Source organism: Paenibacillus silvae, from assembly GCF_014639235.1.
GTDB lineage: Bacteria > Bacillota > Bacilli > Paenibacillales > Paenibacillaceae > Paenibacillus > Paenibacillus silvae.
The window spans coordinates 922744-976542 of record NZ_BMFU01000001.1; the positions used below are offsets into that span (position 1 = coordinate 922744).

Annotated in this window: 82 protein-coding genes and 1 pseudogene (1 of these 83 only partly in view); 8 read left to right on the forward strand and 75 right to left on the reverse strand. The window is 40.7% G+C overall.

What is annotated here, in order from left to right:
• The 51 genes from IEW26_RS04070 to IEW26_RS04310 all read right to left on the reverse strand — a co-directional run.
• Positions 1–256: the 5' portion of a stalk domain-containing protein gene (locus IEW26_RS04070; RefSeq protein ID WP_188591321.1), read on the reverse strand. Its footprint begins 245 nt before the window's first position; 256 of the gene's 501 nt are visible here — the first part of the coding sequence; its start codon is at positions 254–256; the stop codon falls past the left edge of the window.
• Positions 257–338: 82 nt separating this feature from the next.
• Entirely contained in the window at positions 339–959 is a 621-nt protein-coding gene (locus tag IEW26_RS04075; protein WP_188591322.1) for a hypothetical protein, read from the reverse strand.
• Positions 959–2350, reverse strand: coding sequence for a hypothetical protein (locus tag IEW26_RS04080; RefSeq protein WP_188591323.1), 1392 nt, complete (start codon positions 2348–2350; stop codon positions 959–961). Before IEW26_RS04080 ends, IEW26_RS04075 begins: the two co-directional genes overlap by 1 nt.
• Positions 2351–2358: 8 nt before the next feature.
• Entirely contained in the window at positions 2359–4032 is a 1674-nt protein-coding gene (locus IEW26_RS04085; protein WP_188591324.1) for a right-handed parallel beta-helix repeat-containing protein, read from the reverse strand.
• Entirely contained in the window at positions 4029–4613 is a 585-nt protein-coding gene (locus tag IEW26_RS04090; RefSeq protein WP_188591325.1) for a phage adaptor protein, read from the reverse strand. Before IEW26_RS04090 ends, IEW26_RS04085 begins: the two co-directional genes overlap by 4 nt.
• Positions 4614–4657: 44 nt before the next feature.
• A complete protein-coding gene (locus tag IEW26_RS04095) occupies positions 4658–4987 on the reverse strand; it encodes a hypothetical protein (protein WP_188591326.1) in 330 nt (109 codons plus the stop codon).
• 45 nt (positions 4988–5032) lie between these two features.
• Positions 5033–6007 carry a N4-gp56 family major capsid protein gene (locus tag IEW26_RS04100; protein WP_188591327.1) on the reverse strand — a complete coding sequence of 325 codons (975 nt, stop codon included), beginning with the start codon at positions 6005–6007 and terminating at the stop codon, positions 5033–5035.
• A gap of 14 nt (positions 6008–6021) precedes the next feature.
• Positions 6022–6819 carry a hypothetical protein gene (locus IEW26_RS04105; RefSeq protein WP_188591328.1) on the reverse strand — a complete coding sequence of 266 codons (798 nt, stop codon included), beginning with the start codon at positions 6817–6819 and terminating at the stop codon, positions 6022–6024.
• A gap of 80 nt (positions 6820–6899) precedes the next feature.
• Positions 6900–7070 carry a hypothetical protein gene (locus IEW26_RS04110; RefSeq protein WP_188591329.1) on the reverse strand — a complete coding sequence of 57 codons (171 nt, stop codon included), beginning with the start codon at positions 7068–7070 and terminating at the stop codon, positions 6900–6902.
• A gap of 18 nt (positions 7071–7088) precedes the next feature.
• Positions 7089–7514 (reverse strand): hypothetical protein, encoded by a 426-nt coding sequence (locus IEW26_RS04115; RefSeq protein ID WP_188591330.1) that lies wholly within the window; start codon positions 7512–7514, stop codon positions 7089–7091.
• Between the two features lie 68 nt (positions 7515–7582).
• Positions 7583–9355 (reverse strand): hypothetical protein, encoded by a 1773-nt coding sequence (locus IEW26_RS04120; protein ID WP_188591331.1) that lies wholly within the window; start codon positions 9353–9355, stop codon positions 7583–7585.
• Positions 9330–9533 (reverse strand): hypothetical protein, encoded by a 204-nt coding sequence (locus tag IEW26_RS04125; RefSeq protein ID WP_188591332.1) that lies wholly within the window; start codon positions 9531–9533, stop codon positions 9330–9332. The genes IEW26_RS04120 and IEW26_RS04125 overlap by 26 nt, the downstream gene beginning before the upstream one ends.
• Entirely contained in the window at positions 9527–11014 is a 1488-nt protein-coding gene (terL, locus tag IEW26_RS04130; protein WP_229729638.1) for a phage terminase large subunit, read from the reverse strand. Before terL ends, IEW26_RS04125 begins: the two co-directional genes overlap by 7 nt.
• Entirely contained in the window at positions 10968–11408 is a 441-nt protein-coding gene (locus tag IEW26_RS04135; protein ID WP_188591333.1) for a terminase small subunit, read from the reverse strand. The genes terL and IEW26_RS04135 overlap by 47 nt, the downstream gene beginning before the upstream one ends.
• Positions 11409–11425: 17 nt before the next feature.
• Positions 11426–11674 carry a hypothetical protein gene (locus IEW26_RS04140; RefSeq protein ID WP_188591334.1) on the reverse strand — a complete coding sequence of 83 codons (249 nt, stop codon included), beginning with the start codon at positions 11672–11674 and terminating at the stop codon, positions 11426–11428.
• A gap of 445 nt (positions 11675–12119) precedes the next feature.
• Positions 12120–12533, reverse strand: coding sequence for a sigma-70 RNA polymerase sigma factor region 4 domain-containing protein (locus IEW26_RS04145; RefSeq protein WP_188591335.1), 414 nt, complete (start codon positions 12531–12533; stop codon positions 12120–12122).
• Positions 12493–12807 (reverse strand): hypothetical protein, encoded by a 315-nt coding sequence (locus IEW26_RS04150; protein ID WP_229729639.1) that lies wholly within the window; start codon positions 12805–12807, stop codon positions 12493–12495. Before IEW26_RS04150 ends, IEW26_RS04145 begins: the two co-directional genes overlap by 41 nt.
• On the reverse strand, positions 12804–13091 hold the full coding sequence (locus IEW26_RS04155) for a hypothetical protein (RefSeq protein WP_188591337.1): 288 nt from the start codon (positions 13089–13091) through the stop codon (positions 12804–12806). The genes IEW26_RS04150 and IEW26_RS04155 overlap by 4 nt, the downstream gene beginning before the upstream one ends.
• Positions 13091–14035: a hypothetical protein gene (locus IEW26_RS04160; RefSeq protein ID WP_229729640.1), complete on the reverse strand. Its 945-nt coding sequence runs from the start codon at positions 14033–14035 to the stop codon at positions 13091–13093. Before IEW26_RS04160 ends, IEW26_RS04155 begins: the two co-directional genes overlap by 1 nt.
• 400 nt (positions 14036–14435) lie before the next feature.
• Positions 14436–14603, reverse strand: coding sequence for a RusA family crossover junction endodeoxyribonuclease (locus IEW26_RS30895; protein ID WP_229729641.1), 168 nt, complete (start codon positions 14601–14603; stop codon positions 14436–14438).
• A gap of 53 nt (positions 14604–14656) precedes the next feature.
• Complete coding sequence (locus IEW26_RS30240) at positions 14657–14833, reverse strand: hypothetical protein (protein ID WP_229729642.1); 177 nt, start codon at positions 14831–14833, stop codon at positions 14657–14659.
• A complete protein-coding gene (locus IEW26_RS04170) occupies positions 14830–15291 on the reverse strand; it encodes a hypothetical protein (protein ID WP_188591340.1) in 462 nt (153 codons plus the stop codon). Before IEW26_RS04170 ends, IEW26_RS30240 begins: the two co-directional genes overlap by 4 nt.
• 7 nt (positions 15292–15298) lie before the next feature.
• On the reverse strand, positions 15299–15559 hold the full coding sequence (locus tag IEW26_RS04175; RefSeq protein WP_188591341.1) for a hypothetical protein: 261 nt from the start codon (positions 15557–15559) through the stop codon (positions 15299–15301).
• A gap of 113 nt (positions 15560–15672) precedes the next feature.
• Positions 15673–16563: a DnaA ATPase domain-containing protein gene (locus IEW26_RS04180; protein WP_229729690.1), complete on the reverse strand. Its 891-nt coding sequence runs from the start codon at positions 16561–16563 to the stop codon at positions 15673–15675.
• Positions 16451–17317, reverse strand: a complete 867-nt coding sequence (locus IEW26_RS04185) for a hypothetical protein (RefSeq protein ID WP_188591343.1) — start codon at positions 17315–17317, stop codon at positions 16451–16453. Before IEW26_RS04185 ends, IEW26_RS04180 begins: the two co-directional genes overlap by 113 nt.
• An 11-nt stretch (positions 17318–17328) precedes the next feature.
• Positions 17329–17526, reverse strand: coding sequence for a hypothetical protein (locus IEW26_RS04190; protein WP_188591344.1), 198 nt, complete (start codon positions 17524–17526; stop codon positions 17329–17331).
• The gene (locus tag IEW26_RS04195) at positions 17516–17836 is read right to left on the reverse strand and encodes a hypothetical protein (protein WP_188591345.1); all 321 of its coding nucleotides are present in this window, start codon (positions 17834–17836) and stop codon (positions 17516–17518) included. The genes IEW26_RS04190 and IEW26_RS04195 overlap by 11 nt, the downstream gene beginning before the upstream one ends.
• A 37-nt stretch (positions 17837–17873) precedes the next feature.
• Positions 17874–18101: a DUF7446 family protein gene (locus IEW26_RS04200; RefSeq protein ID WP_188591346.1), complete on the reverse strand. Its 228-nt coding sequence runs from the start codon at positions 18099–18101 to the stop codon at positions 17874–17876.
• Positions 18098–18676, reverse strand: coding sequence for a hypothetical protein (locus IEW26_RS04205; protein ID WP_188591347.1), 579 nt, complete (start codon positions 18674–18676; stop codon positions 18098–18100). The genes IEW26_RS04200 and IEW26_RS04205 overlap by 4 nt, the downstream gene beginning before the upstream one ends.
• Before the next feature lie 97 nt (positions 18677–18773).
• Positions 18774–19061, reverse strand: coding sequence for a hypothetical protein (locus tag IEW26_RS04210; protein WP_229729643.1), 288 nt, complete (start codon positions 19059–19061; stop codon positions 18774–18776).
• A gap of 28 nt (positions 19062–19089) precedes the next feature.
• Positions 19090–19359, reverse strand: coding sequence for a YosH family protein (locus IEW26_RS04215; RefSeq protein ID WP_188591348.1), 270 nt, complete (start codon positions 19357–19359; stop codon positions 19090–19092).
• Positions 19360–19386: 27 nt separating this feature from the next.
• Positions 19387–19731, reverse strand: a complete 345-nt coding sequence (locus IEW26_RS04220) for a BC1872 family protein (protein ID WP_188591349.1) — start codon at positions 19729–19731, stop codon at positions 19387–19389.
• A 13-nt stretch (positions 19732–19744) separates the two neighbouring features.
• Positions 19745–20029, reverse strand: coding sequence for a DUF7352 domain-containing protein (locus tag IEW26_RS04225; protein WP_188591350.1), 285 nt, complete (start codon positions 20027–20029; stop codon positions 19745–19747).
• Positions 20030–20052: 23 nt separating this feature from the next.
• The gene (locus tag IEW26_RS04230) at positions 20053–20382 is read right to left on the reverse strand and encodes a hypothetical protein (protein ID WP_188591351.1); all 330 of its coding nucleotides are present in this window, start codon (positions 20380–20382) and stop codon (positions 20053–20055) included.
• A 167-nt stretch (positions 20383–20549) separates the two neighbouring features.
• A complete protein-coding gene (locus tag IEW26_RS04235; protein ID WP_188591352.1) occupies positions 20550–21023 on the reverse strand; it encodes an ASCH domain-containing protein in 474 nt (157 codons plus the stop codon).
• On the reverse strand, positions 21020–21286 hold the full coding sequence (locus IEW26_RS04240) for a hypothetical protein (protein ID WP_188591353.1): 267 nt from the start codon (positions 21284–21286) through the stop codon (positions 21020–21022). Before IEW26_RS04240 ends, IEW26_RS04235 begins: the two co-directional genes overlap by 4 nt.
• Before the next feature lie 2 nt (positions 21287–21288).
• On the reverse strand, positions 21289–21504 hold the full coding sequence (locus IEW26_RS04245) for a DUF7167 family protein (RefSeq protein WP_188591354.1): 216 nt from the start codon (positions 21502–21504) through the stop codon (positions 21289–21291).
• A 16-nt stretch (positions 21505–21520) separates the two neighbouring features.
• Entirely contained in the window at positions 21521–21706 is a 186-nt protein-coding gene (locus tag IEW26_RS04250; RefSeq protein ID WP_188591355.1) for a hypothetical protein, read from the reverse strand.
• Positions 21707–21757: 51 nt separating this feature from the next.
• Complete coding sequence (locus tag IEW26_RS04255; protein ID WP_188591356.1) at positions 21758–21973, reverse strand: hypothetical protein; 216 nt, start codon at positions 21971–21973, stop codon at positions 21758–21760.
• Between the two features lie 306 nt (positions 21974–22279).
• Complete coding sequence (locus IEW26_RS04260) at positions 22280–22486, reverse strand: hypothetical protein (RefSeq protein WP_188591357.1); 207 nt, start codon at positions 22484–22486, stop codon at positions 22280–22282.
• 49 nt (positions 22487–22535) lie between these two features.
• The gene (locus IEW26_RS04265) at positions 22536–22703 is read right to left on the reverse strand and encodes a hypothetical protein (RefSeq protein WP_188591358.1); all 168 of its coding nucleotides are present in this window, start codon (positions 22701–22703) and stop codon (positions 22536–22538) included.
• A 104-nt stretch (positions 22704–22807) separates the two neighbouring features.
• Positions 22808–23212, reverse strand: coding sequence for a hypothetical protein (locus IEW26_RS04270; RefSeq protein ID WP_229729644.1), 405 nt, complete (start codon positions 23210–23212; stop codon positions 22808–22810).
• A 2-nt stretch (positions 23213–23214) separates the two neighbouring features.
• Positions 23215–23628 (reverse strand): HNH endonuclease family protein, encoded by a 414-nt coding sequence (locus IEW26_RS04275; RefSeq protein ID WP_188591709.1) that lies wholly within the window; start codon positions 23626–23628, stop codon positions 23215–23217.
• A gap of 84 nt (positions 23629–23712) precedes the next feature.
• Entirely contained in the window at positions 23713–24093 is a 381-nt protein-coding gene (gene ssb / locus IEW26_RS04280; protein ID WP_188591359.1) for a single-stranded DNA-binding protein, read from the reverse strand.
• A 1-nt stretch (position 24094) separates the two neighbouring features.
• Entirely contained in the window at positions 24095–24736 is a 642-nt protein-coding gene (locus IEW26_RS04285) for an ERF family protein (protein WP_229729645.1), read from the reverse strand.
• Between the two features lie 176 nt (positions 24737–24912).
• Positions 24913–25161: a hypothetical protein gene (locus IEW26_RS04290; RefSeq protein WP_188591361.1), complete on the reverse strand. Its 249-nt coding sequence runs from the start codon at positions 25159–25161 to the stop codon at positions 24913–24915.
• Between the two features lie 84 nt (positions 25162–25245).
• A complete protein-coding gene (locus tag IEW26_RS04295) occupies positions 25246–25476 on the reverse strand; it encodes a hypothetical protein (protein ID WP_188591362.1) in 231 nt (76 codons plus the stop codon).
• Positions 25460–25678 (reverse strand): hypothetical protein, encoded by a 219-nt coding sequence (locus tag IEW26_RS04300; protein WP_188591363.1) that lies wholly within the window; start codon positions 25676–25678, stop codon positions 25460–25462. The genes IEW26_RS04295 and IEW26_RS04300 overlap by 17 nt, the downstream gene beginning before the upstream one ends.
• On the reverse strand, positions 25671–25796 hold the full coding sequence (locus IEW26_RS30560) for a hypothetical protein (RefSeq protein WP_260511008.1): 126 nt from the start codon (positions 25794–25796) through the stop codon (positions 25671–25673). Before IEW26_RS30560 ends, IEW26_RS04300 begins: the two co-directional genes overlap by 8 nt.
• 72 nt (positions 25797–25868) lie before the next feature.
• Positions 25869–26630, reverse strand: coding sequence for a phage antirepressor KilAC domain-containing protein (locus IEW26_RS04305; RefSeq protein ID WP_188591364.1), 762 nt, complete (start codon positions 26628–26630; stop codon positions 25869–25871).
• 32 nt (positions 26631–26662) lie between these two features.
• Positions 26663–26866 carry a helix-turn-helix transcriptional regulator gene (locus IEW26_RS04310; protein ID WP_188591365.1) on the reverse strand — a complete coding sequence of 68 codons (204 nt, stop codon included), beginning with the start codon at positions 26864–26866 and terminating at the stop codon, positions 26663–26665.
• 153 nt (positions 26867–27019) lie between these two features.
• Between IEW26_RS04310 and IEW26_RS04315 the strand changes: the two genes are divergently transcribed.
• Both IEW26_RS04315 and IEW26_RS30710 read left to right on the forward strand, forming a co-directional pair.
• Positions 27020–27394, forward strand: coding sequence for a helix-turn-helix domain-containing protein (locus tag IEW26_RS04315; protein ID WP_188591366.1), 375 nt, complete (start codon positions 27020–27022; stop codon positions 27392–27394).
• A gap of 205 nt (positions 27395–27599) precedes the next feature.
• Positions 27600–27815, forward strand: coding sequence for a helix-turn-helix domain-containing protein (locus tag IEW26_RS30710; protein WP_188591367.1), 216 nt, complete (start codon positions 27600–27602; stop codon positions 27813–27815).
• A 185-nt stretch (positions 27816–28000) separates the two neighbouring features.
• On the opposite strand, the gene IEW26_RS04325 is transcribed toward IEW26_RS30710, so the two are convergent.
• Positions 28001–28339, reverse strand: coding sequence for a LytTR family transcriptional regulator DNA-binding domain-containing protein (locus IEW26_RS04325; protein WP_188591368.1), 339 nt, complete (start codon positions 28337–28339; stop codon positions 28001–28003).
• 159 nt (positions 28340–28498) lie between these two features.
• Between IEW26_RS04325 and IEW26_RS04330 the strand changes: the two genes are divergently transcribed.
• Complete coding sequence (locus IEW26_RS04330; protein WP_188591369.1) at positions 28499–29149, forward strand: stalk domain-containing protein; 651 nt, start codon at positions 28499–28501, stop codon at positions 29147–29149.
• Positions 29150–29168: 19 nt separating this feature from the next.
• Here the strand turns inward: IEW26_RS04330 and IEW26_RS04335 are convergent.
• The 4 genes and pseudogenes from IEW26_RS04335 to IEW26_RS04350 all read right to left on the reverse strand — a co-directional run.
• Positions 29169–29405: pseudogene (locus IEW26_RS04335) on the reverse strand (sigma factor); the annotation flags it as partial.
• Positions 29338–30969: a recombinase family protein gene (locus IEW26_RS04340; protein ID WP_229729646.1), complete on the reverse strand. Its 1632-nt coding sequence runs from the start codon at positions 30967–30969 to the stop codon at positions 29338–29340. The gene IEW26_RS04340 and the pseudogene IEW26_RS04335, both read right to left, overlap by 68 nt.
• A 46-nt stretch (positions 30970–31015) precedes the next feature.
• Positions 31016–31204, reverse strand: a complete 189-nt coding sequence (locus tag IEW26_RS04345) for a hypothetical protein (protein WP_188591371.1) — start codon at positions 31202–31204, stop codon at positions 31016–31018.
• 118 nt (positions 31205–31322) lie between these two features.
• Complete coding sequence (locus IEW26_RS04350; RefSeq protein ID WP_188591372.1) at positions 31323–32114, reverse strand: hypothetical protein; 792 nt, start codon at positions 32112–32114, stop codon at positions 31323–31325.
• 83 nt (positions 32115–32197) lie between these two features.
• Here IEW26_RS04350 and IEW26_RS04355 point away from each other — a divergent pair, with 83 nt between their 5' ends.
• Together IEW26_RS04355 and IEW26_RS04360 are read left to right on the forward strand one after the other, a co-directional pair.
• Positions 32198–32533, forward strand: a complete 336-nt coding sequence (locus IEW26_RS04355) for a hypothetical protein (RefSeq protein ID WP_188591373.1) — start codon at positions 32198–32200, stop codon at positions 32531–32533.
• 288 nt (positions 32534–32821) lie between these two features.
• Positions 32822–33613: a hypothetical protein gene (locus IEW26_RS04360; RefSeq protein WP_188591374.1), complete on the forward strand. Its 792-nt coding sequence runs from the start codon at positions 32822–32824 to the stop codon at positions 33611–33613.
• Between the two features lie 85 nt (positions 33614–33698).
• Here IEW26_RS04360 and IEW26_RS04365 read toward each other — a convergent pair whose 3' ends face one another.
• Complete coding sequence (locus IEW26_RS04365) at positions 33699–35267, reverse strand: Ntn hydrolase family protein (protein ID WP_188591375.1); 1569 nt, start codon at positions 35265–35267, stop codon at positions 33699–33701.
• Between the two features lie 22 nt (positions 35268–35289).
• Complete coding sequence (locus IEW26_RS04370) at positions 35290–35493, reverse strand: hypothetical protein (RefSeq protein WP_188591376.1); 204 nt, start codon at positions 35491–35493, stop codon at positions 35290–35292.
• An 854-nt stretch (positions 35494–36347) separates the two neighbouring features.
• Between IEW26_RS04370 and IEW26_RS04380 the strand changes: the two genes are divergently transcribed.
• Entirely contained in the window at positions 36348–38345 is a 1998-nt protein-coding gene (locus IEW26_RS04380) for a hypothetical protein (protein ID WP_188591378.1), read from the forward strand.
• Positions 38346–38416: 71 nt separating this feature from the next.
• Here the strand turns inward: IEW26_RS04380 and IEW26_RS04385 are convergent, their stop codons facing one another.
• The gene (locus tag IEW26_RS04385) at positions 38417–39562 is read right to left on the reverse strand and encodes a hypothetical protein (RefSeq protein ID WP_188591379.1); all 1146 of its coding nucleotides are present in this window, start codon (positions 39560–39562) and stop codon (positions 38417–38419) included.
• Between the two features lie 21 nt (positions 39563–39583).
• The gene (locus tag IEW26_RS04390) at positions 39584–40636 is read right to left on the reverse strand and encodes a helix-turn-helix domain-containing protein (protein WP_188591380.1); all 1053 of its coding nucleotides are present in this window, start codon (positions 40634–40636) and stop codon (positions 39584–39586) included.
• Positions 40637–41106: 470 nt separating this feature from the next.
• Between IEW26_RS04390 and IEW26_RS04395 the strand changes: the two genes are divergently transcribed.
• Positions 41107–43095, forward strand: coding sequence for a recombinase family protein (locus tag IEW26_RS04395; protein WP_188591381.1), 1989 nt, complete (start codon positions 41107–41109; stop codon positions 43093–43095).
• Between the two features lie 417 nt (positions 43096–43512).
• Here IEW26_RS04395 and IEW26_RS04400 read toward each other — a convergent pair whose 3' ends face one another.
• Positions 43513–44367, reverse strand: coding sequence for a tyrosine-type recombinase/integrase (locus tag IEW26_RS04400; RefSeq protein ID WP_188591382.1), 855 nt, complete (start codon positions 44365–44367; stop codon positions 43513–43515).
• Positions 44368–45179: 812 nt separating this feature from the next.
• Between IEW26_RS04400 and IEW26_RS04405 the strand changes: the two genes are divergently transcribed.
• The gene (locus IEW26_RS04405; protein ID WP_188591383.1) at positions 45180–45401 is read left to right on the forward strand and encodes a hypothetical protein; all 222 of its coding nucleotides are present in this window, start codon (positions 45180–45182) and stop codon (positions 45399–45401) included.
• A gap of 98 nt (positions 45402–45499) precedes the next feature.
• Here the strand turns inward: IEW26_RS04405 and IEW26_RS04410 are convergent, their stop codons facing one another.
• From IEW26_RS04410 to IEW26_RS04475, 14 genes are all read right to left on the reverse strand, one after another.
• Complete coding sequence (locus IEW26_RS04410) at positions 45500–45853, reverse strand: hypothetical protein (protein ID WP_188591384.1); 354 nt, start codon at positions 45851–45853, stop codon at positions 45500–45502.
• Between the two features lie 197 nt (positions 45854–46050).
• Positions 46051–46701, reverse strand: a complete 651-nt coding sequence (locus tag IEW26_RS04415; RefSeq protein ID WP_188591385.1) for a hypothetical protein — start codon at positions 46699–46701, stop codon at positions 46051–46053.
• A gap of 438 nt (positions 46702–47139) precedes the next feature.
• Positions 47140–48228, reverse strand: a complete 1089-nt coding sequence (locus tag IEW26_RS04420) for a hypothetical protein (RefSeq protein ID WP_188591386.1) — start codon at positions 48226–48228, stop codon at positions 47140–47142.
• A 64-nt stretch (positions 48229–48292) separates the two neighbouring features.
• Positions 48293–48511, reverse strand: a complete 219-nt coding sequence (locus IEW26_RS04425) for a hypothetical protein (protein ID WP_188591387.1) — start codon at positions 48509–48511, stop codon at positions 48293–48295.
• A 42-nt stretch (positions 48512–48553) separates the two neighbouring features.
• Positions 48554–49012 carry a hypothetical protein gene (locus tag IEW26_RS04430; RefSeq protein ID WP_188591388.1) on the reverse strand — a complete coding sequence of 153 codons (459 nt, stop codon included), beginning with the start codon at positions 49010–49012 and terminating at the stop codon, positions 48554–48556.
• Between the two features lie 389 nt (positions 49013–49401).
• Positions 49402–49689, reverse strand: coding sequence for a hypothetical protein (locus tag IEW26_RS04435; protein WP_188591389.1), 288 nt, complete (start codon positions 49687–49689; stop codon positions 49402–49404).
• 141 nt (positions 49690–49830) lie between these two features.
• Positions 49831–50094: a hypothetical protein gene (locus IEW26_RS04440; RefSeq protein WP_188591390.1), complete on the reverse strand. Its 264-nt coding sequence runs from the start codon at positions 50092–50094 to the stop codon at positions 49831–49833.
• Positions 50095–50158: 64 nt separating this feature from the next.
• Positions 50159–50467: a nucleotidyltransferase domain-containing protein gene (locus IEW26_RS04445; protein ID WP_188591391.1), complete on the reverse strand. Its 309-nt coding sequence runs from the start codon at positions 50465–50467 to the stop codon at positions 50159–50161.
• Between the two features lie 32 nt (positions 50468–50499).
• Positions 50500–50718, reverse strand: coding sequence for a hypothetical protein (locus IEW26_RS04450; protein ID WP_188591392.1), 219 nt, complete (start codon positions 50716–50718; stop codon positions 50500–50502).
• 56 nt (positions 50719–50774) lie between these two features.
• Positions 50775–51254: a hypothetical protein gene (locus IEW26_RS04455; protein ID WP_188591393.1), complete on the reverse strand. Its 480-nt coding sequence runs from the start codon at positions 51252–51254 to the stop codon at positions 50775–50777.
• A gap of 132 nt (positions 51255–51386) precedes the next feature.
• The gene (locus tag IEW26_RS04460) at positions 51387–51938 is read right to left on the reverse strand and encodes a hypothetical protein (RefSeq protein ID WP_188591394.1); all 552 of its coding nucleotides are present in this window, start codon (positions 51936–51938) and stop codon (positions 51387–51389) included.
• Positions 51939–51975: 37 nt separating this feature from the next.
• Entirely contained in the window at positions 51976–52266 is a 291-nt protein-coding gene (locus IEW26_RS04465; protein WP_188591395.1) for a tetratricopeptide repeat protein, read from the reverse strand.
• A 61-nt stretch (positions 52267–52327) separates the two neighbouring features.
• Entirely contained in the window at positions 52328–52615 is a 288-nt protein-coding gene (locus IEW26_RS04470; protein WP_188591396.1) for a hypothetical protein, read from the reverse strand.
• Between the two features lie 221 nt (positions 52616–52836).
• On the reverse strand, positions 52837–53415 hold the full coding sequence (locus IEW26_RS04475) for a hypothetical protein (RefSeq protein WP_188591397.1): 579 nt from the start codon (positions 53413–53415) through the stop codon (positions 52837–52839).
• Between the last annotated feature and the right edge of the window lie 384 nt (positions 53416–53799).

Genomic DNA, 53799 nt, shown 5'->3' on the forward strand with positions numbered 1-53799 from the left:
CAGTCGCTTTCTCGCCTAGGATAATCTTCTTGTTTTGCATACTTACATCGTATCCGGCTGCTTCCCCGATTGCACGAACCGGTGCGTAGCTTTTACCATCAACGATGATTGCAGTGTCCAAAGCCTGTCCATTCAGCTCCACGACTGCCTCTCCCTGAATCTTTTTACCAATCAAAGACTGAATATCATCCGCGAAAGCTGCTCCGGCAATGGTGAATAACACTCCAGCAAGGAATCCGGCGAGGTACTTTTTCATGTCACTTCTCCCTTATACCATTTTCCACCAATATACCACAGCTTTCACGGACCGTGAATCGTACAACTTCATACGATTTGTATCAACCGCCCTCTAACGCCTCAATTCGGTCGAAAATTTCTCTCAGTTCATCACCAAGAGTTCTACCAGGATTACTAGCGAAAAGTTTATCCCAATTAGCGAATATCATCTGATTGGTATTGACAAAAATATTTCCAGAAGACTCAAGTCCCATTGAGGAATTACTCTCAAATATAGGGTATCCTAGCAGATTATGAATTCGACCACGTGGTATACCAGCAACTGTAAAAGAAATCGCGGGCGATCCTGCGTAATTTGGTTCTATATCAATATGATTGTTTGCATCATTAAACGCCCCGAACACATTCCCTGTAGCGCTCATTTCACAGCGTGGGTAGTCATCCTGACGAGTAGCGATATACGAACCGAAGATTTGTACCGCCTCAATCAAACCCGCTGTAATGTGCCCCAGATTGGCGCTGATGGCAGATAGTTCATTTACATTTATTTTACCTGCGGTGACCGTGCCCGTTACCAGTATGTCACCGTCGATCTCGTTCATGTTTTTGGTATCCAAGTTGCTCAAGAGCCAACCCAGTTCCTTTGTCATGATCCCAACAGCATTTTTAATCTGCTCCAGCGAAGACATTCCGTCTACGTTTGGCAAGTTATATGATGCCATCAAGCACCCCTCCTTGTTACCTCCCGGATGATCCGGTGTATTTTCGCTTTGCCTGTGCCGCTCAGCCGCAGCCGGAACCATGTTTCAGGCGTTCGCACGACCACAGGAATCTTGATGCTCTGTATCTGCCCGGTACCGTTCGCAGTAGTGTATACCTGATTCCACACACCGCCTTCTGTGCCGCCTGCATATTCAACTTTGAGCGTTGACCCCGACTCTATATCAGCAACAACCCAAATGCGATGTATGGCCTTGTGAACCGTCTCGTCGCCTTCGCTGCTTGGCTTGGTTTCAATGGACCATGTGATCTGTGTACCAGCGTAGTTGTTGCCGCCCTGCTGCATGATTCGTCCATCCAGCGTACCGAAATACATTGTCTGGTTGTCCAGGTAATAGGCTGTTGCCACAAAAGACATAGGCCACCATGCACGATGCTCAATATCGTACTTCAGTGTAATGGTAGGCACTGAGGATGTGCCCGTAACCAGTGTGAGGAATAAGAACCTTCCGTCATATCCAGTCACACAATGGTGAATAAAATCTGGGTTGATTTGTCGAATGTAATTTTGGATTGGATCGCTGATTCGAACCGGTGCTGCACCGCCCATGTAGACATACACACCATCGAACGCCAGCCAGTACAAGGCATTGTTCGTCTGCACGATTGATCTGTCAGAGATGCATCCAACACCATATGGGTTTTGCATTTGAAAGTTGGTTGAATCCTCGCCAAATAGTTCATGCATGGAGTACTTCTTAAACAATATGACGTGGTTTGCAAAGGTCGTAAGACCCCTTGGTGTCTCTCCGTCCACCGTCTCCACTGTGATTTTACCTGTACCCGTGTACTTATTCGTGCTGGTCCAGTCTGCTGCATCTCGTAGTCCGGAGTAGGATAGTAGGTTGTCAAACTTGTTAGCGAGATAGAATCGGTTGGCGTGCGTTGTCAGGAACGAGCTATTGTCCGGAGCGCTGCCGAGTGTGGTCAGTGTCGTGCCATCATACTGCCTAAGCTGCAGCGCTCCGTCCACGAAGTACATCTTTGAACCGTCGAAGAACATCGCCACATCCCAGAACCGGCTTTCGTTGATGTCACCATACTCATAAACAGCCACCCAGGATGATCCAGATCGCTTGTACAGCCCTTTACCATTTCCGCAGTACCAAGTTTCCTTGAACTTGAATATGCGGTTGATGTAGCCTGTGTGTTGGAGAAACAACGTATGCCCATCTGCCACTTGCAGGGTAGGGTATAAAAAAGAATCCACATTGACCGCAGACACCAGTTGGTTGTCCTTGAGTTCTATGGATTCTACTGATTGATTGATACCGCCTGTTATGGTATTGACGACCTGTTTTGACTTGTTTACGTTACTGACCCAGTTTTCCATGTGATCACCTACGCCCTGAACGATGCACAGATTGATAACAGCGTAGTCCCGCCGCTCAATTGTTGCACATTACCATTGGAATATACTCGGATAGACGAAAACGTACCTGCGTTACCTGCCGATCCTGACAAGTCAATTGCCTTTGTTGGCCTTAGGCCGGTAGGTAACTGAGTTATCACAGTTCCAGCAGTACCGTTTGTAACCGTACCTTGAATATGCACAATCCCGTCTGGTCCCTTCCAAGCGATCAATGGCTGATAGCTCGCATCATCAACCCATCCGTTTTGTTTGGTCAGTGTCGTTGGCACAACTGATGCAGATATATCTGTGACATTTACCCCCTGATCAATCTCACCGACCCTGATCGGCTTTGGTGTAGATGCGTGTAACGTGAGTGTTGATGGAGATAAATAGCGATTAGCGATATACGTATTAATCCCACCTGCAGCAATCTCTCGGAAATCCCCGCCATGGAATGTATTGTCAACGTATCTGCACTCTACATGTCCATTCACGTAAATATAACTTCCAGTTGCGGCATCAATGCGATTGCCCACCATTTGGACGTCCTTTACGTTGATCATTACCAAGCTATGTGATAAACCTGTGGTTGGCCAAGACCCACCAACGGTTGAAAGAATCTGATTGTCAACAACTTGCATACCATTAACTAGGTTAGCCATGTATAAACCGATGTTTTTATTATGATTTATTACGTTACCACTGATGGACGTATGGTCTGGATTAGACCCCAAACTGCTATCCAAATATACGCCGTATCCATTCATCAAGATTTGGTTATTGTCTAATCTACAGTTACCAAAAGCACCGTATATCCCCCATGTATTATTGATAAGTTTGTTGCGGTGGATGTGGTAATACTCGGCATTGATCGCCATTTTTATGCCAAAATTGTTGCTGTAGATATAATTATCGTAAATGTGATTCGTGGATTGGACGCTATCATTAGCGCCCCATATATATATTGCCTCTTGGCTAAAGTTGGTTATCCTGTTTTGCCGCACGTTTACGTTGTGCGAGTCAGCAATCCAAATCCCTCGATCATCAGCCCCTGAATATACTCCACTAATGTTGATGTTTTCGATAGTGATGTCAGCTGAGTTAGTGATATTAATAACACCTTTAAGGCTAACAGTAGCTGTATTTGCACTTCCTTTAAGCTCACCATAACCAGAGATACAGACACCTTGTTTGTTTGTGATATCCAGCTGTAATACCTTGAAAGAGCCAACAGGAATCCAAATGACTGTACCGTACGATGAGTTATTGATAGCCTCTTGGATGATAGTTGTGTTATCAAACACACCATCGCCAACAGCGCCGAGATTCTTAATATCGACAAACACAGGAACTCCGCTACTCTGACCAATCTGAGAAATCTCTCTTGTATAACCTCCTATAAAAGAAGCATTGTCACCAAAGTAATAGATGTTCTCATCATTATTGATATACGTGATACGATACTCCCCTGCTGGGAAGAAGATAGCGGATCTCCCTTCGCTATTTGCTAGGTTCACAAGTGCTTGTAGTTCATTTGTATAATCATTTCCGTTTGGAAAAACTCCGTATGCTGTAGCAATGTAGAATGCTTCTCCAAAGCTGTGCTTGACTAACTCTCCATTTCTGTACTGACTTGCAATTAATTGACTCGATTGACTCATGGCCACACCCCCATGATATCTTCAATAACAGGGTAATCCGGTGTTTCGTCATCTACCCGCTGGAACTCTTTTATCAATCCGTTGTACCTGGACGCAAAGTTGTTGACCATCGCTACATCTTGGAAATTCTCAGCGATTTGTACAAGCGCACCGTACACCAATAATTGATGGAAGTCCGCATCCAAGTCAGGAGTGACATTGGTGTTGTTTGCTGTCAACTTAGCTGGCTCCCGATTGTAGAAGATGATCAAACCGCCCTCAATGTCCTTCTCAGGCGTTGGATAGATGCCCAGTTCATCGCCCTCAGTGAAGTAATAGAATGGAATGTTTGCACCCTTCTTCACGTCCTGATACAGGTATTCAACATCACCTACCAGTACGTCAATAACGTTTGACTTGGCACATGGCAGCGGGTAAGCGAAAATCCCTTCAGTTACATCGTATTGGAACATCGTGTTGATACGGTATGTTGTCCGAAACAACTCGCCCTGCACATTGTTGATCTTACGGATTACACTGTCATTGGACAGGCCATGCGGGTACTTCTCTGCAATTTCATCCAGGATTTCCTGTAGATTCACTGTTATCACTCCTTCAAACAGGAAAAAGCCCCTATGGGGCCTCGTCACATGCCTTTGATTTCCTTCTTGGTGCTGTTTTCGATCCGTTGGTTGACCTCACGTGTCTTCTCGTACGAATATTTCCAAATTTCCGCAATAGCTTCTGGTACATCTGTAGATACTCCGCGCGGAACTGTGTACACCACGCCATTGAACACAATCGGAACAATTTTATCATCTGGATTAGTAGGGTCGTCCGGGATTAAGATGCTGACTTTCTTCATTGCTTTCAGCTGTTCCAGTACACTTTTCTCTGCTTCTGCTGCTTGACGCTCATATGCTTTCTCTTCCATTTGCATTTGTTCAGGTGTTTTCTCGGTTTCTTTAGCTGCCATTATCGTTTCCTCCTCAAATTAAAAGGAGCCCGTAGGCTCCATGTATTATACAGTTGCGCCAGACTCGTAACGCACGATTGCGAGTTCTTGCAAACGAACTGCGGCAAACGCGCATTTCCAAGCCACTGTGTTGAATTGGTTGAGTGGGTCTGCTACGCCACCAGAACCAGCAGGGTGCACAATGATTTCCGGTTTCATGGAACCCTCAATGTCCGGCAGACCATAAGCACCACGACCAAGGAAGATAGTAGCGTATGCATCGTTGGCGGCAGGTGCACCAGACGAACCAGAAGCGTATTTAACTCCGTTATCTACCTCCATGAAGTAAATACCGTACATCTTGCCCAAAATGCCTTCCTCGCGGTTCTTGGTGTCCACGTACGTGTTCTGATCCTTCCACTCTTGCAACTGCATGATATCCAGTGCAACGTCAGGGTGAACCATTGCCACATACCCAGTACCACCGTTTGGCAAGCGGATCGGCTTAACCTTATTGCGTTTCATCGTCCGGCGCACCTTCAGGATGTCCAGTGCTGTGATCTTGTCTGCTGGCAACAAGTTGGCACGGGAAGTTTTGCTGTTTGCATAGAACACGTTTGTGCCTGCGGCAACTACGTCACGTACGATGATGTCAATGGACTCACCAGCGTTTTCCCCCATCAAACCGGATGCTTCTTGCAGCAGCGGGTCAAGCCCTGTCATGTCGATAAACTCGGAAATCTTCGTCCATGATCCGTACTCTTGAATGACCGCCGTGATTTTAACAATGTCCAGGTTCACACCGTCTGGAGTAACACCCTCGGTCAGTGCTGTAGTGTTTACCGCCAAAGAGTTAAGGCGGCGGAAGCTGGTTGTTGCACCTTTACGTTTAGGGATGTTTTTGTTTTTATCACCAAATTTCGTCCATTGCAGCTCGGGAATCAAGCGTTCCAGCAATTCGTCCTGGTAAAACTCCGCTTGTTCTGCTGTCAGTGCATTTACTCCGGTTGTTGCGTTATAACCTTGTACTAATGTTGCCATGGTTAGTCATCTCCTTATATTACGCGGCCCCGCCTGCTGTCTCTGAATGCCTTGCGCTCTGCAGGAGTCATGCTCATGTATCCACCCTGCGGGTCAGGCGCATCAGCACCGAGAGAACCGGTTGAGCTATCCGCGTTTTGTTGTAGTTTTCGTATTGCCTCTTGCTCGGCTTGCGCCCTGGCCGTGTTGACGCGCTCGTCGTATGTAACGATCTTGTACGCAACGTCAAGCGTGTAGCCGTTGGTTGCAGCCATGTTGATTACATCGTTTTTGTATTTGCCAAAGTCCGGGAAGTTGGCCGTGTCGTTCTCCATGCTCTGGATCTGCGACTCGACCTTGCGGACTAAATCAGCTTCTTTCAACTCATTCAGTTGTTTTTCATACTCCGTAACCTTCTGGTTTAAAGGTTGTAGGTGATCTCTGATGACCGATTCATCCACGCCAAGCTTGTCAGCCTCTTCCTGGATTCGTTTCTCCATCTCAGCTTGTTCAAGCGCAGCCATATAGGCTTCGTGGTCATCAAACCCATAATATTTCGCTGTGCGATCAAGCATTTGCTGATAGCGCTCAGCTTCTTTGGCTTTTTCAGAAACCTTGTCGTAGTTCAATCCTTTCTGAACCCAATTCGGCACCTCATCCTCTGGCACAAAACGTTCTTCCTTGTTGTACTTGACCTTTATTCCTCTGGGCTCTTCCTGTGGTGGGGATTCTTGCCCTTCTGTTGGTGTGTCAACTTGCGTTTCGGCCACTTGCTCGACCGTTTCTTGTGTTTCTGGTGCAATTTCTTCGCTATGGCTGGCGAATTCGCTCATTTGTGAAACCTCCCTGCTCTATGGTAGGAGCAATAATGTATATAGAAAGGGCCCCTGCAGTCTCAGCAGAAGCCCGTTGTTCATCTTTCCGGACAAACGTTATGAGATATTTTCTTTTTTGAATCATCTATACTGACTATTTCTCCTTCTGGAGAAAATATAATCTCAAGTCCTTCAGTCACATATTCTACTCCGCCAGGCTCATCGATCAGCATGTCTTTTTTACACTTATAACAATTTATAGTGGGCATATTTAACCACTCCCTTTATCACATTGGTGACAAGTATCCACTGAAACGAAAAATAGTCTGAGCGGTAGTTGAATTTGTGTATACCACCCTGATATACCTGAGTTGCAGTTGCAACAGTCCGTTGACAACAGGGGCAAATAACACTGTTCCGGCTACTACATTATAGGAAGCTGATATATCCCATGTAATCCCATCGTCACTACTTTGGATCGAGAAAACGCCATTCGCGTCCGCAAAAGCACGAATGAATAATTTAGTATAATTAAGCACGTCAATTGTTGGGCTTGTGTATTGTGCATTTGCGGACATAGGCGTGTCTTTTAAAAAGGCTACTGTTCGTTGCGAGCTTACAATCTGTGAAGGTGAACTTCCATCATCGTTAGAACCTACTATAGATACTCGAAAATCAACTAGTTTACCTTCCTTATCCCAATAGCTTGGCATTGTAGTCCTCCTTCCGGTCCAGATCTGTATATAAAGGTCTCCTGCGGGTTCAACAGAAGCCCGTTGTTTTATATGCCCATCGCCTGTGGTGCCATCGGCGGTGGAAGTTCTGTTTTCATAGGTGGAGATTGCTGCATACCCTGTTGTTGCATCATGAGTTGCTGAACAATCACCAACTGTTGGTCAGGTTTCAGGCTGGCGAATGCTTCCTGTTCCTGTGGTTGCATGGTGGCAACCATTTGTTCAATGATGCCGACGATTCCTTTCTTCTCTTCCATTTCCTTCATGAGCCTATCTCTGAACGGCACGACATTACGCGGTGCGTACTTCAAGAACTGCTCATACGTGATGTTTCCACGGTTGAGTGCATCATTCAGACTGCTAAGTACAAGGGATTCGGAGTATGTCGAGCTGGGCCCCACATCAATTTTCAGATTTAATTCCATATCCTTGTACTGTGATCCATTGAACATCTCCGCATATTCTTCTCCATCATCATCCTTTAGTATCACTTGACGTGGGAGGTTGTACTTCACTTTCCAAAAGTCCTCCCAGATCCGACCAATGTCCTCGATGAAACGATAGAAACGACGCTTGATGGACTCAATTGGAATTGCTGCAGCCTTTTGTAGCAGCATGATTGCCGTTGCATTGAGCTGTGCTGATGGCGCTGAGCCTGTAGCAGCCTCATCTGCTCCGGTCATTTGGCGTGTATAGCCAAGGATAGCTTCGACCAAGTTGGCTGCACTGGAACTGATAGTGCCCGGATTAAGGTACTTCACGCCATCCCCCTGTCCTGGCGCCAGACGATCCTCGATCATCTCACCCGGCGCATTAGTAACCTTGCTCGGGTCGATTGCCTGTGACTTGTAGACCATCTTAGGCCAGCCCGTAAGCTGTACAGACAGGATTTGCATGGCTACCAGCATATTGACCGCTTTCTGGTTCGGGATCAGTCCCTCTGTGTCACCAATGCCAAAAATGGACTTCTTCCGTCTCTCCCACTGCATCACTGCAAGTGGATAGCGGCTAAGTCCTGTTGCTGTGGGTTTTTTAAGTGTGATCCCACAACACGTTTTGGCGAACATGATTGCTGGCTTACCATCCTTGTCCTTGCCCTTCCAGTACCGGGTGAGCACTGTCACCTTACTGGTGTCATTAAGCTCCACCTTCGCCATGTCATACCCCTGATCTGTCGTCTCCTTGTCGGGCTTGATCTGGGCACGCATGGCTGTACTGACCCCGTTTGCCTTCGCATAGGCCTTAACGTTGTCGACCATATCACGGCTGCTGATGATAATGTAAGGTTGCTTCTGCACATTGCGCTGCTGAGGATTGCCAAAGAACACATTAATCGGATCAATAACCTCACCCTCCATCTCTCCAATCCAAGCGAATCGTTTACCGCCCTTCATGTCGTTATCCCAGTAGTAGTGCATCACACACGTTCCAGTGTTGGCGGCAGTGTCCAATGCCTCCTCGTTCAGTTCGTCTTGTTTGATACGCTCCCATGTGGCCTCAGAATAGCGACTGAACAGTTCACCCACATCAACGTCCATCTGATTGTCCTCGACGATCTCCTGCGCACTGTACACCATCTTGATCTGCTCACTCATGACCGTGGCAACCTTGTGTGTCTCGATCATCTTAATGACGTTGAACACCGGACGCGGCAGGTGTTTGGTGCGTTGTGTAGCCGCAGGCCACTGGTCTCCAGCTTTGAACCGCTCATACTCAGGCCATTTGTCCAAGAATCGCATACGGCGTTTGTAGGACAATCCATCCTGATACTGCTTCTGCATCTCGCCTGCCAGCTTATCCAGCGTCTGTTCCTTGTCCACTTATCGCACCTCCTGTCCATTCGTTCATTAGACTCTGTATCTCCACCTTTTGCGCTGGTGTCAGCGGCTTGATGTCACCAATCATTTCACGCATCTTGCCGTTGATTAGCGTTATTGTCTCTTGCTCAAGGTTCGGAAGCTTCAGGAGCTCACCCAGTTTGATTGCATCGTCTACCATTCCAGATACCCACCTCCTGTGCTTTCTGTGTCCGTCCGGAATGGGAACGGCGTCACGGTTTGTTTATTTTCAGGTATGTTGCCGTTAAAATAGATGAATCTGTGCAATGCTTGAGACATGGCGTCCACTTGGTCATCATGTTTACCATTCGGGAAGCTCGCTGCCTCTTCCACGAAGTCGTGTATCCACTCAGCCTGCCGTGGTATAAACACATTCCCGCTCTCGATAAATGCAGATACCGCGTTAACCCGGGCAACCTTACCGCCTTCTGGGTTAACAGGGATGATTCCGCCTATCTGTGAATGCAATGTTGAAATGATCGCTGATCCATTGGCCTTGTCCTCAATCAGCTTCCAAGCTGCATCAGGATGCTTTGTGTGCATGTTCATAATGGACTTCACTGTTGCTGTAAAGTTCATCTTCGCTCTTACCTGATCGATCAGGTACATATTGGCTTGATTTTTACCCCACACCTGAATGACCACATAGTCGCTGTCGTCACTGTCTTTAAACGCTGCGTCTACACTTATCAGCTTAGAGGCCACAGGCGGTAGCACATCATAGTACTTCCACCATTGCCGTTTGAGCATGTTACCCTCTTGGCTGGTTGGCCTGCCCTGGTACAACGCATTAAATGATGAAGGGTACTTCTTACGCGATTCTATGAAGTTGTAACTGTATCGCTCGGGCCACAATGGTTCTCCTGGGTCCCTACCAAGCAAGTCACCTTCCTCCGCTTCCAGAGGTAAGTTGATCATGTTCATTGGGATGGGCTGACCGTACTCAGGATTCTGCAGCCTGCCGATCAGGTCGTCTTCGTGCCACCTGGTCATGATAAAAATACAAATAGCACCCGGATGTAAACGTGTAGAGAATGAATCAATCCACTCACTCCACATCTTATCCCGGTACACTTGTGAATCCGCTTCTTCGCGGTTTTTAATTGGGTCGTCAATGATCATTAGGTCGGCACCCTCACCAGTAACACCCGCAAGAATACCGCGTGAGATCATACCACCTCGCGTTCCATCTATATCCCAGTCGGATGATGACTTGGTTGTCGGGCTAACCTGTAACCCAAACAGCTCTTCGCCATACCTACGCATCTTCTGTAGGTTCTTCTTACCAAACTTGGATGCGAACGTGGTGTTGTATGATCCCTCGATGATTCTATCGTTAGGGAACTGTCCCAAATAGAAGCTCGGTAATGTCTCCGTTATCGTCATCGACTTGCCGTGCCGTGGTGGGATGGATAAACCAATGTACTGGTCTTCCATAGGTATCTTCCCGGCAATCATGTCCTTCTTGCGGTCTATCGCATCCTGAATGATTTCAGCAATGAACCGACCGTGTGTACTGTCCTTGTACAGGCCATCATGAGCGTACTTGATGTAGTCGTAATAGTTAGCCTTTGCCTGTTCTTTAGTCTCTACCTCAAGCAGTGCTATGAGTTCCATTTCCTCGGCGGCGGTTAAGCTCATCTATCCTCGCCCTCCGTTCTTCTGCCGATAGATCGGTGATGTTCTGTGTGGTGTTATGCATACCTCCAGTCACCTCAACCTTATCTTTGAACATGCCCAAATGTTTCGCCACACTGTCTAACGCACTACGAGCCACAGCGGGGTCTTCAACCTTCGTATTAAGGATTATGTCCTTGTACTGTTGTAACACCCACTCAGCGGTCATTTCAGACTTCTCAGCGTGTTTCTGCTGTCTTTTCTTGATCTCCTTCTCTATTTCAGGTTTCTTCAGGTTTTCCTGCCCAATGCTATACGCCGTTTTCTCGCTGTAACCAGCACGAATCGCCGCTTGCGTGGCATTGCCGTCGATCATGAACTCATCACAAAACTTTTGTTGTTTTGGCGTCAATGCCATGGGTATCACCTTCCTCTCTACTCCAGTTTTTTTATGTCATCCGCAATCTCTCTGAGCCGTTCACTCAATTGCAGTGCTAACTCATGCGTTATTTGTATGATATGTCCTCCTTCTACAACGGCTGATCTACCACCGTCCAATTGAACTACATGCCCACTTCCTAGATAGATTCGATCCGCCTTTTCCAAACCTTCCGCTAGCGACCTCAACCATTCTTCATTGTTTGTGTTGAACTTATTTGGTATATCCTCATTACCTACTGTCATGTGTTATCCCTCCTCTTAATGACCCAACCCTATACGGCCCCCGCTGGCGCTGGGTGATTCGGTCGCCTCGATGGCCTTCGGCAAAAACAAAAAGAGCAACGGCGCTTAACCGTCACTCTCTCGTTTGATGTGGGCAAGGATTTGCACCTTGCATGTATAAGACAATTGGGTCACAGGCGGGTCACATCCTATCCAAACCAGCTTATACTCCCTTTTGCGTCTACCTATTCCGCCACCACATCATTGCCCCTCACGCACCTACAACACGTAAAACGTGCCATCCAGCAGCCGTGACAAGCGTCTGAAGGAACGTTGTAAACGACGACTGCGCATACAGCTATCGGCGCTTATCATCCGTTCCCTATGTTAGTATCATAGCAAATCCCGTGTTGCATATGTGTGCGAATTATGTTGCATGAATGATGCACAGATGATGCATTTACCATCAGGCAGGACGCTTGTCCAGCATATAATCCAGATTGATAATCTCTTTTTCTTTGTCACTCAGCGGAGCCAGCGCAATTGACAATTTACGTATCGCCTCAGTGTGCCAGCGACCTACCGTTGTTCGGTCCCGGTGTATCGCCTTAGCAATCTCAACCAGATCCATCGTGTTACGCTCCAGGTACTTGCGCATGATTACGGTGCGCTGGTCGTCACTCAGTACGTCATTGACTGCGCCGTCGATCAGATTAACGATGCGGCTATACCTCGACTTGTCCCAACCGTCCAGATTGCCGTATGAGCGCTCATCATACACTCGTGGTAGATACACCGTGTCGACCTCGGTCAGATTGCTTACAGCGAATTTGTATGACCTATAATCCTTCAGCAGCTCCGTCACCTGATTGTTGTCCATGTTCTCCCTCCTCAAATCGTTGTTTAAACTCATAATCCATATATTTGCACCAGCCTGTTAACTCCGATCGCACCAGCCAGTCACCTTTGTATAGATTGATGTATCCGTGTACACCTCGTATCGCAACCTGTATTGCATCTTGCCCGGCCCGGATATACTTCCGATGCTCTACATGATCACTGCCTGTGAACGCCTTTACTGCGGCAACAGTAGCCGGAGAGTAATCCTTGATCTGGATCGCTCTCACGGTTTCTGCTTTGCGGTGGTAGATCATGCTGGCTCGTATGTCTTGGCGAATATGTCAGGCTTGCACGAATAAAATTCACCGTTAACGCCTTTGATGATGTAATCACCAAACCTTGCTAACATGGTACCTTCGAGTGTAGTGATTTCTACACCACCCCGCTCAATGGCGCTGTCTATACAAGCGTTTCGTCCAAAGGCGCTAGTTGACATATCAATATCATTGACCCACTCTATCGCCGCCGCAATCTTTTCTCTTTCATTCACAAGCATACGCGCCTCAACCTCAACTGGCTTCTTCCTGAACTTCGCCATCACGCTACCTCTGCCTGCGGCTGCTCCAACCGAGCTACGCGTTTCTTGAGTTCCTCAAATTCTGCTCGCGTAACTTCTCCCGTTGTCGTCTCAGTAGCACTTCCTGCCAGCTGTTCTTCAGCCAGCTTGTGTCCGTCTTCGGTATCTTCTTCGAGATAGCCCCAGGGAGGCGTCAGTTCGCTGCTCTCTTCCACACTTTCAGATTGTGCCAGATCCTCATCAACACGTTCGGGTTCTTCGACTCGTACTCGAAATTGCGGCGCCTCTTCGGCGCTCACCTCCCGGTACTTTCCTTTTTCGAGGTAGTTGAAGGTGATCTCTTCGTCTGTGGCGGCCAGTTTTGCCTTGAAGTTCGCTCCACGGTTGTCCATCGGCTGAATATCGTAAATCGCTGGCTTGGCTTCCTCTTCCCGTTTTTTCTGCTCTTTCCAGGCTGCCATTGCATCACCAGCGTCAATGACCTTAACCGCATTCGCCGCACCCACTGCCAGCTGCTGGCGCAGATCGTCAATGTGACTGTTCAGGCGTGCAATCTCTGCTTTGGCCTCTTCCAGCTGATTCACTGCTGCATCACGCTTGCTTGCTGTGTCCTCCAACTCCATGCGCACGTCCCTGATCTCTGTCACCAGTTTGGCATTCGCTTCCCCAGCTTCGTCAGCCGCCGACTGTGCTGCATCCTTGGACGCTGTTTCTGCTGCCAGACGCTCGCGCAAATCTTTAACCTCGGTCATCCAATGCTCATCACGTTGAAGTAATGCGTTTTGCACGGCAATTTTCACGACCTGATACGCTGCTTCCGCCGACTCAGTTGATTCGTTTTTAAACATCTCACGCATTGTGACTCCTTCCAAGTCGAGGTTATCCATGATGTAGGCTACCTCTTGCTGAGCCTCTTCCACATGTTGTTGTTCCAAGAAGTCAATTTCCGTTTGCAAATCTGCCAACTTACCCGCATCCGCCATTGCACCACGTTGCTTTTCGACATTGAGTTCATACCGTAATTCGCTAATACGATCTTGCTTTTCCACCTACATACACCCCGTTTTCCGATAGTAATAGTTATATATCTTATTATAGCACATTTAGTGGTTATAAAGTACTTTTTTCTACGTTTTACACAATATTTTGTGGTTTATCTTCAACATGTCACATTTGACAAATCCGATCATGCAATATCTCGTTTACCGACTTTCCAGCCATCCATTTTAAACCACCCAGTAGGCTCGTAGAGACGTTTTTGTGTTGGTCCTACCAATCTACCGTCAAAGTCTATCAAACGCCCTCTACACGCCCCAGAATCGTCGAGGAGTACCCATCCGTCTCCAACGTGTACGTACCGTCCAATCATGCTACCTCTACCTCCCTCAGTCTGATCTCGATTCTTGGCTTGTCCGAATAAAACTTCTGCGTGAGCAACGAAACCACCTGATTGTCATCGTTCCAGGCAATCTTGTTCAGAGCGTCGAAAATACCTTTTACGCAATTGTCGATGTCCGGCTTTACTACAGGCATCGTCTGACCGACTCTAGCGGCCTCCTGACGCTTTTTTGACCAACTGCTAGGAATTAGTGTATCTCGGCGTGTACGGGCCTTCTGAGTGGCTCTGCGCAGTATGCTCTGGCTAATAGGCCGATGTGTTTCTTGTAACTGAGATAACGTTGAGCCGTTTCGCTTGTCCATTTCCCCTTCTGCGTCATGCGGACTGCACCCATAGGAGCAATGTCCACGGTAAATTCAATCAAGCTGCACCACCTCCCTTCCGTTTCACCAGCTCGTGATTGACCCGTGTCTTGGGTACACCGACCTCTCTGGCAATGTCTGACCGCAGCCATCCGTATTCGTACAGTTCCATGATCTTGTCTGACTGCGCCTTGCTCAGTGGCACATCCAAACTTTGCAGGATCAAGTCCGGCCCTGGTTCCACCTTTGTCTTCACGTACATCTTGTATTGCTCCCCCTTCTGCCGCCCCTTACGTGTGGAGTGGCTTTCCCGTTCTTCCGCAATCTCGTCAATCAACTGCATCACTTTATTTGCGATAAACTGTTTCCGCTGTGCTGCCGGTATCCCAAACATGGCGGCTTCTGAGTCAAATCGCGATACGATCCGGTCGGCATCCTCCAACCGGTCGGCATCCTCCAACTTCTCGCGCAGCAGATACTCCCATGGTGCGTAAATGTCGTGCATCTCTTTGTGATTCATCCCGGGCTCACTCCCCCCGTCCCTGCGCGATAAGTTCTTTTGCTTTTTCAATCCCTTCAGGCTGGAGCCATCCCACACGGACATTCACTCCATATTCATACCACCCTTTCCGGGTCCACTTCCCCAACAAGTACCACGCTCGCTTGTTATGCATGTAAAACCCATCTTCTTGAATCAACTCTTTCACGCTGATTCCGTCTTTTTTCAGGTATCCATTGTGGCATCGGTTGTAAATGTCTATCAAAAACCTCTTCTCGTCTTCTTTCATGCCGCTTCCTCCTCAGTGTCGTCTGCAAAGGCCTCTCGGCCCCGGCGCAGGAATTCTTCGTAGTCTTGGTCTATCAGGTCGTAGTCGTCTATTGGTTTCATGGTTATCGCTCCCTATGCTGATTGATTGTGTTGCTCCGGCCTGCGGTCCCGGCCGATCATTTCTATCTCTCGTTCACCAATTCGCCCCTTGATACGGCTAACCAGCTTGGCTCCATTGATTGGAAGTTGTGATGGGATTCTCTCCAACTCATAGTTGCTTGTCATGATCGTCACTTTCCCCTCGCGCTCCCGACCGTTCAGGATGCTAAACAGCTTATCTTCTGCCCAATCCTTGTACTGTGCGGTGAATATGTCGTCAATCATCAAGATAGGCACCTGACGGAATCGTTTGAGTACCTCAGACTCGCTTTCATCTGCTTTTTTACCGTAGGTCTCTTTAATTGCGCCAAACAGATCGTCCTCAGTCACATAGATTCCCGGTATCTTCCTGTGAGCCAGCGCATTGGCGATACATACCATCAGGTATGTCTTCCCTGTCCCGAATGCTGATACGTTTTTCTCTTGCGCTCGGAGATCGTCACCAAAGATGTACATCCAACTCCCTTTTTCCATGTGATCCTTAATGTTTCTCACAAAGTCCATAGCCAATTTGAGTTGCGTTTCGTTCTCCTTATCAATTACCGCCGTTTTAAAGGTGTACTCCTTTTCATCAGGAGCAAGACCATCTCTAGGGTTGTAGTTCTGGAACTGCCGCTCATAAAAGCAGTCACATAGCTTTACCGTTGTAACCTCCCGTTTCATGGGTGTGCCATCAGGCTTCTTGTATTCGTCGTCTTCCACCCAGCGGAGATCAGTTATCGTTCCTGTGTATTTGCATTTGGGACATCCCTCATTCGAAGTTGCGGAGTTGCTGTTCAAAGTCGTCGGGAACAATGACCTTCCGACTTCCTGGAGTTCCGATGTATTCTGCTGGCTTCTGAGTCGTTCGATCCGGGCTAAAATTCCGTTCATTGATCCTCGACCTTCCACTTTGACCGCCTCCTTGTATGACTTTTAGCTTCCGTTCCTCTTCTTGAACCCGATTAACAACCCAGTTCAAAATGGCTCGGTAATCACTTGCATACTTTTTCTTGTTTGCACCCTTGTAGTTATCCAATATCTCTATCATCCGTTTGACTCTATCTTCTCCGTGCTGTTCTACCAATTTGTCGTATTCTGATTGAGTCATAGAAACGAATTCAGCAAATTGAATTTTAGGTACACTCTTTTTATCTTTTTCATTCTTAACATTGTTATCATTCTTTACATTCTTGTTTATATTGTTGGGTTGTCGTTGCTTTCGCGCAGGCTTCGTCTCCTTTTCGTCGTTGCTTTCGTCGTTGCTTTCGTCCGATTCTGAATCCTGATAAACCGCGTAGTTAACGACTTCAATCAGCATTCCATGCGTTGCTTTCGTCGTCGTGATCATCGTTGCTTTCGCGTTGCTTTCGTGACCACCTTCATTGGGTTTTCGTAGCCAGTCAATTACTTGGTAGACTTGATCCTTCGTCGGCCTGACTGTCCGAGCACCCACACGCCACTTGCAGCCCTCAATTATGTCCGGTATGGATAGGCTCATCTGCCCTCGCTGCAACCCTTTGTATTGAGAATGCTGCGCAGATATGAGCAGAAACATCCATACCTTGATGTAAAGGGGTGGCTTGTCCCAAATAGCGCTCTCGATGATTTTTCTGTGTAGCCGTATCCAACCGTCCATAATTGCACCACCTAAGCTCCTTTTTGATTAGCGAAGTATTCCTCGATCTCCGCTATCCTGATCTTCGACCACCGGATAAGTTCCTCGTTAAACTCCATTGCGCCGCGGTCGTCAAACCTCTCTGCATGCTCATAATCAATGCCAGCACGTTCCAATGTGTCTTCCCACACCACTAATTCCAGTCGCATCAGTTCGTTGTTATCCGTCACTTGATGTACCCTCCTTGGGTATAGACTCGCTAACCTTCTGGCAACGTGATAAAGGAATAGTGTACAGTTCATTTTCGAACTCTAAACTTGCATACCATCCACCTCTATGCCATTGAATGTTGTTTACCTGTAATTTGAACTTTAAGAAGGAGAATTGTGTCTCATTCGTCACGATCACTGTGTCGCCAGGTTTGATATCAGGCTCGTACTTCCCTTGATCGATTGCATCCAACACCCACGAATGTACCTCTGGTGGCACATCTTCGTTTGCCAAGTCATACAGCAGTTTATCAGCATCGATCAGTTTCATGCTTCTTCCTCCCCAGGTAGGTTGATACGCCACTCTATCATTCTGTATCCGCTCCTTCCTTAACCAACTTGCTTTTAAATATCAGTTCTCCAGCCGCACATACGTATTCTTCACCTGTGATGTCCATATGTGCACACACAGCATCTACAACCTGTTTCGTGACTTCTACCTTTGTGCTATATGTTTTGCCACCGTCATTGCTGTATCCGGCGAATATGGACCCTGTAATTGGACTGGTGGATATGATTAGTTTGTTGAGTTTCATTGTTCCGCTCCTTCCTTGGGAGCCAACAACTGCTCAGAGGCCATTTTCAGCGCTACCAAGTATGATCTGAGACGCGGCTGTGTCTGTCTTCCGATGCTGTACATCCATTCCCAGTAGTCAGGTTCGATTTCATATAGCCATTTTGCATCATTTATTACATCAGCCCATTCTTGTTCCTTATCAATGGATCTGGCTGATTCGAATAGCTCTCTCATTTCATCGTGATCATAGATCGCTCCGTCAACTTTCAATTCATTCAACCACTCTCGGAGACTCTTTACTGCTACTTCTGAATCAAAATAATATTTATCTTCATGGTAGGCACTCAATTTTTCACTGAAGTAACCCATGCTATAGTCATTAAATGCGTGAACATCCGCTGTCTCTGTGAAGCTGAACAATGCTTCTCCCAAATCACCTGTTACATACATATTTCTTCCGTCAAAGACGAATCGTACATAGTACGCTATAGATTCAGGACGCCGCCAGATCAATTCTTTGATTACACCATGGTCGGTGTAGGTTGCTTGGTGATTATGGAACCAACGTTCACGGATTTCAGTCTCATTGATCATCTTGTATATCCTCCTATTTGGGGAGACCAGACCTGATCCGGCCTCGCTTCACTGGGTTTATTCAGCCGATTGGTCGCCTTCGGCCAATGATTATCGTTTATCCCATTTCCTTCTGCCAATCAGCAAAATAAATTTCACCAGTTTCGATATTCTGCAAGTGTCGATGCTTCTCATGGTCGATAACTCTTATCCCATACTTTTCAAGCATTTCTGAGTTCCACTCATTGTCTTGTGTACCGCTAAAGATCAAGTCGTATGAATCTCTGTTGTTTTCATAAACATCAAATTCATAGTTCCATGCCGTATAAATAGCTTCCACAATGTTGTCTGTCATTAGTGGAATGAATTCGCCACCGTCCCAATCCCATGCCGCAAATTTACTCACCCGTTTATCCCTCCTATATGTCCAGTACCTAGCAAAGCTCACTTGTAACAGCTAAAATGTCCGCCTCTGGCTTATTAAAATCTTCAAGCGCTTCGGCGTGAGTCCTGATTTCTCCGTCATCTGATCCAGCTCTAGCATGTATGACCAATGCGTAATCTCGCTCAACCTCCTTGATATCTTCCTTCAACGTGTCGTCATGCTCGTCCGCTACCAACTCAACATACTTTCCTATTGCTTGTTCCTCATTCTCTGCTTTGATCAAGGCATAATATGGGCTGCTGATTTCGAAATATCTCATTTGGATCAATCTCCTTTGTTTTTGGTTTTATATGTCCAGTACAGCCAATAGAGCTGCCTTACATATTGCTTCAGATACGTTTTTACTGGTATAAACCTTCCTGCCGATGTACACATCCACTTCACAAGCTGTGTTGTGCATCTTCATCTCCCATGCCCATTCCTTTTGCACGGTCTTTATTACTTCCCATGCTGCGGACATGTCCGTGCTATATCTTTTCGGGCAACCTTCAAATTTCGGACCCAGTTTGATCCAACCGTCTTTGAATTCACCCGGTTCATGTCCCATCACTTCAATGGCTACAATCAAATCCAGATTATTTCCGGGCTTTAGTGCCAACACTTGCTCCCGGGTCAACGCTGTTTGTGTCATCTATATATCCTCCCTAAAACGGAATGTCTTGCATCTCGATTACGTGCCATACATAACCATCAACTTGGGCTGTGCCTCTGAACTTCGGATAATACTCAGTGCCATCTATATTCCAGCCTGTTCTAACAACCATGAACCGCAGGAAAGTATCTGGACTGGCTGCCCCCTCAAGTTTCATCACCCACATAACCACCTGACCATCCTGCACACCACAGGAGACGATTTTACTGCCGTATGGTACTGATACGTGTTGAATCTCTTCAGATGGCTGTATGACGTATTTATGAATGACTGCCATGTATGTTATATCCTCCTTGGTCGCTAAAATAAAGTCGGTTGTTCCGATTCATCCTTCAATCTATTCTCCGCTTCTTCATAACTCATTCCGGTCTCCAACTGTAGCTTGAAAATTCCCACATCTTCTTTGAGCATGGCGTGTGTTTCTCGTAGCCGAGGAATGCCAGTTTTCTCAAGAAATTCAATTTCTCTGATCACCCTGGACTGTTCTTTGCGAGAACAGACATTGTATTCATGCCTGCATTGCAACAACTGCTTTTCAGCACTTTGAATGTCTCGTTCAAAAGCTACAATAGTCTCAAGGATATTATCGATAGAGAATTGAATTTCATCAGATTTTGTCCAACCGCTCATTCAGCAACACCTCACTGTTTGTTCCGCCACATTCTGGGCAAGCTGGTTCCTCAAGTTCGTTGCCCTGGTTTTGCGAGATTGCATATTTCCGACCGCACTCACATTTGTAAGCTTCCCAATTTGTCATGTGTGATATATCCTCCTTAGTAGGGAGAGGCCCATAGACCTCAACCCACGATTTTGTTCGTTTCATCCCAATTCCATAGACCTTGCTGACCTTTAGCCACTATCGGTTCTTCAAGACGTTTAACATCTGACAATTCCCACGCATACCGTCCGGGTGTGAAGTCTCCAAAATCGCATTCAGGTGACCAAATCAATCTTTTACCTTCCAACTCATAACCATCCGTCCACGTATCCACCGATTGATAACAGTTTGTCAATTCAGCCGTTGCCACAACCACACCTGTAGGCATCAGATCTAAAGCACCTGCTTGTATTCCAAAATGGTCATAGAATGCAGCGAATATTGCTTTCTGTATATCAAGGTCTAAGGAGACAATAACCTCATGAGGATCTTTTTTAGCTGCATGGATAGCGATTGGACCACGATAATGTGTCTTCCATCCACGCGTTTCGAATCGTTTTGCGCCAATCGCTATTAAAGTCGCCCAAGGTTGATGAATGGTTATAGCCTTCATTGTTTCCCCTCTCCTTCCTGACCCACAGGATCAAATTCTTCACGCCCTACGGCTTCACGCAGCACATTATAAATCTGTGATGCAATCACCGTGTTGGCTGTGTTATGCATCAGTTCGTTGAGGTAGTTTGACATTACATTTTTGCTACGTTGTTCCTTTTCAAGCTCCTTGCGGAGCCGATCCCGTTCTGCCTCCAAGCTGCATATATGACAAGTATCGTTTTTCATGATCGGCACCATGTGTTTGCAATAATCTGTACTCATGACTATTCTTCCTCCTTGACCAGATTCGTAGGATACACATCGACAAATTGCATGGCGTCTTCCCAGATAGCCGCATAAATAATTTCCTCACGTTCATCCGCTGTCTTGCCTTCCAACTCTGACAACTCTATATCAACACTTCCCTGTCTACGCGCACCCGGGAAGCCGATTGACATTTCCCAATCAACAGTTAAAACTCCATTTTCCTGATCTTTCATCTTGTACTTTCCTCCCTTAATCTCGTATCCGTTCATACTCCGCATAAAATTGCTGCGACCACATTTTCTCGCGATCTCCAATCCAGTCCATGGGCCTAAAGTAAACCTGTTTGTCTACACACTCACAGATGGCAAACACCTCATGTCCGTCTGCTCGGTGCTTGTAAAATCGCTCAAGCGTCGTGATGATTGGTATGCCCATCTGTATATCCCTCCTTGGTAAGAGGCCCTATGGACCTCAAACCCTTCTTTTCTACCAGCCGCCTAATTCATCATCAGTGAATCCAACTGTGTAGTCCCATTCTTCCGTCTGTCCTCCAGGCTGTGTTGCGTGTGCAAACCTATCCCATTCCTTATGAATCAACAATGCTGATATTCCCATGCGTTTTTTAGTCTTGCGTGATACCTTACCTTGGGTTCTATGTTTTTTTAAATACCGCCAGTCCTTACGTTTCATCTTTCCCCGCATTGTGTTATCTCTCCTCTGTATGGATTTATCGAGTCTCACCTTGCTATTCTGGTAGATCAACTTTCCCATTTTCGTCATGAACATCGAAGTATTCGCCTGAATACTCGTAAGTTCTCTGTCTCAACTCCAGTATTTTTTTCAACGTTTTGCACTGGTAGACTCTCATGTCTTGGTACTTGCCCTCGATTCCAGTAAACGGGCCTCTGTACCAGCGAGATAATCGGGGATGCTTATACACGGTTCGATCACCTTTACGTAAATGATATTGAGACATGTGTTATCTCTCCTTTGGTGGGCCTAAGCCCCTTATTTATTGCCGTACTGTTCAAGCAGCTTCGTGATTAGAACATGGTTTATATCCTCCCATATACATCCGCTGTTCTTGAGTTGGATAATCTTCTGATTTCCAGCTTTGATTGCATTGTTCCAGGCCGTTTCTATTTGCTCACGTGTAACTCCGTTATCAAAGCACCAAGCTTTAGCTCTGTTCCTACGTCCTTCAAACTGGTGCATGTTATCTCTCCTTTGGTGGGCCTAAACCCACATAGTGTGTCCCTGCCTCTCAAAATAGGGTTAATTGCTCGCATTCTTTCAGCTTTGCTTTCACATCCTCCAAACATTGGAGATAACCACTGTTGTATCCGTGCCCACCACCATGTTGATCGAGAAAAGCCCATAAGCTATACTTTTTCATTTCTGCATTAATCCACTCTTCGAGAGATTGTTTCATGTCTCTTACCCTTCCTCTTTGGTATGGTCGGGAGTGTGTCTTGTCTCCCTTCCTCTGTTATCCCACCCTTGGGTGTATCCTCCCTTAGATGGTTTATTGGTGGGTTAAACTAACTTTGCTTGCTGCCAGAACCCTCTAGCGTCCGCGTTGGCGTGTTTGTTCTTCTCCATGAGTCGTTCATATGACTCGCGCCCATATCGCTCAATCTGAGCCTGTCTGTGCCGTACAATGTCGTTTATGAGTAACTGCACGTCTTCGTGGCAATAAAAGTTCCGTTGATGCGTCCCTTGTTGTTTGTAACTCTCCGTGATATCTGTTAAGAGGTTGAAGCGATAGGCGAGATGTTTCTTGCCTGCGTGGTTGCTGATCCGAATGCTGTTCGATACGCCATAGTCCAGTTTCAAGTAAACACTTTGTGTGGAGTATGCGTCATATCGCTGTACAACAAATCCATGTTCCTTGGCGGCTTTCACTACTTGTTTAGCGAGTTGTTTGATTGTAGGGGCCACATCTATTCCTCCCTGTGGGTTATGCGTTGTATTGGTGATAACTCCGGCATGCCTAGCTTCATGCAGCGTACATGGTCCTGTAATATGGGCATCCATGTTTTCTTGCTGCTGTGTACCAAGTCGTGCATTTGCTTGCTCAATAAGATGCAATTGTCTACCTCGTATTTGCCGCCTTGCGATCCGTACACGATGCGGTGTAGATGCAGTCCGGGTCCCGGCACGCCACTCAGGGCGCACCAGTTTCCCCCGTCACGCTCGATTACCGCTTGCCGTACCTTTTCCTTGGTCATGTACTCGGGATCGTCCAGAGCGTGGTTACGGCGTTTCTTTGGGGCTTGTTCCTTGCGGTTGTGGTGTGACAGGATGTTCATGCGCCAAGGCATGATGTTCTTTTCCTTCTTGCGTGCCAGTGACATGCTCTTCCTCCTTCGTAAATGGGCCTATACTCGGTTCTCCTAGTGGGCTATAGTCGTCGTAGAATAGGGTGTCTGCGTATCTCATCAGAATGGAAGGTCGTCGTCAGAGAGATCGATTGGTTTTCCCTCATCTCTGATCTGCGCACTCTCCTGCTGCTCTCCACGCTCCAGGAAGCGCACATTGTCCGCGATAACCTCAGTCACATACACGCGCTTGCCTTCGTTGTTCTCGTAGTTCCGAACCTGAATGCGGCCCTCTACGGCGCACAAGCGACCTTTGCGCAGGTAGTTGGCGCACGCCTCGGCAGTCTGACGCCATGTCACAACTGGTATGAAGTCGGTTTCCTTATCACCAAATGGTCTATCAACGGCGAGGTTAAAAGATGCAGTAGCGATACCGTTTGGTGTGTATCTCAGTTCAGGGTCTCGGGTCAGTCTTCCAATCAAAATCACACGGTTCAACATGTTAAGCAGTCTCCTTTGTGCCCTTCATGGACTTTAGATTTTCGATAAATTCATGTGCCATTTTCTCTGTTAGCTGAACCAATGACTTTTTATATAGCTTGGCTGTTTGTTTATTGAGGTCTGGTTCTTTATATCCAAGGCCAGTCCATAGCTCCTTAATTTCGGTAATTTGTTGCTGGTTAATCATTTCGACCAAATCATGCTTGGCTTGGAATGCATCTGGATCATCTTTATCCGTAGCGATGTTGAAAAATTTCAGCATGAAATATTTCTCTGCGTATGTCAGCGCCTTGCCGACACCCTTTTCACCTGCTATATCCACTCCCTGACCGTACCAAGGGACCATTATTTGTTCTTTTGGATCATCTGCATTTATCCATGTCATTGTCATTTCAAGCTCTGTAAAGTAGGTTATGGTTCGTTTGGTGACATTGCCGCTCTGGTCTTTATACTCAATCGGTGATTCGTGCAATGTTGGCTTTGTTATCGCAGGAACCAGCAGCAATCCAAGCTCGTCCATTTTCTTCTTCAGCGCCGCCAGTACACGGCTCGAGCCGGTATAGCTGTACTGCGCGCCTTGATCGGCCTTCTGGAGATACGGAACTTCCTTCCTGACTTCAATTAGCTTCTGGTAAATGTTCAAGTACCTCAGCCTCCAGTTCATAATCCACGCGAACGCGGCGTATTACGAATCTATGTGGTGCATCTGGACAGTGACGAGTGGTTAACCAGTGTTCCAGATCATCTTGTCTGCTGAATCTCATTGCATGCATGTAGTCCTCAGTTGGTTGAGCTACACGATCCAAGTAGTGTCCATCTTTATGCTGTGGGATGTATCTGTATTGTGTAGGCATTCCATTCTTCCTTTCGTTGTGGTACAATAACCACGTAATTATTCGACTCGTGTGTTCGATTGGTCGCTGTTGTCGCAGCGGCCCTTTTTCGTTTCACGGCCTTTGCGTAATTCCTCAGGTATACATTCAGCAGACTACTGCTCAGCGTTCCCTTTCCCTTCGCAATCTTCGCAAGCATCAGGAACATTCTTGGTTCTGTCGGCTTTACCTTCATCCTTTTTCACCTCCACAAATCGAATCTCACCTCCCCAACCGTAGTGCTTTAATATGTCGTCCACCGTCTTGAATGTCTGTTGTTTCACGCTGTCTTTCGTTCCTCCTCGATTGCCTGCTGCAGTTCCTTGATCTCTGACTCATATTCCTCAGCAGTCCAGATTTTCACTGGCTCATGACCGTGATAAAATAAGTCACGCATCAAATCGTCATAGTCGAAAGCTGGTCTCTTCAACACTCTCCCTGCTTTAGTGGAAACAATGTAATTTTGCATCTGATCTACACTGCTTCTCAGACCCTCAGCTGGCATCGTCATAGCCGCCGCCTCCAATCTTCCGTACGCTGATTGCATACTCGTTGTCTACCGCCTCCAGCATGCAACTCAGGCAATGTCCTTGCTTGCTGCTGCCGCTGTATACTTCGTACTCTGCTGGCTTGTTGCAGCCGCATGTTGTTGCAGGGTTAACGATGGGGATCACGTTGTTACTGTTCTTGCGGATCAGTTTAAGGTTAGGCATCTTTTTTCAGCTCCTTCATCTTGTTGAGGTAGTCCAGCTTTTTGAGCTTCCCAAGTGCTGCGAGCACTTCCCTTCGGCGCGCTTCCGTTTCTGCTGTTGTGACCATCGTTACTCGCATATACTCGCCACCTTTCGCTAAATTGTGTACAATATATTGAGTTTGCTGATTTATACATATCTGCATGTTGTGTTATGCGCCGGGTTTCAACTTATTAAGGAAGTACATTTGTCCTCGTCCAGTAACAACCGTTGTTTTCGAGATTTTCGGGTCCTTATCAGGTCTGTTCATCACTGTTGTCTTGACTTCGAACAGTTTCAGGTCCATTGCCCGTTGGGTTGGCATGTTCCAGTGTTCGCCATGTTTACCAAGGTATCCATTCTCGCGGAACCATTTGAACAATCTGTTCTGACCAATGTCTACACCGTTTTGCTTCAACATCTTGGCGAGGTTTGCAACCAGGATGCAATCGCTCGATGCTTGGAGAGATTCAGCGAACAGTACCTTTGGCTTGTCCAGTTGGATTTGTTGTTCAAGCACTCGCCGTGCTTCCTGTTCTTCTTTTAAAGTCTGACCGAGTTTGATGAGGAAATCAGGATCAGTGACAACTTTTTCAATGGTGCTTTCTGTCATGTATGCGCCATGTTTTCTGATGGATGGGATTACTTCGTGCGTGATCCAGCGTTTAAATTGTTTAGCTTCAGGTTTTCGGCTGCCAAGAATTAACGTGTATAGTCCTGGTTCATTTACTGAGTACATCTCTTGTCGTTTACCAGCGGAATCAACGAGTGGAGTTAAACTCCGTTCGTCTGAATCCAACCTTTCAACAGCACGACGAACATCTGATATTTCAAGAACATTGCAAACATCCTTAGCAACAAACCAAGGTTCGTTGTTTATCATCACTGTTTTTACTTCATGTGACCCGTAATTAAAAGCTGCTACATTGTTCATTTTCATTCACTCCTTAGTTTAGTAAGTTTTGATCACGAAGCGCGATCAATTTGAGTAAAAAAAATCTCGTCTACTGTTCTGTTAAAGTGCCTCGATAGCTTCATTTGAAGTTCTCTTCGAGGAAAACGATGACCATTCTCAATCATGGCATAAGTGCTTTTAGGAATTCCAATCTCTTTTGCCATTTCTCCTTGAGAGCGGTCACCTCGTAATTGAACCAATACTTCGTTCTTCATGAGCGACCTCCTTTCAGTCACGAAGTGTGACCGGGTTATGTCCTCATAATACACTCACGAAATGTGATTGTCAACAAATAAATTCACATTTTGTGACCAAAATTATAATGTTCACGAAATGTGATATATAATATCTTATTGGAGGTGGATATTTTGAAGTCATTTGGCGAAAGACTCTCTTACCTAAGAAACAAAAAAGGGTTATCGCAAGAAGAACTCGCAAAAGTATTCAAAATAGGAAAGTCAACGTTGGGAATGTATGAAACGAATAAGAGAGAGCCAAAACATGACATGACTGCCAGGATAGCAGAGTATTTCAATGTCTCCATTGATTGGCTTACAACTGGGAAGAATGAAAAGTCAGAGAGCGAACTCGCTCTCCCGGAAGAAGTTGTTTCAAATGTTATTAGAGAAGCAGAGGAACACTATGGAGTTAACCTTCGGGATGATCCAGTTGTTGAGTCGGCTGTGCGTGATTTGATAAATAATCTTGCCAAGATGAAGAAATCTTCTCAGACAAAAGATTGATTAGTCCATGCTCGTCATCAGATACACACGTTCTATCTAAAATTACTTTTGCAGATTCCAACAACCGATCGTCCATACGATCACAACCCCTTTAGTGTTTAGTATCATCGAGTTTTTTGCGTTAATTTAATAATAACATATGAACACATACTATTAGAACACATGTTCTATTTTTGAGTAAAAAAAATAGTAAGGTGGCAGTGTGATGGAGTACGTACCCGTCCGCTGTCGTATTCCCGTGTTGCTCAAACAGATTGGAAAGAATCAACAATGGTTAGCTGATCGAACAGGCCTTGGGAAACAAAGGATTTCAGATATTGTACACTTGAGAATGGATAATATCTCAATCCAAAGGGCCGCGTTAATCGCTTATCATCTTGATTGCACGATTGATGATCTGTGGGTGTGGGAATGGCGGTAGCAGAGTAGCAGTCCGCTACTCTCGGGTAAAAGTACCAACTGATTGGTACTGACAGATACATTAAATTGCTTTATCTGTACTCCACCAACTGATTGAAATAAATATAGCAAACCTTACATGTCAAATGCTGTCGAATTGCGGAGCAAATCAGCACCTTAAATGGTGTTAAACCCCTCTTGACAGTGTCAATGTGTGAATTTTTTTCGAACATGCACGCGACTTCCATCGACAAAGTATATCCAAGTACCTTTATCAGTTCCTTCTTTACTCTTAATTTTGGTTGTATTGACGATGGTTGATCGATCCATAGATTCAAATCCAAACGGTCTGTATGCCATATCTGCGTCTTTCATCAGATGAATCGCTATAAATGAACCTTTTTCTGTGTGGAAGGCCAGTGTACGCCCTGCATTGCCGCTGATCTGCCAGGGTTCGATGAAATTAACGTCTTCCTCCAGCGAAAATAGAACGAAATCTGAATCATCGTCCTGTCTTCCATGCATTTTAATGCCTATGATATCCAATGCTGCTCCCCCTTACATTCTATGTATACATAGTAATATAAGAAAGTCATGGAAGCATCGGGCAAAATATACCATGGCAATAACGGGAAATGATATAATAAGCTGGCATACATATAGAAAAATACCGCAACCGATGCGGAAATAACGAGGAGAATAGTAATGAAAAAGAAATTGGCTATTATTTTATTCGCAAGTTTGATGTTTGTGAGTGGTGTAAGTGCCGCTAGTCTGTGGGGTACATACAAAGGTAACGAAATAGTGAGGGTATTATTTAATGGTAACGTAGTTAGATATAAGGATGTTCCTGCTATTAGTCTTAATGGGCGAGTAATGATCCCTGTTTCTATGTTAAAAGATGTTGGTGTATCTTATACTTGGGATCAAATTAACAAAACAATAATTTTAACTTCTTCCACAGGTCAAACACAAACGTATTATCCGCCTGTAACCAGCACTCCGCAACAGCCAGTAATCAATAACAATGTATCTATTAAATCGTCTGAGTTAAAGTTGTACTCTAACGATGGAAAAACATTTTTAGGTACATTATCAACAAATACTTATGATCTTGATTCTATATTTAACAAGTATGGAACATATGGCAGTTCATACTCATTAAACAGTATTACAAACAATTACGGTACGTATGGAAGTGACTACTCCATTGAAAGTGCATATAACAAATATGCTACCAAGCCACCAATTCTTACTTATAAAGGAGAAACAATTTTCTATGTTACAATGAATAAAAACATAAAAAATTCAATTACACCGCAACAATTATATGACTTCGCTACTTCATTAGAGTAAACACGCACCCTCCGGGGTGCTTTTTCATGCTCACTAGCACCCCTAACGCAATTGGGATTTCGTTTTCAATACATCTCGCGGCAAAAGTAGCCAGCTTTGTGCCTTTGCCTTGCTGGAAGCTTTCGATGGCTTTGATCAAACCGATGGTTCCAATCGAAATCAGGTCCTCCTGATCTTCGCCGGTATTGTCAAACTTCTTGATGTTGTGTACGTGAAACAAGGTTAATATATGAATTATCTTGCAATGTAAATTTATTGCCTAAGTAGCCAATGCACGATATGGAAAAGCGATTCTTATCCTTTTCATGAGTTATAATAATTTCGTCAATTAACTTGTCAACAATAAACCTTTTATCTTCATTGGATAAATTCAACTCCATGAATTTTTTATATTCTTTAGCCAAATTTATGAGTTGCTCTTGCGTTACCTCATGTTTATTTCTTGCATTTAGTTTAGATTGGATTTTGTCATGTTCGCTCTGTATTTTGGCCTTCTCCTTATCTAATTGGCTAATATCCATATCCAGTTCTTCTTCGTTTATAATTCCCTTTCGAAACATAAGCTTAATCTTAGTACGTTCATCTTCTTTGCTTTTTAATTGTCGGGCATATTCGGCAACAAGATCTTTTAAATTATCATCTGGTGAATTAGATGTAGACTTTAGTCTGGATATGATTTCATCTGGATTATTCAAGAGTTTGATTATAATATTCCATACAAAATCATCAAGTATATCTGTACGCAAAGTTGGAACGGGACATTTATGAACTGATTCTCCAAACTTTCTTGGATATTTTCCCGAACAGCGATATATGGGGTAAGTCACTTTTTCGCCTTGTTTTTTTGAGTTGTATGTTGTCGACTCCCATCTTCTACCACAGTGACCACAACGCATAAGGGATTTGAGAAGATATGCGTGTTTGACATTTCCACCTTTGCGGGTCAAATTTTTACCTCTTTGGATTTGAGCTAAATTAAACAATTCTTCATTAATTATAAATGGAACATTAACTTGAATCCATTCCGTTTCAGCTCTAATCTTGTATGTTTTTTTCGTTCTCCCCTTGGCGGTCTTTTGCCCTTTTAACTTTCTGGTTTCACGCTTATTGTAAAAATATTTACCAATATAAATTTGAGAAGTGAGTATTCTAGATATCGAACTTGCATTCCAGGCTTTACTTTCTGCTCTCTTTGGGATAGCGCCAAGCTTAGAAAGTTCTTCTCCTATCTCTCTTAAAGTTTTTCCATCATGTACATACCATTGATATATCAGATGAACAAACTTTGCTTCTTCTTGGTTTATAGTTAGTTCTCCATTAAAAAGGTTGTATCCATATGGAGCTACTCGCATCGGCATAATTTTTCCTTCTTTTTCTACTGCTCTAATTCTTCCTCGTACTGTTCTTTTTTTGATTAACTGCAACTCATATTGAGCAATGGATGACATCATATTGAAAAACAGTTGCCCTTCAGGTGTTGTAAGGTATTCAGTATCTACAAATATAAGTTCTACATCATTCTTTTCAAGCTCACGACATATTATCAACTTATCAGTTAAATCCCTTGTAAGTCTGTCGGGATGAGTTACAATCAATTTCTTTATCTTTTTATCTTTTACATCTTGCATTAACTCATTTAATGCTGGTCTATCTATGTCTTCCCCAGTAAAGCCAGATTCAACATATTCCTTAATCTCTTCCCTTGAGATGTTTAAGCTCTTAGCTTTCTTGTAACATAGCTCAAGCTGTCCCTCTAAACTTGTTCCTTCAGATGCTTGCATTCCGGTGGACACACGTGGATAGACTGCGACATGTCTCAATACTGACTCACCTCCATACAGAGTAAAATAGAATGACAAAAGGTGGCTATTCGCCACCCTCATCGATTTGTTGATTCTGAAACATTTTGTCGATAATGTAATCAATGGCTTGATGTAGTGGTTCATCGTTATAGTATGTATTTTGCATAATTTCTTCATTTGGAACATACACAATCTCAACCTCTTTTTTGATGGCTATTTTGCATCCCTCCCCCTTTTGAGAAACTTTATTCAAAGGAGAGATCGTCCTATTCCTAATTTGTTTGCATAACTTTATTTCAGCCTATCCACACTACCCAGATCACTTCTAACTAACTCTCTCAATTTAACGAACTCTTTAACTTCTATATGTATTACTTTTCTTGGTCTTGCTTTAAAATAATCGCCATTCTCTCATAAGTGAAATTTCTATTGATCGTTATTGTTCCACCATGTGGATGCTCTGTAGTTATTGAGAAAGATCCCGTATAGCTTAAGTCTTCAGGATTCTCATATTCTTCTATTGTTGTTCTTCCCAAAGTGACGTCTTCAGACTGGAGTAGAAAAAGAGAGTTACCTACCTGATGGAATCTTCCTGTGTCAGACTTGGAGTAAGGTAAGCCTATATGTTTAAGTGCCGCGCCCTTTGAATCAAATCGCCGGAATGTTTGTTGTTTCGTTGGATCAGTAGTATTTACTACGGTAAATAGATAGTGAGGAAAGCTAGTTGCTTTAGCGCAATTCTTTGCATTTGTTAATACTTGTATGTTATTCAAGCTATAACCTTCTTTTTCATCAATTCTATCTATAGTTGGTCTTAAAGAAGGTTTGTAATCATTTTTCATGTACTCTTCCGTGTGATCTTTCCACGATAACCAGAATTCTTGCTTTTCATGTAGGACAGCTAAAAAAGTTTCCTCTTCATTCTCCCATTCACACTCTACGTGCTTATACATTCCAGTGTTATATCTACAATTGGTTATTCGGCTGTAGATGCTCCCATGAAGTAGAAATGCGCTGAATTTTTCATCATGTGTAATTATGCCTTCTTTGCAGCATTTTTCTGCAAATGCTAGTGCGCGCAACTTGTAGTCCACGTAATTGTGTTGACCATATGTATCGATCCACTCTTCTAATATTTCATCTGCAACGAGACGTTTCGCCAAATATGTTCTCTTCCTTTCTGAATGAATTATCAAATTTATAAAAACTCACCATTTAGCCGATATATAAAGTAGGAGGTGAGATAATGAATAACAAAACATTTGTAATTAGAACCAATGAACTACCTGAAGAAATGAAAGAATGGGACTGGAAAGAAGTTGAGTATCCAGAGTTTCAAACATATCCAGAAGTTCCATGCGTGGCTGTTATAGCAAGCGTTACATACGGACTTGTCGTTCCTTATCAGGTGGCTATGACATCAAATTTACGCAACTATTTCTATTCTTTTAGAGACACAGTAGGTGTTATGGCTCACAACAATAGCGATGTCGTATTCTATGTTGAGGAGAAAAGCGAAACCAAAAGAAAAGAAATGAAGAAGTCGTTGCAAGACTTGTTTAATATTCACTATGTTGTTTAATATTGATTAAGTATAAGAGTAACCCTCTTATACTTTTTTTCTTATAAATTCTTTATTTCGAGTAAACCTTTATAACAATTAAATTCACTTATTTCAACTTGATTATAAATTAAAAATAGGATCATTGTTTATTTAACCTAATCCTTATGTTTTTTGTTGGTCCATATGAAAATAACTCTTATGTAAGAAACATTTATTCCAATGAAGTATCTGGAAGAAAGCACACTCCCATAGTAGAATTAATCGTAAGTAATTATGTACATAAAATAAAATAAGGGAAGTGAAAAGATGAGTAAAATGAAAAAAGTTGGATATGTAAGTTTAGGTGTGATACTGGGTGCATCATTAACAGTGTCGGTTCCTGCTTTAGCTGCTACAGTTAAAACAATTCAAGCCAAGATTAATAGTTCAGTTTCTGTAGTGGTAGATGGAAAGAAAATGAGCACACAGCCAATCAACTATCAAAACTTAAACTATTTGCCCGTTGGTGAGATTGGTAGAGCATTAGACGCTGATGTGAGTTTCGATAAGAGCAAGAATGTGATTAACATTGAGAGTAAAGAAAATAGTGCTGCTGGAGACTCAAATGGTGGCAATAGCTCTTCAACTCTGGTAAGTACTGATAAACTTGTTAAACTGGATTCCACAGCTTTAAAACTGAACTTAAACAATAAAGAGTATGGTTTAGCTAGTAGCACTTCAATTTATCTCGTCGGGAAAATTCCGTATATTGTATTTAATTCTGATGTCATTGATCTGATAATATCAATTGCTTCAAATGATTACTTCATTTATGAAACAAATAATGACAATCCTGATTTTGTGACAGCAAACCACTACGCTAACGAATACAAATACCTTGAAGTGATTGAAAAACAAAAATCATATAAACTTAAAAGTTCTGAGAGTAACAAAACATATGACATTGCATTAAATAATCAGTCCAGTATAGGTGTACTTTACAATAAGGATTCAAAGAATTATCTTGTCCCACTTAATGATGTATTCAATAAATTGGAACTGAAAATGGAAGCTGTGTATGAACCACAACAAGAAAAGGTTTTTCTAAAATTTAAATAGCTGCTAATATACACCAATCCATATTCGATGAATAAACAAAAGCGGCTGTATCATTTAAGATACAGTAAGATACAGCCTCTTTTTGTTATGCTCCTACAAATGTTTTCATATACAAACTAGCATTAATTCGTCCCAATTGCTGAGAAGATAGCTCAATCGTATGCCATCCGGGTGATTGAATCCAAGATGTAATGTCAACATTATTCTCAGCAGAAGAATATATGCCCCCTCTTGTTATCCCATTAATAATTACTCTGACTCCTGTTGCGGAAGCTCCCTCATAGATACCATATTCAATATCATGAGAATGAGAGGGCATATCAATCCTGTGAGAGTGTGGAGGCATTGTAATGTCATGAGCATGTTCTGGGACAGTAAACTCATGATCATGAGGTTGCAAGCTTAAAGCGTGTGAGTGGCGACCTGAAGCTACCCATGTTCTTGTGAAACCATTGACATCTTTAAATTGTGTTCCTTCAGGCCAACCATGGTTATGTCCACCTTCTAATATATATGTACCCTCTGTTTGAGTTGACCCAGAAACATTTTTTGGCTTAGTTGACGTTGCAATAAAACTTTTGATCTCAGTCGTTGTCAACAGAATCCGCTCAGACTCCGTAGTCGTCAAATTAATCCTAGCACTAGCCGCACCTTTGCTATATGCTCTAAATCTCTCCAGTGTAAAATTCAATTGAAACTGGTCAAATCTTAATGTACTAGGCGAAATATAAAATTTCAATTTAAGTGGATGCGTACTATCTACGTTGTCTGCGATTTGGATTGTATCCGTTTGTACTATACCATTTTCATCAACTGTTACTGTCCCAAGTGGGCCAATTACCTTAAACCCATATACACCCGACTTATACTCGCCTATCTGCACTCGGATGTTATTACTCTTATCTCTCACAGTTAACAAATTACCTTCAATGGTAAAGGTTCCTTCATCATCTGAGATTACAAGTTTGTTTCCAAGAATATAATGTCCCATCGTGTGTTTATAATCTTCATATTTTAGCAAAGGATTCTTATCAACAATCTCATACGATTCTTCAAGAAAAACCCCTTTATTTTTGTCAATTCCAAACATTTTAAACTTGCCTCCAACTGATTCATCAGAAATATTATTATATATCGTCTTGAACGTTTTAACGTGATCCATTTTCCCACGAATCTGCTTTTCTATTTTTGTTGCTTCTTCGCCCTTAACTCCTACAGTCGCATATATGTATCCATCTTCGTTTTTAATAGGGTATTCGTATATGTTAAAATTCTCTGTACTATTCAGATTATACAAGGCTAATCGTTTACCTTTAACATCTTGGATTCTCGCAATAGCAGTAATGTCGATATATCCAACCTCTTTATCAAGTAACGTAGATGGATAATGCGCCTCAACTTCTTCGCCAATCGTCCGTAAGATCTTCTGTAGACGCTCGACACTAAAATCATTTCCACTAATAAATTCACTAATAACTCTATCGCAAATATCGGAGTTCCCCGAAGTGAACACTACTAGGTTGTTACTTACTCTGTGTATTTTTGTTGCGTTATCATTCATCCAGTAGGCCTTTCCATTAAAAAATGTACATTCTCTGGAATCTGCCGCAATGTAAACCTTCTGCTTATTCATTAAAATAGAACAATTGCTCACCAAATCATCCTCCCTATTCTATTTACTCGAAGCTAATTTCTACTGCTTTTAATTCAAGCATGTCATAGACTTTCCCGTTGTATTCAAGTGTTCCACCATTAGTTTTCAAGTCAATAATTTCCTTGAAAATATCACCTTTGCCAAATACAGCATCAACAGGGTACTTAATATTACCTTTCTCAAATTTAAATGTGATAAACACTCGTTCAGTTTGTTGATTTTTCATATTCACAAATCTCCATTTCATTATGTATTATTCTCAACTCTCACTATCTACTGTAAATCTATATCCAAACTTGAATCAGTTTTTCTTCTCCTTGCACTCCTTCGATCACTTCCAGCCCAGCCATAACCAGCTCATCAACTTGTACCACGCATATCTAACCTTCCACGTATCTCATCCCCTCCTCTTCACAGTTACTAAGACTCCAAGAGTCTGCCTTGGAATTCGTTAACCTTGTACTATTAATATATCCATATATCAATTATTTGTAAAGTATTATTTTAGTTTAATTGAATATTTGTTTTCTCTTCTACTATAATGACATATCAGATTCGATTCTCTTCCTCACTTCCTTGATTAATTTATAGGAACTTGGAACACAACTCACCACGATGGTATAAACTAACCCTCAACAATGCAAGGCTGATTCTTCCTATAGATTTATTATGATTTAGAGGAACATCCTTTGCCTTCTCATTGTGGTTCGTTGTGACTCTCCTATAACATCGGCAACATTCTTCAACAGGCCGTATTGTCCCGTTGCCCTATTTCCTCCATGTCCTGCTTTCCAATATTCCTTCAAGAATGCTCCCTGTCTTCCCTTCTTAACCGGATCAGCTTCCGCTTCCCCTCTACGTTCCGTGTTCTCAGCGATTAACATATATTCGGCTTGCCATTCATCCACGTCTACGATTCCAACTGGAACATTCGTTCTACCTCTGTAAGAATTCTGACAGGCTCAAGCTCTGCAAAATTTTGTGTACCTGCAATCAAAATTACACTTGCCCTCCTCTTTATCATGTGATATAAATTAATTAAGTGTTATTTTTGCACAATTAATTATCAACCAAAGAGGAGTGTATATTATCAAACTACTGATAGACCAGAAGGAGTTTAGTTGTAAGCCAAGTTTTAAAGAAATAGGTGGTATCAGTAATCGACTACTACAGAATTCGGTTGATGTTGAACCATCACAGTTAGCAAATGAGATTGTACAAGGTAAGTCATTCGTTCCTGCCTACATAACAACAAAAGCAAATGGATTACTAACACGTACCAAAGAATGTTGGACTTCTCAGCAAGTTATCTGTATGGACTTTGACAATGGATATTATGATAAGATACTCAAGCAGAAAGTTAAGGATGTACGTATTACATGGGAAGAAGCACAGGAAGAGTTTAAATTATTAGCAATGTTCATGTACAAAACTTTCAGTCACACAGATGATTGGCCTAAGTTTAGAGTAGTCTTTGCTTACAATGAACCATTCACAGATATCCGCTTATTGAATGCCCATACTGATCAATTATTTAAAAAGTATTCATATGCTGATGAATCAACCTTCCAAGTTGAGCGGCTATTCTTTGGTGGGACTGACCTCTATGTGTTTGATTATGAAAATAGGCTTCAGATTAATCATGACCTACTTGTAGAGGGGGGATATTATGACCCCAATTACTATAGTAATAATATAGATATAATTCAGGCTACAATATCCCCCCCTACTTCATTAGATACAGTAAATACATACATGAGCAATATAGATATGATAAAGAGCTTAAACACAAATATAATACCTAGAATGAAAACTACTTACAAACCAATAACTGTATCATCACATAAGGAAGTATATGATTATCTAAAGAAGATTAATCTATATGAATATATAGGAATAGCAAGCAAACAGTTTCATGATATATTCCATAACGAATCGTCACCATCAGCTAATATATACCAAGATCCCAAAACAGGTTACTGGTGGTATAAATGTTGGAGTAGCAGTCATCCATTCACAGGTACTATTATTGAAGTAACAGAAAGATTGACCAAACTAAACAAGCCTAAATCACTCCGATATCTAATGGATTGCTTCAACATCACAATTCAGAAATCAGAATGGCACGTTGAAATGGAGAACTTAATCCAGCAAAATCTAGAGTTACTAAACGATGAGGAATTCATAAAAGAAGCATATCCCAATTTGAATTCATTACTTCGAACACCACTATACTATTCAGTGTTAAGAGAGATTCACTTGATTGCGCTAGAGAATATTTCGACACTGATCCACATTAAGGATTCTGAAGAAGCTGTATTCTATGCTTCGATAAACTACATAATGAAGCGTCTAGATAGATGGTGTGATTTTGATCGTTACAAGAATAGTAAGGAACGCCGAATCAGAACCATTTTGTCGTTGCTGGTTTACTTACAATTACTAAATCGGATCGATATAGAACGATTGCCATTTGAATATGTGAATAGAGCCAAATTAGAAGCACAGAAAAAGCATTATCAGAACATGATTACGTTTTGGACAATTCCATCTATGGCAGCTACACACATGAATGAAGTTGAAATGTTAGCCAAGCAATTTAAGGACTTGGGTATGACAGTAGGCAACTTTGATCGACAGATGGTATTGAAAACGTTAGGAGAAGAAGAAGCAAACCGAATATTTCCCATGAGAAAGAACGAACAACTATCTAGGCTAAATGAGTACGTATGCGAACAATTAGAAAAAGCTTGTCTAAAATACATAACAGAGTATGGATGGGTAACTGAACATAGAATCATAGAAAATACATACTTAGAAATTGAAGATGTTGAAGCAGAAATGAGAAAGCGTGATAAACGAATTAAGGATTCCATTGTTATTGAAGAAGACAAGTTTAAATGGTTGTATGAGTTAAAACGAAGACAGCTCAAGAAAATTATTGGTGGCCTGATGATCAAATATAGCCTAGGTAAGCAGAAACTGAATAATAAACTGATGGAACAACGAGATATCCCCCTACACTATAATGAAATTGGCAATCCAAGTTATCCAGTTGTTTATTTTACAATAAAATAGACTTAAAAAAATTCCCCAATCATAAACGGTTGGGGAACCTTCTGACGATTTAAAAACCGACTTTATAAATTTCAGAAGCAAAATTGTTTGATTATCTTTTCAGCTAATTTCCTTAAAATTTCTGTCCAATAACTATCTTTTGATTCTGGATGAAAAATTTCAATATTCGGTATATTAAGCTTGTATCTAGTGTCACCCTTACCATGGACAATACTGTTTCTGTATTCATAAAGTTCTGCGGAAAAAATTTTAATATCATCACTATCTATAACATTGTAATTATTTGCATACGCTATAACTTCATCAACATCATCAATTTTATTAAGTAAGTTCAGTAATAACTTAGGTTCACCTTTGTTATATAAATTGGTCATCTCTCTAATTAGAGTATCAATATCTTCACTATTATTGTAAAAAGCTACAGCCTGTTGTATTTCAGATTTTTGATTAATTATGAAAAAATACTCGATAATTCTATAATAATAAATAGGATCATCAAATTCTCTTGCTTTATTATAAAAAGCTATCGGCTCAGAATATTTTGCTGGATTATATAAATAAACATCAAACTCTTCCTTAGGTTCATCAGGATCGTTATAAATTTCATTATAGCCTTCATATCTAAAGGGTATTATTTGAGGGTATTCCCCTCTATAGTCAATCTCAGGGGCATGAAAAGAAGCTACTATGAATAGTGATTGTTGTAATGTTTTCTCTAGTTCAGTTTTTCTACATCCATAAATTTTAATTGTAATTAAGGTGTCCCAATCATCTTCAAACCAATCACTATATGAAAACCTAGCAAACATTATTTTGTACATTGAGCTTGGCTCGGATATTTCTATTTTAACCTCGCCAATATCAAACACTGTTTCAAATGAGGGCGTCTCATGTAATAGAGAATCATAAGTCAGCAGGAATTCAGAATAATTAGTTGACCGTGAGTAAAATCCACAATCATTATAAAATTCCAAATCAGAATTTCTATACTCTAAACACTTTTGATCTATTCCTTTAATCACTCTTCTATAATTTACATTTTCATCAGAGTCTGAGATGAGTTCAGACCAATCTAAAACAATTTGTATATTGGTCTCTTTATGTTTTAGTGTAAACTCATCCTTATCTAACCTAAGAATATCAAACTCTTCGAGCAAATCTGGTATAACACGTTTATAATCTTCTTTTAAATCAAACATCATCTCTAATGATATCATGGCAATACACCCCTATATGAGTTATTCATCATCCACATCATGTATCTTCGTAATTTCACTCAATTCCTTAATGTCCAATACATTCATCAGCCTGAGCAGAAAGTGACCATCAGGCGTTGTTTCTCCACGTTCCCACTTTTGATATGTTCGAGATGACGCTCCTATTGCTTCAGCAACTTGTTTTTGAGTCATTCCTATTACCACACGTCTATCTTTGATTACTTCATAATCGAAATCCATTAGTAGTGGGCCAGTGTAGAGGTCATACCAAATATCAGATTCATCTTCAGCTTCGCCATATACATTAAGTCCCCACACTTTTGTTGTAGGTGCAATCTCTACATATAGGAATCCTTTTTGTCGATCATTAACATCTACCCATATCCTCTTGGCGTTCTTAATCCTCACACCAATCCATTTAAGTATCGGTTGATTATTGCGATCACATGGGAATATACCCGACATTTTTAATATGTTACCGTGTCTTTCAATGTAATTCCCAATATACATATCATCAATCTGATAAATAACCGGTTTCAATCCAGTCTTTTCTCTGACAATGTTATAGTCTACAATGAGGTGTTTAGGCGTTTTCTCGTCTAATCCAATTTTTTGAGCTAGCTCAAGGTAATGCAACCAAGTGTAAATTGATTCGAATTCTCCCACATATCCAGTTTGCCTAATGGTGTAGTTAAAGATAGTAACTGTATCAAGCTTGTAGTCATAGTATAGCTTCTCTAGTGTATTGTAAAACCGCTCAAGTTCTTCTTCGTAATTGTTACGAGAATATTCAAGCACGCGACTAACAAAATCATAAACTGTGCCAAGATCATCTAAGTTTCTTTTCTGTGACTTGTGAAAATAGAATGGAATTCTTCGTATGAATACTTCTTTATTCACTGGCTGAAACAAATACTTGTTCATTTTATTGAATCCCAAATATGAAAACACTTCTAATCCAGCTACCTCATGCCTGGATAAGTAATCCACCAGCTTTTCCACTTTGCTCTCGTCCTCTATGTACTGTCTAATAAGTGCTTTAAGTTGTTTCTCCTCATCTACTGTTACATTCATCGTATCCCCTCCTCTTTGGTATATCCACATTATAGTATGAAGAATATGGGGGATGACAGGTCATTCGTATGAAATAACCGCCCCTCTAAGAATCTACAAATTTTCTAGCACACGATCATCTACATCGCCCTAACAATGCGAAATAATATTCGTTCGACTCTGATTTCCATCATATTCTACATGCTCAGTCTTCTACTTCCCTCACTCTTTCAATTCATTCAAAAGAATAGAATAGAATAATTGGGCGATAATATAACCAAGTAATAAATATTCATTTTTAAGGTGGTCATTATGAGATATAAGAAAAGGTATGAATATAAGATCATTTCACGTTATCCAGACGAAAACCTAGCAGTTCCAGAAGAAATTATAGAGACGCAAATCCTCAATTGGATGGAGCATGTTCTACTGAGTTATTCCAGTGAGAACCAAATAGAAAACAGTCAAAATTCGGAGGATTGATTTTTTTGATGAGAGTACTCAAAGATCATGAAAAGCTAACCAGGGAAGATATTGTAACCTTGATCGATAAGATTAAAGCTATTGTTTATACACGAGTATCATCTGATATACAAGTGGATAACTACTCACTTGAATCACAGACACAAATATGCATAAAGGAAGCAAAAGAGAAGTTTGATATCAACGAAGATGAGATTATTGTTTTACGAGAAGAGGCAGAGTCTGGAGATAATCCTAACCGTCCAATGCTGGATTACATCTTATTTCTCCTTGAAAAAGGAATAGGGAACAAAGTCATCTTCTTGCATCCTGATAGACTGAGTAGACACTTGCATTTACAACAACAAATTACACATAAGATTTGGGAGCTCGGATGCGAACTTCATTTTGTAGAGTTTGACTTGCAAAAAGACAATGCCGAATCGATGTTGAATTATAACATCCAAGGCTCCATTGCTCAATACAATAAAGCTAAGATTCTCGCAAATACAAAACGCGGAAGAAGAGCTATGGTCGCTGACAACAAAATACCGGGAATGAACCGCATCTATGGATATACCTATGATAAAGACTTACATACATTAGTGGAAAATAAACTTGAAAAAGAAGGGTATTTAATTATGGTAAAACTGGTGTTAGGAGGTTCAACTTGTTCAGAAGTTGCTGAATATTTGGCTACTAGAAAATATCCCCCTCCCAAAGGAGATAAATGGTATCAGACAACAATTAGTCGTATATTAAGGAATGAATCATACATGGGAACCTTTTACTATGGGAAGACAGAAATTGTGCGCTCATATGGGAAGAAAAAACAATCATCAAAGCCCAGAGATGAATGGCATAAAATTGATATTCCTCCATATATAAATGAAATAACATTTGATAATTTACAGAAAGTCCTTGATAGCAATACTAAGAACGGCGGTATGCCATCAGAATATAACTTATTGAGGAGTATTGTAAGATGTGGAAGGTGTGGAGCAGCCGTTTCGGCTGGTGTTACAAGTGTAACCCAAAGTAGGGCTCTTAAGTACTATTCATGTACGCGAAAAGCAACAAAATCATTCAGTTTTGAAACTGGTGAATCCAATTCCACTTGCAGAGGAGCTAATTTTCGTGTCGATATAATTGACTCTATTGTATGGAATGAACTGTCTAAGTTAATCATCAATCCTGAAAAATTGATTAAAAAATTATTAGAACGCTTATCAGACAAAAGTAAAATTGATGAGATGGAAACTAGAAGAGACTCTATTATTAAAGAAATTACCAACAAAGAAAAGTCTAAAGAAAGATATATTGACCTTTATGCAACTGGCTTTATCATAACCAAAGAAGAATTATCAAGTAAACTGCTATCAGTTGAGAAAGAACTTGCTGCATTGCAACAAGAACTATCATCATTGAACGAAAACTTAGGTCTGAACAGTGGACAAAATGATGTACAATTGAGATTACTGTTGCTGGAGAAATATCAAAAAATCATCAAGAATGAATTGCAAATGATAGACATGAGAAAAATAGTTGGCATCCTTGTCAATAAAATAGTCTTACATGATGACAAACATATTGAGATATTCTACAAATTCACCGCTGAGAGCCATTTAATTAGCAGTGATACCTACTTCTCTGATTCAGACAACTTTGATAAGCTTAAGTGGGTAGTTGAACCCCCCCCTCCTAAATGGGAGAATATTGAACTTCTCTACCCAAGCATGTTGAAAATGTACAATGAAGACTTACTCAGTTTTGAACAAATTGCAGAAGCCACTAAAACCGATTGGTGGACTATTAAGAATATGTTTAAAGCTAAGGGTGCAGAATTACTATCCACCAAAGAAAGAGGGATCAGAAGACGATCTCGTGACTTTGAGAAGATATATAATCTTCACTATGTTGATGGACTGGCTTTTACCAAAATATATAAAGAATATGGCTTGAGTCCAACCTACTGTAAACAGGTACTCAGAGAAAATATGAGCACATTAAAAAAATGAAAAAACACGATTTAGTCCTCTGGAATGAATAGTGTATTCCCCCTCCCCTACGGAGGGTTATTTTGTGTAAATGGAATGGCATTATGTTGTCGTTTTTATCCAATAGAATTTCGCTCGTTCAAATTCAACTCTAGTGTCGAAGTAGATGTGCTAGGCCACTATTTTCCAATTTAACCTCTTTTCTGGATTTAAAATAGCCCCCCATGTATCTATGTATCGTCAAAACAATAACTTGATGACCCATTGATAAGTGCTAGCGGATTATTTTCCAGAAATTATTACTTTCTAGGTGCAAATCTCCCCCCCCTATGTATAATGTTATCATATGCTCTAAACTCCAACTAAGCTCATGCAGGAAAAGAATCAATTCCAAAACAACAAAAAGCCTCGCAAGAATATCTAGGCTAATCATTACTTTTATAGTCTATCCATCTTAGCAAGCATCTTCTCTCTTGTTGGGTTAGTGTACAGCAACGTAGTATGTATGTTACTGTGCCCGGCTTGATTGGCTACCTCATGCACTGACATATCATTCTCTAATGCATGGGAACAGAAGAAGTGACGCAAATCGTGTGGCGTGATATCTTTGCCTATGATACCTGAATAATGCTTAAACAGTTTATTGATTACTGTTCTATCTAGTTTGCTTCCACGGTTACTGACAAACAAGTATTCTCCTTTGATACCCTTCTCTTCTCTTTCCTTGATCCAGCTTTGCAACGCTGTTCTTGCTTTGCTCCCTATATTCACATTCCGCTGTTTCTTCCCTTTACCCTCTGACACAATCAATTCCCTGGATGTTAGATTGAATTCATTCATCCCAATGTTTAAGCATTCACTAATACGTAGACCACAATAGGCCAGTACTGAAACGATAGCATAGTTACGCTTAGATTCACTCTCTAATACCAGTTGTCTGAATTTCTCTACATCAGCAAGCCCAACTGTAGCCAATGAAGCATATTGTTTCTGTAGCTTTAGCATATCCTTCTTGTTTATCACCTGTTCAGTTTGGACATTCGTTTCAATGAGATAATCATTGAACTTAATCAATGCACTTATCTTAGCGTTGATCGATGTGGGACTGTTCTTCTTAATCGTTTTCAAGTAGCTTATGTAATCTTTAACATTCTCTCTATGTACTTTCTTAAACTCGACTCCCTTACTTTCCTCAAACCATTTAATATATCCTCTAACATTTAGCATGTAGCTTTTAATTGTGTTGGTGCTTAGTTCCTCGGTTATTAGCTGCTGCTCAAACAATTGAATCATTAGCTCACTCCCTATCAATTATGTTGCATTACCTAAAGGCGTATATCAACTAAATTATGTTGCATTACATGCTATTATTCTACCCTTATACATCACGAAATGCAACATAATTAATATTATGCTGCATAATAATTTTATACCTATTTCGGACTATGACAATGAATAATATGGAATTATGGTTGAGAACTTTATTGGAGAGTGAAAACTCGGAAATCGACATACTATTTCTTATTGTCTTTATGTACTAATATGGTACTGGAACAACATCGAAAATTCCGAAATCCATTGGGACAGTGTGAGCCTGTATTGAAATTCGTTTCTGTAACCGAATTCTGACTGAATCGACAAATTACAATCACATAGATCATGATTCCAATCGTGTACGATACAGTAACTATCCATTTATACACTTAAATCAACGTTTTAGCTTCTTTGTCAGGTCAATTTATTCTATATCGTAAACGCAATCGTAGAATACCAACAACACCCTAAAAAGCTAGTCATAGCAACGATTTTAACCAATTAGTAAATTCTGTTATTTTATGATCAAGATCTCAAAAACATAGGTGGGACAAGGGATTTCAGCGTTTTTTTAAAGTTCAATCGCAGGGTAACAGCATTATCTAAAATGATGACTTATTTATGCATTATTCACATTTATTTTGTCGAACTCATACTTGGATAATTAAATCAAAATAAAATGACACAGAGAATATCTTTTAAAATCATAAAAATTATAGGAAACTAGTATAATTTCTATCCTTATTGAATATATTAAAATAACGAAATGATAGAGGGGAGGAATATTGTAAATGGAAAAGCCATTAACTAAAGTTTCTTATCCTGGAGAACGGGTTATTTTGGGTGGTGATATTTATGAGTACAGCGAATTTTCAGATGGATCTAAACTCTTATATACTGAAAAAAACAGCAAAGGTTTTAAGATTACACTCAAAATATCAGGTGATCCAGAAGAACATGCAAAAGCTCATGAGGCTTTGAAAAATTTCTTTGTAAAGGGATGTAAATGGTGACTTGGAGAATGCTAGGTTCACTTTTTTCAATAGTCCTAAATACTAATAAAAGATGAGTCTCAAAAAGGCATCCAGAATTTATTCGTCTGAGTGCCTTTTTATTGATATCTACAGTACGATCCGATAAGACCTGAATTATACAACAATAGTTTCTTATTATGATCTGAAGTATTGTTGTAGACTACTCCATGTATTCCTCTTTGTTTAATATTAAGTCGCCAGTTGGATAGAACCAATAAAGGATCTACCATTTGACTGCTTATTTCATCTAAGTCAGTACAAATAAAACCCTCTTCTTTTATATTGACTTTTAAAACACCCCCATATACACTGGCATCCTCTATAGATTGTGCAAAATGAAATCCCATACCATTTTCGCCATTCTTCCTTTTTGCATCATCAAATCCTGCAAAATTACTATTAGGTGAAACGCCATGATACCATATAGTCATGATAAACCCTCCCTATCAAACTTGCATTTTTCAAATCTATTTTGAAATAACACTCATTACGATCATTATTACAATAATCACAATGAGAATAACCCACTTATTAGGTGGCTTTACCTTGCCATTTATCCCTCCAACTACCATTCGCCTAGTAACTCTATAATTGCGCATCTAATTTACCTTCCTCTTTTGTCAGTAATTCACTTTTTATACATACCATACTTTTCTTCTAAGTATCTATCATATGCCTGCTCAGCAAGATCTTCCTCAATCAAACTACGATGCATCTCAGCAATTTCGTCGGAATAATCATCTATGGTAATTTCATATCTAGCATCCTCAAACATATCTCTAAGATCTTCGTTGTATTCAACAAAAAATTCATAAGATAGTTCATAACCAATCTGTAATTTCAACAGTAGTTCCTGTACTTCCTCACTGGAGAGACTGATTTCGTAATGCATAAATTGATTTCTTATTTTGTTTAAATACTGAACAACTGTCTCGAAATCTTCTGATATATCATAGTCACATAAGTATTTGGCTCTCCTGATTCCCTCATTCAATGTAATAGTTTTGAGAAGTGGATTTGCCTCAAAAACATTAGATAGCCCTTTTGATAACATTATCTTTCTTGCCGTCATATATTTATCGAGATCTGCAAATATAAGATATTCATCATAATCCTTTAAAAACAGCTTAAAAAGTATTTCTATTCCATGATTTAACGACATTACAGCATCTTTTAAATTGTGTACTTTTCCATCCTCTAGCATCTTAATCTTTTGCATTGTGAGAAAAGCAGCCTTAAATGAATCCACTCCATTTTCGGCCAATCCCATGATCAACATTTAGATCACTCCCAAAGAGTCTTATAACATAATTTGAGTAACTATGCAGAATATCTATTCACATTTATAGGATAATGATATATCTCAATATCCTTATCAATGAACTCTTTCGTTGAGCTGCCAACAAAGTCTCATACATATTTTGTCTTCCAACTGGATTATCTGTATGAGTATATATCTTATCTGCCCTCAACCCATGCTCACATAGAAGTACTTCACTAAGTCATATCCGTTGGGTAACTCTACGCCATCTACATCTTTGCTCAGATCATGGTCTAATGTTAGAATAGCCACCTTTCTAGTCTAAAGTATTTGGATGGATTCATAATATGTACGAGCGACCACAAAGCCTTCTGGACAATCTCTATGAGGTCGTCAATGTAAAGGTTGATCTTATCTGTCATAGTCGCAGTCACTTCCCCTGAATACATTTTTTTATCAAGAGATCTTTTTAAATGTTGCTAAACAGTTACTACCTTCACCAACAATCTCCTTATGAAAATGTTTATTTATGAAATCATTTTCAAGAAATCGTTCAATCTTCTGATATGTTGAAACCTCCTGAAAACCCAATACGAGGTTCAAACATTTATAGAATATTTGGTTTCGGGTAATGGTTTTGCTTCTTAATTTAACAGCATCAATTATAATGATACCGCCCATGTTTAATGACCTATGATACTCTTTAAATACACGAGTAATTCCCTCACCAGTACGATCTTTTTTATCTGTTGAGTACCATATGCAACCTCTGATGTCCATTATAATATCCGCAAAACGTATATCAACTTTGGCAAGATTCGCTTTCAAGCTATTTCCATCAAAAGAACCCTCTAGATAAGTGAATTTGCCATTACTTTTAGTGTTGGCTTTACCATCAATATTTCGACTATAGTCCATCAATATAAAATCAATTTTTTTGGGGAATAAATCATAGAGTTTTTCCTCTATCCTCCCTTTGTTGGCGCTTGGACTAACAAATACTATATTAGGTAGTTGATAAATGTGAGGAGCAACTTCTTTAGTTTTTAACAGAAAGTTTTCATACCAATTGATCTTTTTTAGATATCTGTATGTAGCATCAGGCCATCTGTACAGCTTTCCTCCCTTAACATAGTTCCAATCTTTCAGGTCTAGTATTCCACTGCTTTTTAGATTATTAAATGCGATATCCATTACACAATAATAAGTTAACGATGGAATAACTATAATTGCCGCATACAATAAAAAAGTAACTAATACATTAACATTAAGCATCACCTGTGCACACATTCCCAACACTAAAAAAACCAGTATACTAAGGAACATCAAAACCAAAATTGACACAGACCAAAATGTACTAACAAAAGTAACTCTATCGATAATTGTGTTCATCAGGTTTAAAGCATTTGAAAATTGAATCTTCTGTAATCTTAAGGTACACCAAAGAACCAGTGAAAAGATGAGACCGATCAAGAAAGGAACTCCAAAATACCACAAAAACTTCACTGCAATATCATTTATTGCTAATGCCGACAAATCAATCATATACATAAATTCCTTTCACATTAAAGTAGCCATTTGATTTCGTTATTTGTTAAATCCAGAAGGGTTATTCAAAACGGCTCCTTGGCACCCTCACTTCTCCTTTTTCACTATTCCAACCAAGAGTAAATACAGTGCTTTGGTGACGCTCCACAGGATGTCCATAATCGGTCGTATGGATATTAAGAAGTATCCAGCCTTCACTTAGGTACATATTTGCTTTTTCTACAGATTCAATCTCTGTTAAGGAAACGATTTTTTCCAAATCTCTATGATCTTTCTTCACTTCTACCACTCCATTTTAGATTAATATAATAAAACAGTCTTTCTACTTATAATAATTTGAGAATTGTATTGCCCTTAAGAGCAAAAAACTTTCAGGCACAGCTTCTTTCATTGGATTTTTTCCATCCAAGTGACCGTTAATCTCTTTAATGAATTCTGGGACAGTTTTGTGGACTATTCCTGCACCAAAATCAATTTTAGTTTTGGTAAAACCTACTACAGCAATTTGAATTAAGTTTGTTGCAGATGTATTCAATATCTTATTATAGTCATTTAATGTTAGATTGAACTTCCTTGCAAATTTGACTTTTCTATCGGCTATTGTTTGAGCATCTGTTGAAGTTTCAATGTGAGTAAGAGAATTGGTTAATGTATCAAATGCTAAGACATCAATCTCACCATCATATCCCCCATTAGTTCTCTTATTGAACTTGATATTTGTTCGTACGAAGTTCCCTCTGTAGGTGTAATACTCACTCGCTAATTGCTCTAAAAAGTTCATACAGACGCATCTCCTATTTAAATGAAATAGTTACTTCAGAAAATCAATTTAAGAATTTATACCAACTGGCCGAGTCACCCTCAATAATGTTAAAAATGTCTAGGGATGTCCATTTCTCCCCCTCATGATCAACAAAAATACAACTACCAGTATACTCGTCAACAGACAAAACAGTAAGATAGACTATTCTATAGCTAATACCTGTTTCACTTCGACGAGAAAATAGCCCCCTCGCTTCAATTAGCTGATTTATCCTTAAGTCGCTGAGTTCCTTAACGTCAACTATACGCTTTTCATTCACTATGTAACACCTCATTTTTTTAATGAAATAACCCATTTAGACATCTAGAATTAGTAATCTACAATTTATTTTTCCCTATTCAAAGCTTTCATTTCAACTCGCTGTCGTATGCATTTGCAAAAGTAATTCCTACAACCTGAACTTGATTATAACTCTTAAACTCTGCACGAGACTCAATTAATCCGTTCACCACATTTGCTGCTCGTTGTGCCAGTTCATCTTTTGCCAGCTTCTCATCAGAAATAATTCTCACGTTCCTGTTTATGTACTCCTCCATGCTATCCTGATTAGCATACAAATTAACCAGAACTGTATATGAGTATCGAGCATTCTTGCTTTGTTCTTTAACATTTTCAGGCATCGGATAATATTTCAAAACTCTTTAACCTCACTTTCTGTGAAATGTAAGTTTCATTCAAAAAACACATTGTCCAAATCAATTAAATAATCCACACTATAGCCTGTTTCTGGTCCTTCAGTCCACATATGATGACCCTTTGGGAAATATTTCATTTCATTAGTCTAACAATCTAGCCATTGTTTCTAAATCTCTTTTTCTTATTTCCCTCTCTAGAACACTGACATTGTCGTTTAAATTATATATCATTTTCTCAATTTCTTCGGAATCCTCGTCACTACCTGGAGTGACTTTAAATTTACCATTACCATAAGATATATCTGCCCAATAACCTTCTTTAAATTCGATTCTAAATTTTAGATTTTCACCCTCCGTTTTCTTGTTAGTAATGTCGACAATATTGAATTTATATTCGATTTCCATTGTATATCACCTCAAACTCTATAATAGGTATTATCCATTATGAAAATCCATTTTCTTAATCTGATTAAGTCAACTTAAACCCTTTAGAAATTGCATCAGAGTATTTCTCCCCGATAGCAACTTCAGAGTAGTCAGATAGATGTATAGGCCTGTTAAAGTATTTCTTCAATTCTTGGACAAGAGCATTAAATTTAACTATGTCAATTGCACCTGTGTTCTCATCTTTCTTTAAAGTCGCGAGGAAATCAATATCACTGTCATCTCGCTCTTTCCTTTGTGAAACTGAGCCAAAAATTAAAACATCTTCTGCCTCATAAATTCTAAAAATCTTCAAAATCTCTTCTTTATTCAATATAATATCATCTAGCAACATCAGATTCCCTCCGGGTGAACCTCAAATTTTATTTAGTATGCGTTTCCTCTAAATTCCCATGATTCAATATCATCAGTATTAATAATTTCGTTATATTCTGATTCGTGATTAAGTACTATAATTTGTTGGTTTGAACGATTTAAGATTCTTGAAATCATATCTTTAGAATCTTGACCTTTCCATTCATCATCAAATACCTCGCCTCTTGCTATAACTTTGCCTGTATTCATTTTTATCATTACAGTCATCATGTTATTTAGTCTCCTTATAAGGATTTAATCATGAATTAAGACAATTTTAATGATACTCACTTTTTATTAAATATTTTAGTAATTCTTTGCGACTTGAATCCCTCATATTTCGGTTCGTACAAGCAGTGCATAATTGATTCTATTAGGTTGAGCGTAAAAATACCAAGAGACCCATTAACCTCAACATCTATTCTATCTACATTCTTTTTAATCCAGTCTCCCACCGTATCATCGTTCAACTCATAAATTTTCATCACAGGGTCAAACAATATGGATTTTGCTAAATTACTACCAGTTCGCGATGGATGATAGTGTTGACTAAAAAATCTAGGTTGGCTATTGCTTCCCGCCTTACCTATTTTCAAAAACTCGCCTTTATATTGAAAAGTATAAACATAAGCATTACCTTCAACAAAAGAGAGGTGATGTGGATTGCCCCTATTGATAACTTTGATATCTTCATCAGATGGATAAATGTTAACATCATTCAAAATCTTATAGAGTAGAGGTTTAATACCACTCAGGTCATTATTCATTGGGGGCCTCCATTTTATTGTTTACCTTTAATTTTCTGCTCCATTGGGGACAGTAAAAAATCAACCGATATATAAATATCTTTCCACTTTAAGTATTAATATCAAACTACTCTTTCACTTGACTAGTGCCAGTTAAATCATTTTCTGACTTTCTAAGAAATGTTTCAATCTGTGCTTCCATTCAATATAAGCACTGTCTAGTATCTCAGTCTCTTCTGATTCGCTTACTTTTTTATTTATGGCAAAGATTCTATCCGTTGGCATGTTGGCAGCCTTCCCCCAGTAAGGTTTAGGATCTAGTCTCATTGGAACAGCAGGATTTTCAATCATTGTGTCAACATTTCCGTCTATGATGTATTCTTCAAATTCAACCCAACTATGCTCCCAAGTAAATTTCACTTCATTATTTGAATATTTCGCATCTCCAATGCAAACATCTGCCTCATGTCCCAACAAGTTTAGAGCATATCTAACTAAGCAAGCAAAGTATATACACATATCAGATCTTCCACCATATGCTTGATCTACCAAAGCAGCAGAAATATCAATAACTTTCTTACGATCCTCAGGATTTAAAAATTCACCATTTGTAATAAGTTTATCCGAAGGGAAGGGTCTGTTTCTTTCTATCTTTTGTTTTCGAATATTCTCGAAAATTTGCAATGGGTTCTTATGCTCTGACAAGTTAACTCTCCCCTTTTAGCATATTTAAGTGAAAGACTCATGTTATATTCTCATTTGCTTTTTCTAATTGCTTTCTGAACTTATCTAGTTTTGACTGTTTATCTCCTCTGTCTTTATAGATTGCATTTTCGAAAATATAAACTGCTCTTTCCAGAACTCGTTTAACATCAGCATATCGATTCATTTTGTTGTATATAATGCATAAACGATCGTATGGAAAGTTTCCTTCAAAACCCTCATTAACATTTGCCTCATACAGCTCAATAGCTTTATCAAGCTGACCTTCTTTTTCGTAACCCTTACCTAACAGATTCCTTGCAACCTGCATTTCAAAGAGTTCTTAATCAGTAATCAATTAAGACACCTCTTGGTAATATTGTTTTATCTAATCATTTAAAATGATGTAAATCTTCAAGCTCAACATAGCCTACGATTCCAGTTTCATCAAACTTTATTTTAGCTTTCAATGGATTATTTAACTTATCTACTTTAAAACCTACTAATGTACCTACTTTGTCTCGATGTCTGAGTTTGTTTGGATTATCAGGAACAACTTTATAAATTCCTCCGTATTCCAATGTTACTTTGCGAACTAATTCACCCTTATGTAGAGCCTTAATAGTACATTTAAGTGGCTTACCCGATTCCTCTGAATAAGATTTAATGTCATACAGCATTATCATTCACCCTTTTAATGAAAGTATTATTTCACTAAGAATAACTTCGCAATTTAAATTGAATTATCAGTAGATAATACGCTGGTCCCTATCAATACAGTTACTTCGCTACCACAATTATACACCAACAAGTGTCCATCCACCTATGTTTTATGAAGCAAAATGTCACCTTATATATTAATAGAAAGAGACTCATCCACCTGGACAAGTCTATCAGCTTACTACCTACTCTCAATCAACCTTATCTCTTTCTCTACCTCTTCCAATAGTGGTTTAGCTGCGGCAATGATGTATTGGACGGATTCATCAATTATAGGCTCTATTTCCTCATTTACAAACTCGTCTGATAGTTTTTTATATTTAGCCATGTTGTGTAATCCAATCATATTTTTACTCAAGTCTAAAATTGCTGTTTGAATTGGTGCGAACTGCATAGGGATCGTGTCAATAGCTGTGTTTAATGATTCATATCCTCTTAAATATTCCCATAATCCATTCAACATAGCTTTATGTTCGTTCACGTTAAACAGTGGACTGTTAACAATCAACTTTCCTGTTAAAGATTCTTTGGTGTAATACTTATTCTTTGCATTATAATGTGTAATTACAGTTTTCAATTCGTGTCTTAGCATATGTAACAACTTGATACGCTGATTCCGTTCATCTTCTAGCTCCTTTTCTTTCGCCTTCTTCATCGTTACCCTAACACTCAACAATACGGCAAAAATAGGTACAGCAACGCCTGTAAACAATGTCATTGGTACTCCGCTATCCCATACAGACTTTATCCATTCTGCCATCCTTTCACTCCTTATGCATGATAGGAATATAATACCACCTAACATGCTCAAAAGGAGTATTTGAGTATTGGATATCGAGATTTACGATACCCAAATTGAGATGTAACAAATCGAGACTTCCGAAAACTCAAAATGGTAAGTCACCTGTGAGATAATAATTGACTCGCATTTCATGAGTGAGTTTTCGGTTTCGGTTAATAATCTAAATAAACACATAGGATCACATGTTCGAGAAATTGTATATGATCGTTGTCGACCATATCTACCACCAAAGTTACCGTGTCAATTCAGGTTCAAGCTGAACCCGACCTCTTTTTAACTTTGAAGTTAGAAAGTGATTATTTCCGTTCTCAGATTAACGATGTGACTTCAACCCAAACGTCT

Excerpts from the sequence above, each read along its gene's own strand:
- IEW26_RS04075 (WP_188591322.1), bottom strand. The coding sequence starts at position 959 with ATGGCATCATATAACTTGCCAAACGTAGACGGAATGTCTTCGCTGGAG.
- IEW26_RS04080 (WP_188591323.1), bottom strand. The coding sequence starts at position 2,350 with ATGGAAAACTGGGTCAGTAACGTAAACAAGTCAAAACAGGTCGTCAAT.
- IEW26_RS04085 (WP_188591324.1), bottom strand. The coding sequence starts at position 4,032 with ATGAGTCAATCGAGTCAATTAATTGCAAGTCAGTACAGAAATGGAGAG.
- IEW26_RS04095 (WP_188591326.1), bottom strand. The coding sequence starts at position 4,987 with ATGGCAGCTAAAGAAACCGAGAAAACACCTGAACAAATGCAAATGGAA.
- IEW26_RS04100 (WP_188591327.1), bottom strand. The coding sequence starts at position 6,007 with ATGGCAACATTAGTACAAGGTTATAACGCAACAACCGGAGTAAATGCA.
- IEW26_RS04105 (WP_188591328.1), bottom strand. The coding sequence starts at position 6,819 with ATGAGCGAATTCGCCAGCCATAGCGAAGAAATTGCACCAGAAACACAA.
- IEW26_RS04110 (WP_188591329.1), bottom strand. The coding sequence starts at position 7,070 with ATGCCCACTATAAATTGTTATAAGTGTAAAAAAGACATGCTGATCGAT.
- IEW26_RS04115 (WP_188591330.1), bottom strand. The coding sequence starts at position 7,514 with ATGCCAAGCTATTGGGATAAGGAAGGTAAACTAGTTGATTTTCGAGTA.
- IEW26_RS04125 (WP_188591332.1), bottom strand. The coding sequence starts at position 9,533 with ATGGTAGACGATGCAATCAAACTGGGTGAGCTCCTGAAGCTTCCGAAC.
- terL (WP_229729638.1), bottom strand. The coding sequence starts at position 11,014 with ATGAGCTTAACCGCCGCCGAGGAAATGGAACTCATAGCACTGCTTGAG.
- IEW26_RS04135 (WP_188591333.1), bottom strand. The coding sequence starts at position 11,408 with ATGGCATTGACGCCAAAACAACAAAAGTTTTGTGATGAGTTCATGATC.
- IEW26_RS04140 (WP_188591334.1), bottom strand. The coding sequence starts at position 11,674 with ATGACAGTAGGTAATGAGGATATACCAAATAAGTTCAACACAAACAAT.
- IEW26_RS04145 (WP_188591335.1), bottom strand. The coding sequence starts at position 12,533 with ATGGACAACAATCAGGTGACGGAGCTGCTGAAGGATTATAGGTCATAC.
- IEW26_RS04150 (WP_229729639.1), bottom strand. The coding sequence starts at position 12,807 with ATGATCTACCACCGCAAAGCAGAAACCGTGAGAGCGATCCAGATCAAG.
- IEW26_RS04155 (WP_188591337.1), bottom strand. The coding sequence starts at position 13,091 with ATGGCGAAGTTCAGGAAGAAGCCAGTTGAGGTTGAGGCGCGTATGCTT.
- IEW26_RS30895 (WP_229729641.1), bottom strand. The coding sequence starts at position 14,603 with ATGCCTGTAGTAAAGCCGGACATCGACAATTGCGTAAAAGGTATTTTC.
- IEW26_RS04170 (WP_188591340.1), bottom strand. The coding sequence starts at position 15,291 with ATGAATCACAAAGAGATGCACGACATTTACGCACCATGGGAGTATCTG.
- IEW26_RS04175 (WP_188591341.1), bottom strand. The coding sequence starts at position 15,559 with ATGAAAGAAGACGAGAAGAGGTTTTTGATAGACATTTACAACCGATGC.
- IEW26_RS04185 (WP_188591343.1), bottom strand. The coding sequence starts at position 17,317 with ATGGACGGTTGGATACGGCTACACAGAAAAATCATCGAGAGCGCTATT.
- IEW26_RS04195 (WP_188591345.1), bottom strand. The coding sequence starts at position 17,836 with ATGAAACTGATCGATGCTGATAAACTGCTGTATGACTTGGCAAACGAA.
- IEW26_RS04200 (WP_188591346.1), bottom strand. The coding sequence starts at position 18,101 with ATGAAACTCAACAAACTAATCATATCCACCAGTCCAATTACAGGGTCC.
- IEW26_RS04205 (WP_188591347.1), bottom strand. The coding sequence starts at position 18,676 with ATGATCAATGAGACTGAAATCCGTGAACGTTGGTTCCATAATCACCAA.
- IEW26_RS04215 (WP_188591348.1), bottom strand. The coding sequence starts at position 19,359 with ATGAGATATTTCGAAATCAGCAGCCCATATTATGCCTTGATCAAAGCA.
- IEW26_RS04220 (WP_188591349.1), bottom strand. The coding sequence starts at position 19,731 with ATGACACAAACAGCGTTGACCCGGGAGCAAGTGTTGGCACTAAAGCCC.
- IEW26_RS04225 (WP_188591350.1), bottom strand. The coding sequence starts at position 20,029 with ATGGCAGTCATTCATAAATACGTCATACAGCCATCTGAAGAGATTCAA.
- IEW26_RS04230 (WP_188591351.1), bottom strand. The coding sequence starts at position 20,382 with ATGAGCGGTTGGACAAAATCTGATGAAATTCAATTCTCTATCGATAAT.
- IEW26_RS04235 (WP_188591352.1), bottom strand. The coding sequence starts at position 21,023 with ATGAAGGCTATAACCATTCATCAACCTTGGGCGACTTTAATAGCGATT.
- IEW26_RS04240 (WP_188591353.1), bottom strand. The coding sequence starts at position 21,286 with ATGAGTACAGATTATTGCAAACACATGGTGCCGATCATGAAAAACGAT.
- IEW26_RS04245 (WP_188591354.1), bottom strand. The coding sequence starts at position 21,504 with ATGAAAGATCAGGAAAATGGAGTTTTAACTGTTGATTGGGAAATGTCA.
- IEW26_RS04250 (WP_188591355.1), bottom strand. The coding sequence starts at position 21,706 with ATGGGCATACCAATCATCACGACGCTTGAGCGATTTTACAAGCACCGA.
- IEW26_RS04255 (WP_188591356.1), bottom strand. The coding sequence starts at position 21,973 with ATGCGGGGAAAGATGAAACGTAAGGACTGGCGGTATTTAAAAAAACAT.
- IEW26_RS04260 (WP_188591357.1), bottom strand. The coding sequence starts at position 22,486 with ATGCACCAGTTTGAAGGACGTAGGAACAGAGCTAAAGCTTGGTGCTTT.
- IEW26_RS04265 (WP_188591358.1), bottom strand. The coding sequence starts at position 22,703 with ATGAAACAATCTCTCGAAGAGTGGATTAATGCAGAAATGAAAAAGTAT.
- IEW26_RS04275 (WP_188591709.1), bottom strand. The coding sequence starts at position 23,628 with ATGTCACTGGCACGCAAGAAGGAAAAGAACATCATGCCTTGGCGCATG.
- ssb (WP_188591359.1), bottom strand. The coding sequence starts at position 24,093 with ATGTTGAACCGTGTGATTTTGATTGGAAGACTGACCCGAGACCCTGAA.
- IEW26_RS04290 (WP_188591361.1), bottom strand. The coding sequence starts at position 25,161 with ATGAAGGTAAAGCCGACAGAACCAAGAATGTTCCTGATGCTTGCGAAG.
- IEW26_RS04295 (WP_188591362.1), bottom strand. The coding sequence starts at position 25,476 with ATGACGATGCCAGCTGAGGGTCTGAGAAGCAGTGTAGATCAGATGCAA.
- IEW26_RS04300 (WP_188591363.1), bottom strand. The coding sequence starts at position 25,678 with ATGCCTAACCTTAAACTGATCCGCAAGAACAGTAACAACGTGATCCCC.
- IEW26_RS30560 (WP_260511008.1), bottom strand. The coding sequence starts at position 25,796 with ATGCGAGTAACGATGGTCACAACAGCAGAAACGGAAGCGCGCCGAAGG.
- IEW26_RS04305 (WP_188591364.1), bottom strand. The coding sequence starts at position 26,630 with ATGAACAATGTAGCAGCTTTTAATTACGGGTCACATGAAGTAAAAACA.
- IEW26_RS04310 (WP_188591365.1), bottom strand. The coding sequence starts at position 26,866 with ATGAAGAACGAAGTATTGGTTCAATTACGAGGTGACCGCTCTCAAGGA.
- IEW26_RS30710 (WP_188591367.1), top strand. The coding sequence starts at position 27,600 with ATGGAGTACGTACCCGTCCGCTGTCGTATTCCCGTGTTGCTCAAACAG.
- IEW26_RS04330 (WP_188591369.1), top strand. The coding sequence starts at position 28,499 with ATGAAAAAGAAATTGGCTATTATTTTATTCGCAAGTTTGATGTTTGTG.
- IEW26_RS04355 (WP_188591373.1), top strand. The coding sequence starts at position 32,198 with ATGAATAACAAAACATTTGTAATTAGAACCAATGAACTACCTGAAGAA.
- IEW26_RS04360 (WP_188591374.1), top strand. The coding sequence starts at position 32,822 with ATGAGTAAAATGAAAAAAGTTGGATATGTAAGTTTAGGTGTGATACTG.
- IEW26_RS04370 (WP_188591376.1), bottom strand. The coding sequence starts at position 35,493 with ATGAAAAATCAACAAACTGAACGAGTGTTTATCACATTTAAATTTGAG.
- IEW26_RS04385 (WP_188591379.1), bottom strand. The coding sequence starts at position 39,562 with ATGATATCATTAGAGATGATGTTTGATTTAAAAGAAGATTATAAACGT.
- IEW26_RS04390 (WP_188591380.1), bottom strand. The coding sequence starts at position 40,636 with ATGAATGTAACAGTAGATGAGGAGAAACAACTTAAAGCACTTATTAGA.
- IEW26_RS04395 (WP_188591381.1), top strand. The coding sequence starts at position 41,107 with ATGAGAGTACTCAAAGATCATGAAAAGCTAACCAGGGAAGATATTGTA.
- IEW26_RS04400 (WP_188591382.1), bottom strand. The coding sequence starts at position 44,367 with ATGATTCAATTGTTTGAGCAGCAGCTAATAACCGAGGAACTAAGCACC.
- IEW26_RS04405 (WP_188591383.1), top strand. The coding sequence starts at position 45,180 with ATGGAAAAGCCATTAACTAAAGTTTCTTATCCTGGAGAACGGGTTATT.
- IEW26_RS04410 (WP_188591384.1), bottom strand. The coding sequence starts at position 45,853 with ATGACTATATGGTATCATGGCGTTTCACCTAATAGTAATTTTGCAGGA.
- IEW26_RS04415 (WP_188591385.1), bottom strand. The coding sequence starts at position 46,701 with ATGTTGATCATGGGATTGGCCGAAAATGGAGTGGATTCATTTAAGGCT.
- IEW26_RS04420 (WP_188591386.1), bottom strand. The coding sequence starts at position 48,228 with ATGATTGATTTGTCGGCATTAGCAATAAATGATATTGCAGTGAAGTTT.
- IEW26_RS04430 (WP_188591388.1), bottom strand. The coding sequence starts at position 49,012 with ATGAACTTTTTAGAGCAATTAGCGAGTGAGTATTACACCTACAGAGGG.
- IEW26_RS04440 (WP_188591390.1), bottom strand. The coding sequence starts at position 50,094 with ATGGAAATCGAATATAAATTCAATATTGTCGACATTACTAACAAGAAA.
- IEW26_RS04445 (WP_188591391.1), bottom strand. The coding sequence starts at position 50,467 with ATGTTGCTAGATGATATTATATTGAATAAAGAAGAGATTTTGAAGATT.
- IEW26_RS04450 (WP_188591392.1), bottom strand. The coding sequence starts at position 50,718 with ATGATGACTGTAATGATAAAAATGAATACAGGCAAAGTTATAGCAAGA.
- IEW26_RS04455 (WP_188591393.1), bottom strand. The coding sequence starts at position 51,254 with ATGAATAATGACCTGAGTGGTATTAAACCTCTACTCTATAAGATTTTG.
- IEW26_RS04465 (WP_188591395.1), bottom strand. The coding sequence starts at position 52,266 with ATGCAGGTTGCAAGGAATCTGTTAGGTAAGGGTTACGAAAAAGAAGGT.
- IEW26_RS04470 (WP_188591396.1), bottom strand. The coding sequence starts at position 52,615 with ATGCTGTATGACATTAAATCTTATTCAGAGGAATCGGGTAAGCCACTT.
- IEW26_RS04475 (WP_188591397.1), bottom strand. The coding sequence starts at position 53,415 with ATGGCAGAATGGATAAAGTCTGTATGGGATAGCGGAGTACCAATGACA.